The 57671-nt window shown below is 39.8% G+C and carries 48 protein-coding genes, 2 tRNA genes and 2 pseudogenes (1 of these 52 running past the window's edge); 25 read left to right on the top strand and 27 right to left on the bottom strand.

Translation table 11 applies throughout. The annotated features are described in order from the left end of the window. The 13 genes and pseudogenes from ACYPZI_RS04125 to mutY form a co-directional block, all read right to left on the bottom strand. Window positions 1-9, bottom strand: partial view of a MotA/TolQ/ExbB proton channel family protein gene (locus ACYPZI_RS04125; RefSeq protein ID WP_459598890.1) — the 5' end (the start) only. The gene continues 708 nt to the left of window position 1, outside the view; 9 of the gene's 717 nt are visible here — the first part of the coding sequence; its start codon is at window positions 7-9; its stop codon lies beyond the left edge, outside the window. Between the two features lie 89 nt (window positions 10-98). Further along, complete coding sequence (locus ACYPZI_RS04120; RefSeq protein ID WP_459598888.1) at window positions 99-1526, bottom strand: NADH-quinone oxidoreductase subunit N; 1428 nt, start codon at window positions 1524-1526, stop codon at window positions 99-101. A gap of 115 nt (window positions 1527-1641) precedes the next feature. Then, window positions 1642-3123, bottom strand: coding sequence for a complex I subunit 4 family protein (locus tag ACYPZI_RS04115; RefSeq protein ID WP_459598886.1), 1482 nt, complete (start codon window positions 3121-3123; stop codon window positions 1642-1644). A 23-nt stretch (window positions 3124-3146) separates the two neighbouring features. Then, on the bottom strand, window positions 3147-5093 hold the full coding sequence (gene nuoL / locus ACYPZI_RS04110; RefSeq protein ID WP_459598884.1) for an NADH-quinone oxidoreductase subunit L: 1947 nt from the start codon (window positions 5091-5093) through the stop codon (window positions 3147-3149). A gap of 21 nt (window positions 5094-5114) precedes the next feature. Beyond that, entirely contained in the window at window positions 5115-5459 is a 345-nt protein-coding gene (gene nuoK / locus ACYPZI_RS04105; protein ID WP_459598882.1) for an NADH-quinone oxidoreductase subunit NuoK, read from the bottom strand. Between the two features lie 123 nt (window positions 5460-5582). Further along, entirely contained in the window at window positions 5583-6086 is a 504-nt protein-coding gene (locus ACYPZI_RS04100) for an NADH-quinone oxidoreductase subunit J family protein (protein ID WP_459598880.1), read from the bottom strand. A gap of 152 nt (window positions 6087-6238) precedes the next feature. Beyond that, window positions 6239-6712: pseudogene (locus tag ACYPZI_RS04095) on the bottom strand (4Fe-4S binding protein); the annotation flags it as partial. 22 nt (window positions 6713-6734) lie between these two features. Then, complete coding sequence (nuoH, locus tag ACYPZI_RS04090) at window positions 6735-7835, bottom strand: NADH-quinone oxidoreductase subunit NuoH (protein WP_459598878.1); 1101 nt, start codon at window positions 7833-7835, stop codon at window positions 6735-6737. A 33-nt stretch (window positions 7836-7868) separates the two neighbouring features. Continuing rightward, on the bottom strand, window positions 7869-9500 hold the full coding sequence (locus tag ACYPZI_RS04085) for an NADH-quinone oxidoreductase subunit D (RefSeq protein ID WP_459598876.1): 1632 nt from the start codon (window positions 9498-9500) through the stop codon (window positions 7869-7871). A gap of 12 nt (window positions 9501-9512) precedes the next feature. Next, complete coding sequence (locus ACYPZI_RS04080) at window positions 9513-10097, bottom strand: NADH-quinone oxidoreductase subunit B (protein WP_459598874.1); 585 nt, start codon at window positions 10095-10097, stop codon at window positions 9513-9515. Next, window positions 10088-10441 carry an NADH-quinone oxidoreductase subunit A gene (locus ACYPZI_RS04075; RefSeq protein WP_459598872.1) on the bottom strand — a complete coding sequence of 118 codons (354 nt, stop codon included), beginning with the start codon at window positions 10439-10441 and terminating at the stop codon, window positions 10088-10090. The genes ACYPZI_RS04080 and ACYPZI_RS04075 overlap by 10 nt, the downstream gene beginning before the upstream one ends. Before the next feature lie 199 nt (window positions 10442-10640). Continuing rightward, a complete protein-coding gene (locus ACYPZI_RS04070) occupies window positions 10641-11567 on the bottom strand; it encodes a glycosyltransferase family 2 protein (RefSeq protein WP_459598870.1) in 927 nt (308 codons plus the stop codon). A 282-nt stretch (window positions 11568-11849) separates the two neighbouring features. Further along, complete coding sequence (mutY, locus tag ACYPZI_RS04065) at window positions 11850-12908, bottom strand: A/G-specific adenine glycosylase (RefSeq protein WP_459598868.1); 1059 nt, start codon at window positions 12906-12908, stop codon at window positions 11850-11852. Between the two features lie 128 nt (window positions 12909-13036). On the opposite strand from mutY, the gene ACYPZI_RS04060 reads away from it, so the two are divergent. After that, entirely contained in the window at window positions 13037-13339 is a 303-nt protein-coding gene (locus tag ACYPZI_RS04060) for an HU family DNA-binding protein (RefSeq protein ID WP_459599073.1), read from the top strand. A 290-nt stretch (window positions 13340-13629) separates the two neighbouring features. Further along, window positions 13630-15204: an Rne/Rng family ribonuclease gene (locus ACYPZI_RS04055; protein ID WP_459598866.1), complete on the top strand. Its 1575-nt coding sequence runs from the start codon at window positions 13630-13632 to the stop codon at window positions 15202-15204. 699 nt (window positions 15205-15903) lie between these two features. Here the strand turns inward: ACYPZI_RS04055 and ACYPZI_RS04050 are convergent. Further along, the gene (locus ACYPZI_RS04050; protein ID WP_459598864.1) at window positions 15904-16431 is read right to left on the bottom strand and encodes a phBC6A51 family helix-turn-helix protein; all 528 of its coding nucleotides are present in this window, start codon (window positions 16429-16431) and stop codon (window positions 15904-15906) included. 541 nt (window positions 16432-16972) lie between these two features. On the opposite strand from ACYPZI_RS04050, the gene ACYPZI_RS04045 reads away from it, so the two are divergent. The 3 genes from ACYPZI_RS04045 (at window position 16973) to ACYPZI_RS04035 (ending at window position 20689) form a co-directional block, all read left to right on the top strand. After that, a complete protein-coding gene (locus ACYPZI_RS04045; protein ID WP_459598862.1) occupies window positions 16973-17776 on the top strand; it encodes a patatin-like phospholipase family protein in 804 nt (267 codons plus the stop codon). A 24-nt stretch (window positions 17777-17800) separates the two neighbouring features. Then, complete coding sequence (locus tag ACYPZI_RS04040; protein WP_459598860.1) at window positions 17801-19483, top strand: alpha-amylase family protein; 1683 nt, start codon at window positions 17801-17803, stop codon at window positions 19481-19483. Between the two features lie 273 nt (window positions 19484-19756). After that, window positions 19757-20689: a ribose-phosphate pyrophosphokinase gene (locus ACYPZI_RS04035; protein WP_459598858.1), complete on the top strand. Its 933-nt coding sequence runs from the start codon at window positions 19757-19759 to the stop codon at window positions 20687-20689. 104 nt (window positions 20690-20793) lie between these two features. On the opposite strand, the gene ACYPZI_RS04030 is transcribed toward ACYPZI_RS04035, so the two are convergent. The 4 genes from ACYPZI_RS04030 to ACYPZI_RS04015 all read right to left on the bottom strand — a co-directional run bounded on the left by ACYPZI_RS04030 (window position 20794) and on the right by ACYPZI_RS04015 (window position 25888). Further along, window positions 20794-21426 carry a fibrobacter succinogenes major paralogous domain-containing protein gene (locus tag ACYPZI_RS04030; protein ID WP_459598856.1) on the bottom strand — a complete coding sequence of 211 codons (633 nt, stop codon included), beginning with the start codon at window positions 21424-21426 and terminating at the stop codon, window positions 20794-20796. Then, window positions 21423-21737 (bottom strand): hypothetical protein, encoded by a 315-nt coding sequence (locus ACYPZI_RS04025; protein ID WP_459598854.1) that lies wholly within the window; start codon window positions 21735-21737, stop codon window positions 21423-21425. The genes ACYPZI_RS04030 and ACYPZI_RS04025 overlap by 4 nt, the downstream gene beginning before the upstream one ends. Window positions 21738-22326: 589 nt before the next feature. Beyond that, window positions 22327-24246, bottom strand: coding sequence for a membrane protein insertase YidC (yidC, locus tag ACYPZI_RS04020; protein ID WP_459598852.1), 1920 nt, complete (start codon window positions 24244-24246; stop codon window positions 22327-22329). Between the two features lie 31 nt (window positions 24247-24277). Then, window positions 24278-25888 (bottom strand): CTP synthase, encoded by a 1611-nt coding sequence (locus tag ACYPZI_RS04015; RefSeq protein WP_459598850.1) that lies wholly within the window; start codon window positions 25886-25888, stop codon window positions 24278-24280. 257 nt (window positions 25889-26145) lie between these two features. On the opposite strand from ACYPZI_RS04015, the gene ACYPZI_RS04010 reads away from it, so the two are divergent. After that, entirely contained in the window at window positions 26146-28995 is a 2850-nt protein-coding gene (locus ACYPZI_RS04010) for a glycoside hydrolase family 2 protein (RefSeq protein ID WP_459598848.1), read from the top strand. 596 nt (window positions 28996-29591) lie between these two features. Here the strand turns inward: ACYPZI_RS04010 and ACYPZI_RS04005 are convergent. Continuing rightward, window positions 29592-30161 carry a hypothetical protein gene (locus ACYPZI_RS04005; RefSeq protein WP_459598846.1) on the bottom strand — a complete coding sequence of 190 codons (570 nt, stop codon included), beginning with the start codon at window positions 30159-30161 and terminating at the stop codon, window positions 29592-29594. 553 nt (window positions 30162-30714) lie between these two features. Here ACYPZI_RS04005 and ACYPZI_RS04000 point away from each other — a divergent pair. Continuing rightward, window positions 30715-32622: an amidophosphoribosyltransferase gene (locus ACYPZI_RS04000; protein WP_459598844.1), complete on the top strand. Its 1908-nt coding sequence runs from the start codon at window positions 30715-30717 to the stop codon at window positions 32620-32622. 94 nt (window positions 32623-32716) lie between these two features. Here the strand turns inward: ACYPZI_RS04000 and ACYPZI_RS03995 are convergent, their stop codons facing one another. Next, entirely contained in the window at window positions 32717-33448 is a 732-nt protein-coding gene (locus ACYPZI_RS03995) for a CDP-alcohol phosphatidyltransferase family protein (RefSeq protein WP_459598842.1), read from the bottom strand. Further along, window positions 33448-34110: a phosphatidylserine decarboxylase family protein gene (locus tag ACYPZI_RS03990; protein ID WP_459598840.1), complete on the bottom strand. Its 663-nt coding sequence runs from the start codon at window positions 34108-34110 to the stop codon at window positions 33448-33450. Before ACYPZI_RS03990 ends, ACYPZI_RS03995 begins: the two co-directional genes overlap by 1 nt. A 193-nt stretch (window positions 34111-34303) precedes the next feature. Here ACYPZI_RS03990 and ACYPZI_RS03985 point away from each other — a divergent pair, with 193 nt between their 5' ends. From ACYPZI_RS03985 to mutL, 5 genes are all read left to right on the top strand, one after another. Further along, window positions 34304-36346: a peptidylprolyl isomerase gene (locus tag ACYPZI_RS03985; protein WP_459598838.1), complete on the top strand. Its 2043-nt coding sequence runs from the start codon at window positions 34304-34306 to the stop codon at window positions 36344-36346. Beyond that, window positions 36330-37196: a peptidyl-prolyl cis-trans isomerase gene (locus tag ACYPZI_RS03980; protein ID WP_459598836.1), complete on the top strand. Its 867-nt coding sequence runs from the start codon at window positions 36330-36332 to the stop codon at window positions 37194-37196. The genes ACYPZI_RS03985 and ACYPZI_RS03980 overlap by 17 nt, the downstream gene beginning before the upstream one ends. A gap of 65 nt (window positions 37197-37261) precedes the next feature. Next, window positions 37262-38629, top strand: coding sequence for a peptidylprolyl isomerase (locus tag ACYPZI_RS03975; RefSeq protein WP_459598834.1), 1368 nt, complete (start codon window positions 37262-37264; stop codon window positions 38627-38629). Between the two features lie 14 nt (window positions 38630-38643). Continuing rightward, window positions 38644-40530 (top strand): OstA-like protein, encoded by a 1887-nt coding sequence (locus ACYPZI_RS03970; protein ID WP_459598832.1) that lies wholly within the window; start codon window positions 38644-38646, stop codon window positions 40528-40530. A gap of 4 nt (window positions 40531-40534) precedes the next feature. Beyond that, the gene (gene mutL / locus ACYPZI_RS03965) at window positions 40535-42361 is read left to right on the top strand and encodes a DNA mismatch repair endonuclease MutL (protein WP_459598830.1); all 1827 of its coding nucleotides are present in this window, start codon (window positions 40535-40537) and stop codon (window positions 42359-42361) included. Here mutL and ACYPZI_RS03960 read toward each other — a convergent pair. Beyond that, entirely contained in the window at window positions 42354-43061 is a 708-nt protein-coding gene (locus tag ACYPZI_RS03960) for a DUF554 domain-containing protein (protein WP_459598828.1), read from the bottom strand. The genes mutL and ACYPZI_RS03960 overlap by 8 nt on opposite strands. Before the next feature lie 218 nt (window positions 43062-43279). On the opposite strand from ACYPZI_RS03960, the gene ACYPZI_RS03955 reads away from it, so the two are divergent. Further along, window positions 43280-43717 (top strand): SRPBCC family protein, encoded by a 438-nt coding sequence (locus tag ACYPZI_RS03955; RefSeq protein WP_459598826.1) that lies wholly within the window; start codon window positions 43280-43282, stop codon window positions 43715-43717. A gap of 210 nt (window positions 43718-43927) precedes the next feature. Here the strand turns inward: ACYPZI_RS03955 and ACYPZI_RS03950 are convergent, their stop codons facing one another. Then, window positions 43928-44059, bottom strand: coding sequence for a hypothetical protein (locus ACYPZI_RS03950; protein ID WP_459598824.1), 132 nt, complete (start codon window positions 44057-44059; stop codon window positions 43928-43930). Between the two features lie 184 nt (window positions 44060-44243). On the opposite strand from ACYPZI_RS03950, the gene ACYPZI_RS03945 reads away from it, so the two are divergent. Continuing rightward, a complete protein-coding gene (locus ACYPZI_RS03945; RefSeq protein WP_459598822.1) occupies window positions 44244-44546 on the top strand; it encodes a 4Fe-4S dicluster domain-containing protein in 303 nt (100 codons plus the stop codon). A 55-nt stretch (window positions 44547-44601) separates the two neighbouring features. Here ACYPZI_RS03945 and ACYPZI_RS03940 read toward each other — a convergent pair whose 3' ends face one another. The 4 genes from ACYPZI_RS03940 to ribH form a co-directional block, all read right to left on the bottom strand. Beyond that, a complete protein-coding gene (locus ACYPZI_RS03940) occupies window positions 44602-45018 on the bottom strand; it encodes an Arm DNA-binding domain-containing protein (protein WP_459598820.1) in 417 nt (138 codons plus the stop codon). 110 nt (window positions 45019-45128) lie between these two features. Beyond that, a tRNA-Gly gene (locus ACYPZI_RS03935) sits at window positions 45129-45201 on the bottom strand. Window positions 45202-45211: 10 nt separating this feature from the next. Beyond that, a tRNA-Tyr gene (locus ACYPZI_RS03930) sits at window positions 45212-45294 on the bottom strand. Between the two features lie 36 nt (window positions 45295-45330). After that, on the bottom strand, window positions 45331-45828 hold the full coding sequence (gene ribH, locus ACYPZI_RS03925; RefSeq protein ID WP_459598818.1) for a 6,7-dimethyl-8-ribityllumazine synthase: 498 nt from the start codon (window positions 45826-45828) through the stop codon (window positions 45331-45333). A gap of 153 nt (window positions 45829-45981) precedes the next feature. On the opposite strand from ribH, the gene dut reads away from it, so the two are divergent. The 11 genes and pseudogenes from dut to ACYPZI_RS03870 form a co-directional block, all read left to right on the top strand. Beyond that, a complete protein-coding gene (dut, locus tag ACYPZI_RS03920; RefSeq protein ID WP_459598816.1) occupies window positions 45982-46416 on the top strand; it encodes a dUTP diphosphatase in 435 nt (144 codons plus the stop codon). 13 nt (window positions 46417-46429) lie between these two features. Beyond that, a complete protein-coding gene (locus ACYPZI_RS03915; protein WP_459598814.1) occupies window positions 46430-48205 on the top strand; it encodes a tetratricopeptide repeat protein in 1776 nt (591 codons plus the stop codon). Further along, window positions 48205-49047: a lipoprotein insertase outer membrane protein LolB1 gene (locus ACYPZI_RS03910; RefSeq protein WP_459598812.1), complete on the top strand. Its 843-nt coding sequence runs from the start codon at window positions 48205-48207 to the stop codon at window positions 49045-49047. Before ACYPZI_RS03915 ends, ACYPZI_RS03910 begins: the two co-directional genes overlap by 1 nt. Continuing rightward, window positions 49044-50330, top strand: coding sequence for a murein hydrolase activator EnvC family protein (locus ACYPZI_RS03905; RefSeq protein ID WP_459598810.1), 1287 nt, complete (start codon window positions 49044-49046; stop codon window positions 50328-50330). Before ACYPZI_RS03910 ends, ACYPZI_RS03905 begins: the two co-directional genes overlap by 4 nt. A 6-nt stretch (window positions 50331-50336) precedes the next feature. Next, window positions 50337-51221 (top strand): sugar 3,4-ketoisomerase, encoded by an 885-nt coding sequence (locus ACYPZI_RS03900; RefSeq protein WP_459598808.1) that lies wholly within the window; start codon window positions 50337-50339, stop codon window positions 51219-51221. Further along, window positions 51202-52134: a GNAT family N-acetyltransferase gene (locus tag ACYPZI_RS03895; protein WP_459598806.1), complete on the top strand. Its 933-nt coding sequence runs from the start codon at window positions 51202-51204 to the stop codon at window positions 52132-52134. Before ACYPZI_RS03900 ends, ACYPZI_RS03895 begins: the two co-directional genes overlap by 20 nt. Before the next feature lie 205 nt (window positions 52135-52339). Continuing rightward, window positions 52340-53593 (top strand): DUF4861 family protein, encoded by a 1254-nt coding sequence (locus ACYPZI_RS03890; protein ID WP_459598804.1) that lies wholly within the window; start codon window positions 52340-52342, stop codon window positions 53591-53593. A 27-nt stretch (window positions 53594-53620) separates the two neighbouring features. Further along, window positions 53621-55060, top strand: coding sequence for a tagaturonate reductase (locus ACYPZI_RS03885; protein WP_459598802.1), 1440 nt, complete (start codon window positions 53621-53623; stop codon window positions 55058-55060). A 95-nt stretch (window positions 55061-55155) separates the two neighbouring features. Further along, window positions 55156-55575, top strand: coding sequence for an HIT family protein (locus ACYPZI_RS03880; RefSeq protein ID WP_459598800.1), 420 nt, complete (start codon window positions 55156-55158; stop codon window positions 55573-55575). 12 nt (window positions 55576-55587) lie between these two features. Continuing rightward, window positions 55588-57075 carry a UxaA family hydrolase gene (locus tag ACYPZI_RS03875; RefSeq protein ID WP_459598798.1) on the top strand — a complete coding sequence of 496 codons (1488 nt, stop codon included), beginning with the start codon at window positions 55588-55590 and terminating at the stop codon, window positions 57073-57075. Window positions 57076-57505: 430 nt separating this feature from the next. Continuing rightward, a pseudogene (locus ACYPZI_RS03870) lies at window positions 57506-57671 on the top strand (tyrosine--tRNA ligase); the annotation flags it as partial.

Below are 57671 nucleotides of genomic sequence, written 5' to 3'. Positions count from 1 at the left end.
TAAACTCATATGTTTTAATCGTATTTATTACATAAAATTCGACAGAAGTCTCAAATATAAGGTCTTCTGCCGAACTTTTGTTTATCTTTTAATATTCTTTAATATATACCAAAACTTATTTCATTAATGTATTGATAGAAACAGCTTATCATACCTATCAGGAATATACCTATCAAGGAAATAACTAAAGACGTTTTCATATAACCATCTGTAGTCAGATATTCAATAGGAGAATCTGTCTTCTTTATAAACATAGCCTTTACGACCAGCAGGTAATAATATAGTGATATAACGGTATTCAGGAATGCAAGGAAGACAAGCAAAACATGCCCTTGTTGCATAGCTGCCATGAATACAAATAATTTGCTGAAGAATCCTGCCGCAAACGGAATACCTCCTAACGAGAACATTGCTATCATCATAGTCAATGCCAGTTTTGGATTAGAGTAGTACAACCCGTTATAATCGTCCATATTCACCTTGCCGGTTTTATCCTCAATCGCCGAAATCACACCAAATGCAGCAAGATTGGAGAACACATATACAAATACGTAGAATATGGTCGCAGCCATCCCTTCTGCTGTTCCGGTGAAGACACTCAGCATAATATATCCCGCCTGGGAAATTGAAGAGAAGGCAAGAAATCGTTTCATGTTCTTCTGACGAAGAGCGAATAAGTTACCTACTGTAATAGTCAACAAGATAATTATCCATATTATATTCTTCCAAGTATCTGCCAAAACAGGGAAGACCTTATATAAAATAGCCATCAGGGCAAAGACTGCCGCCCCTTTCGATATAGTAGACAAATATAACGTCACATTAGTAGGCGCACCCTGATAAGTATCAGGCGCCCAAAGATGGAACGGAACAAGTGATATTTTGAAGAATAATCCTGCCATGATAAAGATCATAGCCATTATAACCAATGGTGATGAATAGATACTTCTGGCTATATCTGTATAGTAAAGTGTCCCGCAAGCTCCATAAAGGAATGAGATACCGAACACCATGATAGCGGAAGAAAAAACAGCGTTAAAGATGTATTTTGCTCCGGCTTCCGCCGATTCGCGTTTATATTTATTGAATGCTACAAGCGCTGCGATAGGCAACGACGCGGTTTCCAGACCAATAAAGAATAAGAGGAAGTTTCCGGATGAAACCATCAGGTACATTCCTATTAGGGTAAGGGTGGTCAACATAAAGAATTCGCCACGTTTTAGTATAGCATCAGGTTTCTTTAACCACGCATTTGCTTGTAAGAATATAAGGAATACTCCTATATTGAGAACATTCTTTATTGTAAGATAAGCCGGCCCCGTAACGTACATCCCTGCGAAAGAGCTGTCGTAATCCGATTTGAAGAAGAAGCAAACAATAGTGTGCACAAGGAATAACCCGCAGGCAAACGGGAAATAATATTTTTTCGCGCTGTCTGAAGCAAACAAATCGTAGAAAATAAGTAAGAGGAATACCACTATAAGTGATAACTCGTGCTTCATCAACAAATAATTACTCAAATCCATTTTTATATAATTTTGCCCCTCCAAGCTCCCCAAGGGGAGGCTCTCTGATGAGGGTTTGTTTTTCTAATTTTTATTTTCCTTCTTTTTCTCTTTTCTAAAGTCCCTCAGGGGGCTCTTATTTAATCAAATAGCCCAAACTGGAACTGATAAGGTTAGAAATCCATCCCGGAAACATTCCCATTCCGGCAACACATATAATCAGCCCTACAGTCGCTATCTTTTCGTGCCATACGGCATCTGTCAATTCCAAATGGTGTGGATCTTGCACAGGGCCGTAAAGTATTTTACCGACTACTTTCAGAATATAGACAGCTGTTGCCACAATAGAAGAGATCGCTATAATAGTAAATACCCTGTGGAACATATCCGCATGTTCAAACGAACCTACAAATATAGTCATTTCTGCAACGAAACCGCTCAATCCCGGCAGACCTAAAGATGCCATACCCGCTACTACATAACACACACTGAGGAACGGCATAATCTTCATCAAGCCTCCCATTTCCCGAATATCACGTGTATGAGTACGTCCATATATCATACCTATCAGGGCAAAGAACAAGGCTGTCATCAAACCGTGCGAAAGCATTTGCATCACAGCTCCGGTCATAGCTGTCCGGTTCATCATCAAGATGGCGAACAACACCAATCCACAGTGACTCACCGAAGAATAAGCATTGATATATTTCAAGTCTGTTTGAGATATTGCACCTAATGCGCCATATATAACACTGATACCTGTCAGTATAATAAATATCCATGAAAGTTCATTGGCAGCTTCCGGCATCAATCGCATGGCTATGCGGAAACAACCATATCCACCTAACTTCATCAATACTCCAGCATGAAGCATAGACACCGCAGTCGGTGCAGATGCGTGACCGTCAGGAGACCATGTGTGGAATGGGAACAAAGCGCCTAATACCCCAAATCCCAGAAATGTGAGAGGGAAAATCCAATATTGTGTCGCTACCGGAATAGCGTTATTCGCCGCTACTTCCAGAATATTAAATGTATAATCGCCCGTTGCCGAAGAATTGAAATAGATTCCGAATATCCCTACAGCAAGGAATGCCGAACCTCCCATCAACATAAGGGTAAGTTTCATTGCCGAGTATTCTTTTTTCCCTGTTCCCCAAAGACCAATAAGCAAGTACATCGGAATCAATGCTATCTCGTAGAAGAAGAACATGGTAAACATATCCAGCGAGATAAAGAATCCATATACACCTATAGATAGAAGAGTCAGCCACATAAAAAAGTCTTTAGGCAGCGGATTCATATTCCATGAGGCAAATGTACCTGTCACCAGGATTACAGATGTAAGCAGGATCATCAGTACTGAAATACCGTCTACACCTATCGCGTAATGTATATTCAATGCTTCGAACCAAACTTTATCATAGGTGAAAAGCATTTCAGCGGCATTGCCTGCTCCTCGTTCCTGGTAGAACATGAATAAGAGTACTAGAGCAAGAATCAATTCCGCAACAGCACCTATTACACCGATGGTGCGTACTTGCTTGATGTTGCGGCATGGAATAAACGCAATCAGCATCAAAGCAGGGATAAGAACAAATAATGAAAGAATATTCATCTTTTTATATTTTAGCTATATCTTTATTTACAAACAAAACATACTATCCATCCGGCAAAACCTACGACTAAGATCAATGCTCCTAACAAATAAACGAATGCATATTGTTGGATATATCCGGATTGCAGACCCTTTATAGATCTCGAAGCAGCCTGAGTTACATAAGCCAACGAATTCATGAAGCCATCGACAAACGTGCGGTCGAACCAAGCGATAGGTTTGGATATACGTTTGAATATTATACTGCGGGTTACGAATAACCACAGTTCGTCCCAATAGAATTTATTAAGCGCTCCTTTGTAGAAGGCGCCAAAACCTGACGCGATTCTGTCCGGTATTTCGTTTTTCTTATAATATAATCTAAATGCAATACCCATACCGATTAGAGAAATAACCACACTTGTTATAGCCACTTGCCAGTTGATATGAATATGATAAGGCACGTGGTCGGATGTCACAAAATTTCCAAACGGAATATATCCCGATCCGAAAGCAAGCACAGCAAGGATTATCAATGGAATAGCCATCGAAGGCCCGGCCTCATGAGGTGCATGGTGGTAATGCTTGTTCTTATCGTAGAAAAATATACGCAGAAACAAACGAGTCATGTAGAAGGCTGTCAATCCCGCGGCAAAACTCAATATAAAATATATTACTTTGTTATGCTCATACGCAGCAGCAAGGATTTCATCTTTACTATAAAATCCTGAAAAGAAAGGAACACCGGCAATTGCAAACAATGCGATCGCAAATGTAATACCTGTAATTGGAAGCTTCTTCCAAAGACCTCCCATATCTCCCATTTCATTACTATGCACAGCGTGAATTATAGCTCCTGCACATAAGAACAACAAGGCTTTAAAGAACGCATGTGTAAACAAATGGAACAATCCCGCCATATAACCGAGCCCCTCGTGTCCTCCAAAATCGGAAACACCAAGCGAGGTAAGCATGAATGCGATCTGAGAGATTGTAGAGAACGCCAGTACGCGTTTTATATCGGTTTGAGTACAGGCTACAACCGCAGCAAACAATGCTGTTATTGCACCGACCCAAGAGATTACAGTCAGAATATCAGGCGCACCGAAGTGATATATCGGGAATAAGCGTGCGACAAGGAATACACCGGCAACCACCATCGTCGCAGCATGGATAAGGGCAGACGCAGGGGTAGGACCTTCCATCGCATCAGGCAACCAAATGTGGAAAGGCATCATAGCCGATTTTCCGGCGCCTCCCATAAAGATTAACAGCATAGCCCACGAAAGGACTGACATACCCATAAAGGATAGTCCTGCCGTAGATGCTACCGGAAGAGCTGCATCTGATGCTGTAAGAGCAGCAAAATCGAATGTTCCGGTAAAATATGATAGCAATAGAATACCTACGAGGAAGAAGAAGTCGGCAAACCGGGTAACGATAAATGCTTTCTTGGAAGCCGCTACTGCCGAAGGTTTCACATAGTAGAAACTGATGAGCAAGAAGGATGAAACACCCACAAGTTCCCAGAAAATATACATCTGGAAAATATTTGTTGCCACTACCAACCCTAACATCGCAAAGCTAAACAATGAAAGGAAAGCGTAATAACGTTGAAAACCTTTTTCTCCCTTCATATAGCCAAGGCTATATACATGTACCATCAGCGATACGGTAGTAATAACGACCAGCATCATCACCGATATAGGATCGAGGTACATTCCCAAATCGATGTGAAGTTTATCTGTAAAGCGTAGCCACTCAACGTTGAATACGTTTATAGCATGGTATGCGCCGTCAGCGCCCTTGCCTATGCCAAAGAAGTACTGATATGCCGTTGTATAAGCCAACACCGTCATTACACCGAGCGATATTGTACCTAGTGTTCCTGCAACAATGGGCTTCATATACTTTCCGCCCAGTCCTAAGATCAAGAACATTATAACCGGAAGAACGAGTATCAGTATAGAATAATTAAATGCGTGTTCCATATCTTGTAACTATTTCCTTGCTTAGTTTTTCATTTCAGTTATGTTTTCATCTATATATATGCTCTTCACATTGCGGTATATATTGATGATAATAGCGATGGCTATCGCGGTTTCGGCAGCTGCAATCCCTATGGCAAACAGCGTGAAGAAGAAACCTTCCATCTGTCCCGGATACAGGTAACGGTTGAATACGACAAAATTAAGGTCCGCCGCATTCAGCATCAGTTCTACCGATACCAAGACCATCAGCATATTTTTACGCGACAGGAAACCGTAAACTCCGGCAAAGAACATAATTGTACTTACGGCCAGATATGCCTCGATCGGCACCGGTCCTGAAAAAAAACTTGTTATAAATTCGCCCATAGTAATAAAGTATTACTCGCCCCTCTAATCTCCCCAAAGGGAGGCTATCGATGAGGATATTTATTTTTTTATTTTTAATTCTTAATTTATCTCCCCTCCCTTTGGAGGGGTAAGGGGAGGTGCTTATCTTTTTCTGGCAATCATTATACCTCCGATAATACAAGCCAACAGCAATATACTTATTGCCTCGAAAGGCAGCAAATACTGATATTTGTCTGTCCCCATCATTGCCATACCTATATCTTGCATTTGCAATTCGCTTTGTGTAACATAAGTATAGAATTTATTCACATTGTAGAAAATAATGTGACCGCAAATACCCAAACCGGCAAATGCCGCAAGAGCCGCCGCAAACATCCTGCCGGGCTTTTCGAACTTAACATCCCTGCCGGGTTCGTTCGTAAGCAGAATGGCAAAAATGAACAATACCATCACACCTCCGGCGTAAACAGCTATCTGTACAGCCATAAGAAAATGGTAATCCAACAAAAGGTACAAGCCTGCTGTTCCTAAAAGTACAAATAACAGGAATGTCGCCGACCGAATAATCTTTTGCGTTGTCACCGCCATGATAGCGGAAAAAACGATTATAGTCGCTAAAATGTAAAATATAATTTGTTCTGCCATAATCCGGGTTATTCTTTATCTTCTTTTTTATCAGTGTCAGCATCTGCTTTAGGTGCAGTCGCCGCATTTGTTACATCATCTTTCGGAGCTTGTGGAGCACTTTCTACTTCTACAGGCTTTTCTACTTTAGGTGCAGGCTTAGCCACAGGAGCCTCCTTTTTCTTTTCACGAAGTTTAGATCCTTCACGGTTCAACTGTTCTATCAGTTTGCTGCGGGTAAACAGAGAATTTTCGAATGTATTGGCAAACTTGATCGCGTCCGAAGGGCAAGTAATCACACAGAGGTTACAAAAAGTACACATTCCCAAGTCATAGATATAACGATCCAGGATTTTCTTTTTTTTACCATCCTCTGTTTCTATGCTCTTTGATATTACTTGTATTGTTCCGTTCGGACAATTCATCTGGCAAATACCACAGGCAGTACATGCATGCTCGTTATTTTCGTCATGAGGCATTGTCAACTCTCCGCGAAAACGTTCCGGAATAACAAGGGTCGCTCTATTTTCGGGATATTGCTCTGTGATTTTCTTCGTCCACAGTTCACCCCATGTCACCCTCATCCCTGTAAGAAGAGACTTGATTCCTCCAAATAAACCTGAAAAATATTCTGATACTGAACTCATTGTCGTATTTTCTATAAATTAATTATTTCAGGGTCCAACCCAGTAAAACAAGTGCTACCATCAACAATATATTTACCATATTGATCGGCAGTAAGTATTTCCATTCAAGATTCAGCAACTGGTCGATACGTAAACGAGGGAATGTCCAACGCACCCACAAGCTAAGGAAAACAAGGAACATTGCCTTTCCGAAGAACCAGAATACAGAAGGAATATAATTCATTACTTCGTTGAAGCCATCCCAGTTTTTTATCATTATCGGATTGTAGCCACCCAAAAATACAGTTGTAGCTATAGAGGCGACAATAAACATGTTCAGGTATTCTGCCAGGTAGAAAAATCCGAACTGCAACCCTGAATACTCTGTATGGTATCCTGCTGTCAATTCTGATTCGGCTTCCGGTAAGTCGAAAGGCCCACGGTTTGTTTCAGCATGGCCTGAAATTAAATATATAATAAAGGCTATGACTGCCGGTACATGGCCAGCGATAATATTCCATTGATGAATATATGTCTGCCCTTCTATAATATTAGAAAAGCTCATTGTTCCCGACAGGACAACCACAGTCATTAAAGCAAACCCTGCCGAAAGTTCGTAACTGATAAACTGTGCACCGCTTCGCATAGCACCAATCATGGAATATTTGTTGTTACTTGACCAACCTGCCAAAAGAACACCAATGATACCAAGAGAGGAAACCGCTATAACATAGAATACTCCAATGTTGAAGTCTATCGCATGCAATTTATATCCGAATGGAATTGCCCCGAATGTTAGCATAGAAGCCACAATCATAAAGAATGGCGCAGCAAAGAACAGGAATCTGTCAGACTTCTTGACATGAATTATTTCTTTGATCAATATTTTGATCATATCTGCGACACTCTGGATTATACCCCACTTACCCACGCGGTTAGGGCCATAACGCGCTTGAAAGAAGGCTGTGATTTTACGCTCTACATAAATTAGCATCAAAGCCAATACAGCATAAGCAGTCAACAGCGCTATCCCAACCAGTACAAACTCTATAGCAAGAGCAGCCCAAGCAGGCAGATTGCTGTGCAACCATGTGTCAAGCCATGTGGTTAATTGAGCAGGTTCCAATGAAAACTTTAACAACATATTCGTGTTCTATTGATAGAATAAATAATCTTATTAACGGTCAATATCAGGAATCACATAGTCCATAGAACCACCGATACCGATAAAGTCAGAAATTTTCTCATCCTTACAAATCAACGGCATAGCCGAAACAGCAGCCATTGACGGTGAACGGAATTTCAAGCGGTAAGGAGTTTTATCTCCGGCGCTATTGATGTACACACCAAACTCTCCACGTCCGGCTTCGACTCTCTGATAATACTCCCCTTCAGGCAACTTGATTATAGCTTTTGTTTTAGCCAAGAAATCTCCCTCAGGAATATTATCGATAAGTTGTTCTATAATTCGTAAAGATTCTTCTATTTCATCCAGACGATTAAGATACCTGTCGAATGCATCTCCGTTATACCTGACGATTTCTTTAAATTCCACTTTATCGTAAAGTGCATATGGCACATATTTACGTATATCGCAAGAGAATCCCGAACCACGTCCGGCCGGTCCTGTAACAGCCAGGGAAATAGCATCTTCCGTAGTAAGAACACCAAGACCTTTCATACGGCCAACAGCAATTACATTTCCGGTAAATAGTCTGTTATATTCGTCCAGCGCTTTACGCATAATAGGAATAAACTCTTTTACATCGGATTGGAAATCCGGCTGTATATCGAACATGACGCCACCCACTACATTGTAGTTGATGATCAGACGCCCCCCTGTGGTTTTCTCAAATATTTTAAGAATTGTTTCACGCTCGCGCATACCATAAATGAATGCGGTTGTAGCGCCCAAGTCCATACACATGGTACCCCAAGCTACAAGGTGCGAGTCGATACGATTCAACTCGTCCATGATAGTACGTATATATTGCGCTCGCTCAGGCACTTCTATTTCCGCCGCTTTTTCAACACACATACACAGCCCGTGACGGTTGATATTTGCCGAAAGGTAATCGAGGCGGTCGGTAAAGTGTAATATTTGAGGATAAGTGAGTTTTTCACTTAGTTTTTCAATCCCTCTGTGAATATAACCGCTATGAACATCTATCTTTTTAACAATCTCCCCGTCCAAAGCTACGCGAAAGTGCATAACACCATGTGTAGATGGATGTTGCGGTCCTATATTGATAATATAGTCGTCTTTTTCAAAGATATTTACTTTTTCCTCTCTAAGTTTTCCGTTTTCATCCTCTATAATACGAGGAGCAATATCCACAATATCCTTACTTTCTATAGATACCGGATTTTTTATCGGATTAGGATCATAATCTTTTCTCAAAGGAAAGCCAACCCAATCGGAATTAAGGAAAAACCGGCGCATGTCCGGATTGTTTATAAAACGGATACCAAGCATGGCAAACACTTCACGCTCATTGTAGTGGGCTGCCTCCCAAAGATCGGTTACTGTATACAGCAAAGGATTTTTCCGGTCGTCAGTTCCAGTCTTAACGGCAACCTCTACCGATAGATCTTTTGATGAAGACAACAGATAGATAACGCCTAGTTTTTCGCCCCAGTCCATACCCGTCATCATGGCAAGGTAGTCGAAAGGAAATTCGGCATTGTAGCGAAGCGCTTTAGCCAACTGACGCAGTTTATCAGGTTCTACGGTTATCGTCAACGGGGTTTTATCTTCAAGAACCGCATCAGGTACAGCATCTAGTATTACCTTCTTGATATTTTCCATTATTTCAATTTCTTACTTATCTCGCTTTATATTTTTGTGTCCGGTGCGGAATACAAATCTCTCCAGTTTAATTTTACGCTGCAATTGCATCAGTCCGTAAAATAATGCTTCGGGACGAGGCGGACAACCCGGCACATAGACGTCCACAGGAATAATTTCATCAATTCCCTTCACTACATGATAAGAATCGACAAACGGGCCTCCCGATATCGCGCAGCTACCCATAGCCACAACGTATTTCGGTTCGGCCATCTGGTCGTATACACGTTTTAAAAGGGGTGCCATTTTATGAACTATTGTCCCTGCCACAACCATTGTATCGGCCTGGCGCGGACTGTTACGTGTAACCTCCATACCAAAACGGGCCAAGTCGTAACGGGCGGCAGCAGAAGCCATGAACTCGATACCACAACAACTTGTAGCAAAAGCCAACGGCCAAACAGAATTAGAACGTCCCCAATTGATCAGGTCGTCAAGCTTGCCGACAACCACAGGAACTCCTCCTTCATTTAATTCCTTAAGATAATCTTCAAGATATTCGTTATCTCTGAATTCATCATTCGGAATACCTTTTATATAAATGTTCTTTATTTCCATTTCAATGCTCCTTTTCTCCAGGCATAAGCTAAACCTAAACCCAGTATTAAGATGAAAAATAATATACAGTAAAAGCCCTGAAGCCCTAAATTCCTCACCACGGTTGCCCAAGGGAATAAGAATATAGTCTCGACATCGAACATTAAGTATAAGATTGCGTACAGGTAATAACCCACTTTGAACTGCATCCAGGAAGTACCATGGGTAGGGATACCGCATTCGTAAGGTTCTCCTTTTTGTGGATTAAAAGATTTCGGGGACAATAGTAGCGCCATCCCAAGACCGGCACACACCAATGTAATTCCCGTTAAAAAAACTACTAAAAAAAGAGCGGAAGAACTCATATTTTCATGTTAAAATTAAGACTTTTCTATCAATTGTCGTTTTTTCAATAATATCGCCAACACTTTGTCACAGACTCAAAACACTGCTTCAACTAAGGTTATTTTGACAATTGGCGCAAAAATAGTCTTTTATTTTTTAAACACAAAAAATAAAATGCCAAAATATTGAAATTTGGTATGTATAGATTACAAAATACCACTATGCTTTTTCACGTACTACATAGATCGGGCGTTTCTTTGTTTCCAGATATGTTTTAGACAAATACTGCCCGAGTATACCAAGACAAAATAATTGAATACCCCCTATAAAGAATATGGCACACATTGTAGATGCGTACCCCTGCACGTCATCACCAAACATCAGTTTCTTGAAGATAATCACACATATCAGAACAAAAGCTACAATACAAAACAGAATGCCAAAGACTGATGCTATCACCAACGGACGAGTAGAGAACGCTATAATCCCTTCCAAGGAATAAAAGAACAGGCCGATAAAAGACCATTTAGTTTGTCCTGCAACACGTTCTACATTTTCGAAAGCTATCCACTTAGTCTTGAAACCGACCCAACCGAAAATACCTTTCGAGAAACGGTTATATTCTCCCATTTCTAAAATAGCGTCTACCATCTGACGAGTCATTAAGCGAAAATCCCGGGCTCCGTCTACTACTTCTGTATCCGATATTTTATTTATCAATTTATAGAATTGTTTCGCAAAAAATGAACGGATAACCGGCTCCCCTTTGCGATCGACACGGCGGGTTGCCACACAGTCATAATCTTCCGTCTTCAACGATCCGTACATCTCTTTTATCAGAGACGGCGGATCTTGCAGGTCTGCATCTATCAGCGATATATAATCACCTGTTGCCGTTTTCAGGCCGGCATAAATACCTGCTTCTTTCCCAAAATTACGGGAAAACGAAACATAGTGTACCCTATCGTCAGACTCTCTCAACTCCTTGATTAACTCTAATGTCCGATCTTTAGAACCATCATTTATAAAAATAAACTCAAATTCTTGCCCTTTCATATCTTCTGCAAGCTTTACAATTTCTTTATACAAGAAAGGAAGCGCTTGTTCTTCATTGTAGCAAGGTATAATCAGTGATATTTTATCCATATCGTGTTTGTTTATGTTAGACGCAAAGGTATGATCTTTCTGTGAATTATCATCGATCAATATTTATGTTATAAAATATGTGAATCAGTAGTTGAAGCGGGGGCGCAAAAGCCTTTTTGGTTCCTTTTGGGGCTTAGGCCAAAAGGAACGCAAGCAATCTGTGATTGCGCGCAGAAGAAAATAATCGAACGTTTTTACATTACAGGACTAACTTTAACTGCTGACTGGCATAAAATACTAATTCCTATTGTAAGTTGTAAAACAATGCAAAAGAGCATACACTCACAAAGTTTCCAAATATCTATGCACCAACCTTGAGACAGGATAAAGATCGACATCTTCAACTTTTATTTTCACATATTCCCCATCGATGGGAATGTCATTTGGCGCTTCAACCATATAAAATGTAGCATATATAGTCTGGTGCGAGAGTACATGTTTCTTTTTAACAAGATATCGGACATGAAGACCATCCACAGGAAGTAAATTTCTGAAACTTTTTTCATTCATCAACTCCCCTATCGACAATTCCGATTCTACCTCCACCAGAGGCAGCTCATAAAGTCCCTGCCATATATCTTTATCTGTTCGCTTATGCAAATACATAAAATCACCGCAGCGAATATCGAAATAATTAAAATAGCGGCTTCTGCTTTTTACTTTACCAGCCTTTACCGGATAATGACTTACCTTGCCTTGCGCGTAAGCTAAGCATAGAGCCGAAGCAGGACAATTTACACAATCAGGAGAGACGGGAGTGCATTGCAAAGACCCAAATTCCATGATAGCCTGATTATGAAGACCGGCATTAAATTTATCCAAAAGGGCCGTAGCCAATTCATTAAAAACCCTTTTACCACTACCCGTATCAATAGGCTCTTCTATGGCAAACACACGTGATAATACGCGATAAACGTTACCGTCGACTACCGCATAGGGCTTATTATAAGCAAAGGATACTATGGCTGCGGCCGTATACTCTCCAACACCTTTAAGACTCAATACATCTTTATATTCGGAAGGAAATACTCCATTATATTCATTTGTAATAATCTTCGCCGTAGAATGCAGATTTCGTGCCCGGCTATAATAACCCAAACCTTGCCAAAGTTTCAACACTTCATCTTCTTCCGCATTCGCCAGCAATCCCACAGTCGGATACTTCTCCACAAATTTATTGAAATAAGAATACCCTTGATCTACCCTGGTTTGCTGCAATATAACTTCTGATAGCCAGATTACATAAGGGTCTGTTGTATTTCTCCAAGGCAAATTTCTCTTATTTATATTATACCAATCAATCAATATAGAACTTAATCTCAAGTCTTCCTCTATCCTCATTTACAGGCTGTTTGTTATATATATTATTTCCCTTCCCAGAACGTTAATTATCCTTCATCAGGAAAAAAATGATTATTATTTGTTTCAAAGGTAAATAAAAAGCTATATATTTGCAGTCCAAAAAATTAATTGTTTCGAACTTAAAAAATAAGAAAATGACAAAAGCTGACATCGTTAACGAAATTGCCAAGAATACGGGAATAGACAAAGCCACTGTATTAAAGACAGTTGAATCATTCATGGATGTAGTTAAAGACTCTTTGAGCAAGAGTGAAAATGTATACCTAAGAGGTTTTGGTAGTTTTATCGTAAAAACAAGAGCACAAAAAACAGCTCGCAACATCTCAAAAAATACAACTATTATCATTCCGGCTCACTCAATTCCAGCATTCAAACCTGCTAAAACGTTTGTGATTCAGGTGAGAAAGTAATTCTGACTATTAACTAATTCTTAAATATTACAAATATGCCAAGCGGAAAAAAAAGAAAAAGACATAAAATGTCTACGCACAAGCGCAAAAAAAGATTAAGAAAAAATAGACATAAGAAGAAAAAATAAGTCTACCCTTTTTTTCTTAACGGAAATATACGAGAACAAACTTGCAGATTGTTGAATTTCTAAGTTTGTTCTTTGTGTATTGTACGAAACTTAATTCTATTACAAGAAGAAACTCCCTCTAGGGTTTAATTTAAACCTATTTACAAATCCTAAAATATAGTTATGAATAGCGAACTTATAGTCGATGTTCAGGCGAACGAAGTCTCAATTGCAGTACTTGAAAATAAAAAGCTTGTAGAGCTGCAAAAAGAAGGAAGAGATGCTTCGTACGCTGTTGGAAACATCTATGCGGGCAAGGTGAAAAAACTGATGCCCGGGCTAAATGCTGCTTTTGTAGATATTGGATACAAAAAGGACGCTTTTCTTCACTATTTAGATCTTGGTGCTCAATTCAAATCTGTCGATAAGTTTTACAAACAGGCACTCGCTGACAAGAAAAAATTCCCTAACATCTCTAAAATGAGACTCGAGGCGGACATCAATAAAGATGGCTCTATCAGCGACATTTTAAAACCAGGGCAGGAAATTCTGGTACAAATAGCCAAAGAACCTATTTCGACAAAAGGCCCCCGCCTTACATCCGAATTGTCTCTGGCAGGACGATTTCTCGTTGTTATTCCATTTAATGATAAAGTTTCTGTATCCCAGAAAATAAAATCAAAAGAGGAACGTGCCCGCTTACGACAACTCATACAAAGTATAAAACCGAAAAATTTCGGTGTCATTGTGCGTACAGTAGCTGAAGGTAAAAAGGTAGCCGATCTGGATACCGAACTCAAAACACTGGTAAAACGCTGGGAAGACAATCTTCCCAAAATCCAGAAAAACAAACTTCCTACTCTTGTTTTTGAAGAGACAGGTCGTATAGTCGCCCTTCTGCGCGATGTCTTCAACCCCAGTTTCCAGGAAATACATGTTAATGATCCGGATATTTGCAACCAGATAAAAGATTACATATCATTTATTGCTCCTGACAAAAAGAACATAGTAAAGTTTTACGACGAAGGATTACCTATTTTCGACAATTTCTCTGTAACAAAACAAATAAAAGCTCTTTTTGGCAAGACCGTTACATTCCGGAACGGAGCTTACTTGATTATTGAACATACAGAGGCCCTTCATGTCGTCGACGTGAACAGTGGCAACAGGTCGAAAAATCCGGAAGCAGGACAAGAGAATAATGCATGGGAAGTGAATTCCGCGGCAGCAGAAGAAATAGCTAGACAATTAAGATTACGTGATATGGGAGGAATCATCGTAATCGATTTTATTGACATGACTGAAGGAGAGCACCGCAGTCAGTTGATGACCAGAATGCAAGAACTAATGGCTCAGGACCGTGCAAAGCACAATATATTGCCATTAAGTAAATTCGGATTGATGCAAATCACCCGCCAACGTGTTCGCCCTGAAATGGAAATTTCCACGACAGAAGTATGCCCAAACTGTTTTGGAAAAGGAGAAATAAGACCATCTATTTTATTCACGGACACCTTGCGGATGAAAATCAGCTATCTGGTAAAAGATCTGAATGTGAAAAAGTTTACCCTGCACGTACATCCATATGTCGCAGCGTTTATCAATGAAGGATTAATCTCTTTGAAATGGAGATGGAGATGGCGTTATGGGTCTGGAGTTAAGATCTTGCCAAATCAAAATCTGGCTCTGCTGGAATACCATTTCTATGACAATAATGGAGAGGAAATCGACATGAAACAGGAATTTGAAGTGAAATAATCGGATAAACCAAATTAATAACGGGGACTGTACGGTTCCCGTTTTTTTATGGCTATCTTGTCCCAATAATCAGTCAACAGTTAGCAGTCATCAGTCAACAAGGCTATACCTTCTAATAGCCCGTAGGGCTTGCATATCAATAGGAAACAGCCTAATCCCCTCATAAGTTGCCCGTAGGGCATCCACCTGTCCATTCGTGAATCCCCTCCGGGGATTTGTTGTTGTATTGCACGTTTTTTCTATTGATATGGATGCCCTACGGGCAAATTGGTTATCAATATTTAATATATTGTTTAATTCATAATTCTTCAGTAGTCAGTAGTCAGTAGTGAGCGCTCTGAACTTAAAACTTAAAACTCGTAACTTTTTAACTAAAAAGTAACAAACTCCACAGTAAATAGTAGTTAGTAGTCAGTCAACAAGGCCTTTTCGTCATTGCGAATTGAAAATCGGCGGAGCCAACAGGAGTGAAGCAATCCAGAGTATTGATTATTAATGGATTGCTTCGGGTAAACCCTCGCAATGACGTGCGACAGTAAACAGTCAACAACTTGTACCTTGTACCTCGTATCTCGTCTACTCATAACTTTTAACTAAAATGTAACAAACTTCTACAGTCAATTAGCCATTAGCTGTTAGCTGTTAGCTTATAGCCTTTGTCGCTTCGCGCCATTTTCAAATTTTCTCATTTTCAAATTTTCAAATTGAAAATTCCTCCCGGCCACTATGAACGATCGAAATATCCTCTTGCTCCATACCCATTTTTTGCAAATTAGCCTTGAGCATCCCGACAGAGCCCGCATCCGGTACCCGTATCTCTAATTTTGTCGATGGAAACCGCTGTTCTTCAGCATTCTTACGGTCGTTGCGTTCCAATACCCACTGGATAGCACGCAGGTCGGGAGGATATTGCTTATGCTTTACCACACGGGACTTTTCCACTTCCTCAGACGGATTATGACGCGATGGCTCGTAAGTAATCTTTTCTTCAGTAACCATATAACCTTCAAGCCGCTGCTTCAACGAAATCCGGGCCGTTTTCACCAGCATTTCGTCGCAACGGTCTGCCGCGTCCTCCACTGCCTTGCGGAAATCCGGCTTCCCGTTTTTCCACTCATAGAATGTCTTCCTGTCGATTCCTACAGCATCACAAATTTCCGATACGGTATACATATCAGTTTCCATAAGCTTCACGATACGCTTTACTAACTTGTCCGAATATTTCATATAAATAAGATTTAAAAATTTAATGATTTAAAGATTCAATTATTTCCAGTACACTACTTACTACTTACTACTCACTACTTACTACTCCCCCCCTGTATAGATAAATCCGGGATTATAACACTGAGTTACACAGAGAAGACACTGAGAAACACGGAGTTTTTTTAGTCTCAGTGAACCTCAGTGTCTTCTCAGTGGTACTCAGTGTTTAAAAATTGAGCGCGGGGAGGCTATGTCAAAAGATGGAGTTGCCGTCATTGCGAATTCGAAGAATCATCTGCTGGCGCGGACTTCTAGTCCGTGTCTTGCTTGATAGAGCAAAATGTTTGCTACGCAACACACAGACGAGACGTCTGCGCGAGCGGGGGATTTAAAGATTTCCAGTATACTACTTACTACTCACTACTCACTACTCACTACTCACTACTTACTACTTACTACTTACTACTTACTACTTACTACTTACTATATAGATAAATCCGAGAATTATTACTGTCACATCTTCAAATTGTTTATTACCTTTGTTGCCTTATTGACAAGATGTATGAACCCTGAAAAAAATACATATCGCCTTGGCATAGCCCTTAGCGGCGGGGGAGCCAAAGGGTTTGCTCACTTGGGTGTACTACAGGCCCTGAACGAAATGGGGCTGTATCCCGGAGTTATTTCGGGAACTAGCGCCGGAGCTTTTGCCGGGGTACTGTATGCAGATGGCCATAGCCCGCGTGAGATTCTGACCTTTTTCGAGAAGAAAGTATTTCGTGAATTTGCCGAATTTACAATCCCTCACGGAGGCTTTTTCAAAAGTGACGGATTTCGTTCATTCCTGAAAAAACACCTGAGAGCCAAAACTTTTGAAGAATTAAAAGTCCCTTTATATGCCTTAACTACAGATATAGAACACGGGGAAAGCAAGGCTTTTTCATCAGGTCCGCTCATTCCGGCAGTTATTGCGTCATGCTCTGTCCCCATCATTTTCAGGCCGGTAGAAATAAACGGCCACTTTTATGTAGACGGCGGACTGTTCAAAAATTTTCCGGTATCGACCATACGCCGCGTGTGTGATAAAATTATAGGTGTAAATGTTAGTCCACTGATGAAGTCCGAATTTAGAAGTTCTATAAAGTACATAGCCGAAAGGTCGTTCCATTATATGTCTGTATCGAATACCCTGCTCGACCGCAATCTGTGCGATTATCTGATAGAATCGGATATACTTTTCAAATATTCGATGTTTGACCTCGACCATGTAGAAGAAATTTATCAGGCAGGATATGAACTTACGATAAAGTTCTTTAAGGAAAATAAAGATCTGTTGATAAAAGATTTTCCGGACATTACTATTTAATTACTAAGCAAAACTTACACAAATATGAAAGAAAAACTGTTTATCTACCAAGTACTCCCCAGACTATTTGGCAATAGCAAAAGCTTAAATAAAAAAAACGGGACGCTGGAAGAGAACGGCGTAGGCAAGTTCTCGGATTTCAACGATAAAGCCCTGAAGGAAATCAAAAAAATGGGATTCACACATATCTGGTACACAGGTGTATTAGAACATGCGTCTAAGACTGATTACTCTGCGTACGGTATATCTAAAGACAATCCTGATGTCGTGAAAGGAAATGCCGGATCGCCCTATGCTATCCGCGATTATTATGACGTAACCCCCGATCTGGCCGACTCGGTTGAAAACAGAATGCAAGAGTTTGAAGCAATGATAGAGCGAACACATAAAAATGGGATGAAAGCAATTATTGACTTTGTTCCCAACCATGTAGCCCGTCAATATCATTCGGATGCAAAACCCAAAAAAGTTCAAGATCTGGGAGCAAAAGATGATACAAGCTTGGCATTCGATCCCGACAATAATTTCTACTACCTTCCTAATCAAAAACTGGAGCTGCCATTTATAGAACAAAGTTCATACGAAGAGTTTCCGGCCAAAGTAACCGGTAATGATTGCTTCAGTAGCCAACCTTCTGTAAACGACTGGTACGAAACGGTAAAACTAAATTATGGAGTAGACTACAGTAAAGGCAAAGTGAATTGCTTCACACCTGTACCCGATACATGGCTAAAGATGAAAGATATTCTAATCTATTGGACATCAAAAGGGATAGACGGATTCCGCTGCGACATGGCCGAAATGGTACCGGTAGAGTTCTGGAATTGGGTTATACCGAAGGTTAAAGCTAAACACAAGTCTCTTCTTTTCATTGCCGAAGTATACAACCCTGCCATGTACAACAACTATGTATATTGGGGTTTGTTCGATTATCTGTACGACAAAGTCGACTTATATGACACCCTCCGGGATGTTATCTGCGGACACAAGCCAACATCGGAAATTACCTTTTGCTGGCAACGCATAAATGGTTTGCAGCCCAAGATGTTGAATTTCCTTGAAAACCATGACGAACAACGTATTGCCTCCGGCTTTTTTGCGGGAGATGCTACAAAAGGCATTCCGGGAATGATTGTTGCAGCCACAATGAATATCAATCCTGTGATGATCTATTCGGGTCAAGAATTAGGTGAACGTGGAATGGATCAGGAAGGATTCAGCGGGCAAGATGGCAGAACATCCATTTTCGACTATTGGTCTGTAGACTCTTTACGTCATTGGCACAACGATGGAGCATTCGGAAATACCGGATTGACCAAAGAACAAATAAGCCTTCGTAAATTCTATATGCAACTTATACAGATAGCAAAAGAAGAGGAAGCTATAAACAGTGGAAAATTCTTTGACCTGATGTATGCCAATTATGATAATATGGGATTTGATTCGACAAAACAATACGCTTTTATGAGATCGGGCAAGAAAGATTTTATACTTGTAATTTCCAATTTTGATTCGAAGCCTGCCGATATTAAAGTTCACATACCTGCTACTGCGTTCGACTTTATGGGAATAAATCCATATAAGATAAAAAAAGCCACAGAGTTATTTTCTAAAAAGAATTTTACACTGGATACTGAATGGAATAAAGTGTTAAATATCTGTTTAGACAAGCATTCCGGTAAAATTATCAAATTTTCTATCGATTAAATTAGCATCACAGTGATTTGTTTCATAATTTTACAGAGTCTAAGAACCTGTTTAAATTTTATTCGTTCTGATTTTCAGAACTATTTTCAGAATGATTTTTTCTTTTCTGAAGAGCGAATAGCGGGCTATTCAAGCTGAAGAAAGGGGAAAATCAGATAAAAAGAGACTGAAAATGAACGAAAAAAGAGCTATAATAAAATGTTTTGGTAAAATTTAAACAGGCTCTAATAAAAACTTTAAAATTTTAACCTTTCCTTAAAGATTGAAAAAGCGATGGACGCACCTTTTAAAATTTTCTCAGGAACAACATCCCGTTACCTAGCCGAAAAAATATGTACCAGTCTTGGATGCCCTCTTGGCAAAATGAAAATAGAACGTTTTGCAGACGGAGAATTCTCAGTTTCGTATGAAGAATCTATAAGAGGTTGCCAAGTCTTTCTGGTACAGTCTACCTATCCATCCTCTGACAATCTGATGGAGCTCCTATTAATGATAGATGCGGCAAAAAGAGCCTCAGCAGCATCGATTGTTGCTGTGATTCCGTATTTCGGATGGGCAAGACAAGACCGCAAGGATAAGCCGCGTGTATCCATCGGGGCAAAGTTAATTGCTGACATGTTGAGCGCAGCCGGTATCAACAGACTGATAACAATGGATCTCCACGCCGATCAGATTCAAGGTTTTTTCGACGTGCCGGTCGATCACCTTTATGCATCAGCCATATTTGTAGACTATATTAAATCTCTCGACCTGGAAAATCTGGTCATCGCTACACCGGACGTAGGAGGTACAAAACGCGCGAGTTCGTATGCAAAATACTTTGGAATACCGATGGTTATATGCTACAAACTTCGTAAAAAAGCAAATGAAATCTCAGAGATGCAGATCATTGGCGATGTCACAGGAATGGATGTACTACTTGTAGACGACATTGTGGACACTGCCGGAACAATAACCAAAGCCGCCGATATAATGATGGCAAGCGGAGCCCGCTCTGTCCGTGCAATAGCCAGCCATGCCGTAATGTCGGATCCGGCATCAGACAGAGTTAATCAATCAGGGCTTACCGATATGGTGTTTACCGACAGTATCCCTTATGCAAAGAAATGCGAAAAGGTAGTTGTGCTTTCTGTAGCAGACGTGTTTGCTAATGCTATACGCCGTGTACTCTACAATGAATCTATCAGTTCGCTGTATATATTGTAAGAAAACGATAAAAGAAAAGAAATTAAAGGCAGCACGAGGAGGCCGGAAGAAAAATCTTCCGGCCTCTCGTATATATAAAGACACGCGCCCTGCGGATGCTATTATTATTCTGCTATACACCGGATAGAATAGCCGTTGGTACGGCTGGGAGAGCCAATACCCACGTCGCCAGAGTTCATAAGCATATAGCCCGCATTGTTTGAACTGTACTCCGTACTACTCCAGTAGTAGCCGGAATTGCCCCGGAAGAACAACCTCCCATCATCCGTTACGCGGACGCCGGCAGCCGGCAAATACAGTGCTGGCCCAAATTTCCATCCACTATCAAAGTTAGTCTCGCCTGCTGTCCAATTACCAAGAGGGGTTTGCGTATTCAGGGTGGCATTGATAACACCTTCCCATTCTGCGCATGTTGGCACACGATAATGTTGAGGACAAGGGTCATTAGCCTCTATCTTTGAAGCTTCTGACCATGAGCCGTCAGGGGCGGGTGTAGTATTCCAACCGGGGATTGCAGCAGCCGGTGTATCGACTGTAGGTCGTCCCCACTGGTAGTAATTACCATTCAGTCCTTTAGCCGGAGTGAAGGGATCGAGGCTTTCGTCTGCCCCCAGGTTATAGCACATGAAGTTCTGCCAGCCGCCGGATGTGGTGAATGCCCTGCGGCAATTGCAATCCTGATGGCTCACTGTCAGCCCACCTGACGCAAAACCCATGTTAGCGGTTCGGGTTGTCAAGGTATAAATTTTTTAAGTTTGAGTTTCACAATTTCAATGTCTTTGTTTGGATTTCGGATTATTCTTTTCTGTCCGTTATAGTTGAAATCAGAGAAAGATATTTCCACCAAATGAATATTGTGTTTTGGCAAAACTTCTCTTCTCCGCTCGTCATAGATTTTTCTTTGCTCTCCACGATGAACTCCGCTAACCGTCATTTTATTCGGCTTGTCAAAAAACTTTACTTTTTCTGAGTGTTGTCGTTCACAATACTCAACAACAAGATTTAAGTCCTGATAAAAAAAACTGTCAACAGGAAGTTTTGCAGCCACGCCATTTACATTTGGGTCGCCACGCAAAAAGTCAAACTTGTCTTGTCTGGAAGAAGTAAGTCCTAAAACTTTATCGCAAAGGTCAAGAACATAATGTTCGTCTTTGCTGTTTGATGCTATAGTCTGAACTTTCGGTGCAACAGTATTTGTTATCGTTTTGCAATTACCTTTTTAGTCGTCTGTGTTGTATTAGAAATTTGTTTGTCAATGATTTCAATGTCGCCTTTGTTCAAAAGTTTTTTGAAGTCAATGTCGCTAAACCGGTTAAAATAGTCAGAAATCATAAAACCTGATCTCCTGATTTCAGCTCGTATCTTTCTTTTTCGCCACTACTTTCATTTGCTCGTCTTTTAAGCAACAAGCTAATTTTGTCAAACTGTGATTGAGTAAATTTATATTTTGCCATTGTCTTGTTATAATGTTGTTGTTAATACTCCGTACAGAACCTTCGGCATCTGCACCTTGTCTGCAGACTCTTTACCCTGGGGACGGTGTGCTGTTATCCCGTTTCTAATTCTTGACTTCATATTACCCTCGCTCGTGCAGAGTAAAAGACCTTTTGACACAGCCTATTTAAATATTTATAGAATTATCTTTTTCGTTTCGTGCTATTCGCTTTATTTTTATCTTTCGCTTGTTGTTGCTGTATGCGTTGGGCTTCTTCGAGACGAGCCATAAATCCTGATTTCTTTTTAGGTTTAGCTTTGTTAGCCTCTAATTTAGCCAATACTTTATCTTCGTCAATCATATATCGGAAGCCAATGGTTAGCAAAATGGTTATCAGCAATGAAAGGAAATAGTAATATGTAAGTCCCGAAGGATAGTCGTTCAACAAGAACAGGAACACTACCGGCATCAGGTACATCATCCATTTCATACCGGGCATTTGTTGTTGGCCGGTATTGGTCATTTCCATATTGAACTTTGTATAAATGACATTCGTCACGGTCATCAGGATACAGAACAAGCTGATATGCGTACCTATCAGTGGGATATGATTAGTCCATGTTATAATAGCATCGTAAGTAGAAAGGTCGTCTGCCCAAAGAAAACCTTGCTGGCGAAGTTCTATAGCATTCGGGAAGAAAGAAAACAAGGCGATCAGAATAGGCATTTGTAATATCATTGGTATGCATCCACTCATCGGATTGGCTCCGGCTTTATTATATAAAGCCATTGTCGCCTGTTGTTTTTCCATCGCCTGCTCCTGTTTAGGATATTTAGCGCTCAGCTCCTCTACTTGCGGGCGCAAGACGCGCATTTTGGCAGATGACATAAAAGACTTATATGTCAATGGCGATATAATCAGTTTTACGATGATAGTAAGTAGCAGAATAACAATGCCCATAGATAATCCTGAATCTTTCAGCATATTAAATACAGGAATCACCAAGCCTTGATTTATCCAACGGAATAATGTCCATCCCAGCGGAACCAGTTTGTCCAGATCGAGTTCATGATTAGCATCCTTTACTTCACTGTCATAGTTTTTCAGAAGTGTATAAGACATTGGCCCAAGGAAGTACGAAAAACCGGCGCTTAGAGCCTGTCCGTTCATTTCCAGCCTGGCAGGGACATACAAAGTCGCGTCACAGGTTTTCAAGTATTTACTTGAATCGTTTATCTCTAATATTTTAGAATCTAAAAGAGCAGTCTCTATTTTATCATCAGCAATCAATATAGGAGAGAAGAACTGATTTTTAAATGCGATCCATTTAGATGGTTCTTTTATTTCTATCTGGTCATTCTTATCACTGCTCATCTCTTTTACGTCTCCTCCTACATATTTATAATAGATGTGGGAATAACGTTGTTCGTTCTTTATGCTTTTTTCCTGACGGCGCATTTTCTGAGACCAACGGATCTGAAACATATCCATAGAATTTCTGTCCAACATTGGTTGCAGGCCTACAAGATTGATGTCATACTTAAGCATATAGTCGTTTTCTGACAGTTTGTAGACGAAGTCTATATATTGACTATCGTTATAAGCAAAACGCATGATAAGGGAATTCTTATCCTGTGTCTCTACCGGAGTAAACGTCAGGTCTTTTGTTTGTAACGATTTTCGTTCTTTATTAGTCAGTTGAAGAGAAAAATCACCATCATTATCAAAAAGATACAGGGGACTTGCTTTGTCATAGTGTAAATACTCTTTAAGCCGGGCGCTTACCATTTTCCCGCCTTTTGTTGAAAAAACGATTTTTACCTTATCGTTTTCCAAAGTAACAAGCTGTTCGGGTTGTTGCGAAACTTGTAAAGTATCTGACGAAGAACTTATAGAGTCTGCCTGTTGAGCAGTGAAAAAATCAGTGACTTTATCTTCTTTTTTTGCGAGGGTATCTATACGCTCTGCCTCTTGCCGGAGGGTTTGTGCATAAGCTATCGAATCTGTTCTGAATTGCTCTTTCTGTTTCGCAATATCTTCTGCCGAAGGCTTATTGAGTAAAGTAAAACCTATGAGTACGGCCGCAATGAGTATAAGCCCGATAATCGTATTCTTATCCATTTAGTCTTTTATAAATTATATTCAATTTCTTTTACTTCTTTTTATTGTCTATAACTGCCTTTACAAAGCTAATGAACAAAGGATTAGGAGATACCACCGTGCTATTATATTCCGGATGGAATTGTACTCCCAAATACCACTTCAATCCCGGAATCTCAATAACTTCTACCAAGCCCATTTCCGGATTTATACCGGTACATTTCATTCCGTTTTTTTCAAAATCCTCTCTGAAGTCGCCGTTAAACTCAAAACGATGACGGTGACGCTCCTGTATCAGTTTCTTCCCATAGGCTTTATATACAACAGACCCTTTTTCCAGTTCACATTTATAGGCTCCCAGCCGCATTGTGCCTCCCATATTGGTGATATTTTTCTGCTCTTCCATCAGGTCTATTACCTTGAATGGTGTATGAGGATTCATTTCTGTCGAATTTGCTTCTTCCAGTCCTAATACGTTGCGGGCAAATTCAATTACCATACATTGCATACCCAGACAGACGCCGAATGTGGGAACATCATGCTCGCGAGCATATTTCAATGCACATATTTTACCTTCGAGCCCTCTTGGCCCAAATCCGGGAGCAATAACTATGCCATCCATAAGAGATAGTGTCTTTTCGACATTCCCATCGGTTAATTTGTCAGAAAGGACAAACTGAAGGTCTAGCTTTCGCTCATTATACGTCGCGGCTTGTAACAGGGATTCATTAATAGATTTATAGGCATCGGGAAGCTCTACATATTTACCCACCAAGGCTATACGAACAGTCTCTTTGGCATGTTTTTTCTTATCGAGAAAATCGCGCCACGGTTGCATAACAGGCTTTTCGTCGATAGGCATACCCAGTTTACGTAATACGATTTCATCCATGTTTTGTTCCTGCATTTTTAGAGGAACTTCATAAATAGTGGATACATCTACAGATTGTACCACAGCATCTACTTCAACATTACAGAATAAGGCTACTTTACGTAAAATTTCTTTATTAAGAAGATGCTCGGTTCTCAAAACCAACAAGTCGGGTTGTATACCTTCCGATTGTAACTGTTTTACAGAATGCTGGGTGGGTTTGGTTTTAACTTCCTTAGCTGCTGCTATATACGGCACATAAGTAAGGTGCACACACAAACAGTTTCTACCCAATTCCCAACGCAACTGACGCACACTTTCAATAAAAGGGAGAGATTCTATATCGCCTACAGTTCCTCCAATTTCAGTAATAACGAAATCATAGTCGTACTTAGATCCTAATTTTTTGATATTGCGCTTTATTTCATCCGTAATATGGGGAACAATCTGTACCGTTTTACCCAGATAATCGCCTTTACGCTCTTTATTTATCACGTTCTGATAAATCCTGCCTGTAGTAATATTATTATCTTTATGCGTCGGCTGGTTAAGGAAACGCTCGTAATGCCCCAGATCCAGATCGGCCTCATGCCCATCTTCTGTAACATAGCATTCGCCATGTTCGTAAGGATTCAGCGTGCCGGGATCGACATTTATATAAGGGTCCAGTTTTTGTATTGTCACTTTATAACCTCTTGCCTGCAACAGCTTTCCCAACGAGGATGCTATAATACCTTTCCCCAGGGAGGAAATAACTCCTCCTGTAACAAAAATATACTTCGTATTAGCCACGACTATTTTATTTTATATTTTTTGACTCTAAAAAGAAAGAACAAAAGTACAAAAAATATTTTGATACACAGTGTGCAAAAAAAGAATAGCTAACTACCTCGAATGAAAATAATTAATTCAAATTGCTATTTATCAGATAATACCGGCCGGTGGCTCGATTACGTTTAAGATATAAGCTTTTTTTTCATCCTTTTCATCTAGGTGTGAACCATGATAAATATTACCTTTGTTTTCAAATAATCTAAATTGTTATATTCATGAGAAATAAAGGATACGTAAGAACCTTAATCAATTTACTCTTTTTAATTTTACTATCAACCGGTACGCAAGCTCAGAAAATGAGCCATTTGTGGACAGGCTTGCGACAACCTCAACCACAGACGGAAATACCGAAAGGCAACGCACCTTTCCAAACCGCACAACGCGTATCAAAAAAGAATATTCCTACAAGCCTGACCCCGACTCAGGCAGGCGAATGGATTGTCTCACAGGGATGGGAAATGACAGATGGAGCAACTGTGATAGAATCGGGAAAATCAATTTTCGACCCGCAACTGAATACCGGTAGCTGGTACAATGCGACGGTACCGGGAACAGTTCTTACAACGCTGGTTAATCAGGGAGTATACCCCGATCCGTACTTCGGGCTGAATAACCTGGCGATTCCGGATTCTCTGAGCCGGACAGACTGGTGGTACAGATGCCAATTCAGCTTACCCGAAAATATTTCAGGAAAGCAATTACAATTGTTATTTAACGGGATCAACTACCGTGCCGACATTTATCTGAACGGGAAAAGGTTGGGAAGTATGAAGGGCGCCTTCATCCGTGGCGAGTTTGACATAACAGATATTGCTAAAAAGAATAGCGGGAATATACTGGCAGTCCATATATTCCCTCCGAATAATCCGGGTATTCCGCACGAACAATCCATAATTGCCGGACAAGGATTTAATGGCGGCGTACTAAGTACAGACGGCCCGACTTTTATTTCATCGATCGGGTGGGACTGGATTCCGGGAATACGTGACCGGAACATGGGTATATGGCAGGATGTGAGACTAAGAGCAAATGGCCCGGTCTTGATAGGAGATCCGTTGGTAACAACTGATGTGATGTTACCGGATACTACTCGTGCGAATATCACCATACAGACTAATGTACGTAATATTTCATCTAAAACAGTGAAGGGGACATTATCCGCAAAAATAGAAGGCATAAATATATCATTGCCATATACGCTCTCTCCCAAAGAAGAAAAGCAATTGACTTTCTCTCCGGAGCAGTTCAAAGAATTGGAAATGAAAAACCCGCGTTTGTGGTGGCCGAATGGTTATGGTAGCCCCGAACTATACGATCTGGAGTTGACTGCTTTTGAAAATGACAAAACATCTGACATCAGAAAATTGAAATTCGGAATAAGAGAGATGTCATACGAACTGATGGTGAACGACGGCAATAAAAATAGAAGGGTAGCTTACACTCCGAACAGTACTGTAAATAAAGGGCGGCCTGTTTTCGACTATGAAAACCGTGTGTTTTTCACTAAGGATAATCAATTGGCGACTATTGCCAAAGGTGCCGACATCTCAGGTCTCCAGGTTTTACCGGACGATGACCCCATAGGCCCGTTCTTTGCCATCCGTGTGAATGGTGTCCGTATCTTCTGCCGGGGTGGTAACTGGGGAATGGATGATGGAATGAAGCGTGTTTCACGTGAAAGGCTGGAGCCTTATATAAGATTGCACAAAGATGCGAACTTTAATATTATCCGCAATTGGACCGGAGAATCGACTGAAGAGGATTTTTATGCCCTGTGCGATGAATACGGCATGCTTGTTTGGAACGATTTCTGGATTACGACCGATGATACTGTCGAGCCAAGTGATTTCGGACTGTTTGTGAAAAACGCCACAGACGTTGTCCGTCGCTTCCGCAATCATCCGTCTATCGCGGTATGGAATCCGCGTAACGAGGGTTTTGCACCGGAAGGATTGAGCGAAAAGCTTACTGCCATGATGGCACAAGAAGACCCGACCCGTCATTATCACGGACAATCGCGCTTTCTGAATATGGGTACAAGCGGCCCTTGGGGTTATTTCAAAGACCCGTCATTATACTATACGCGGAATGCAAAAGGTTTTAATACCGAAATGGGAAGCTTTGCCGTCCCTACGGCCAATACTATCCGTAAATTCATTGCTCCTGAAGATCAATGGCCTATCAACGACGTATGGGCTTATCACGATATGCATCACACGTCCCAGAATTTCAACGACTTTATGGCTGCGGTCGATCGCTATGGCAAGCCGGACAGTATGGAAGACTTTTCCCGTAAATCGCAGTTTATAACTTACGACTCATGGCGCAATATGCTCGAAGCATGGAACAGCAGGATATGGAACAATACCACCGGGCTTATCCTTTGGATGACTCATCCGGCATGGCCCAGTATGATTTGGCAGACATACACTTACGACTACGAGACTCCGGGTTCATACTTCGGGGCGAAGAAGGCATGCGAGCCTGTTCACATTCAGATGAACTTGCCTGATAACGAGATCATGATCATCAACACCACACTCAAAGATTATAAATCGGTAACAGCCGGGATCAGCTATTTTGATTTAAAGGGAAAAGCCCTGTATAAAAAGGATGTGAAACTGGATGCAAAAGCAAATTCAGGGACAAAGTGCTTTACGCCGGAGAAAGCCGATAACTTGCCGAAACTGTATCTCGCGCGCCTGGAACTGAAAGACGCGAAGGGGAAACTCCTTTCTGTCAATGATTACTGGGTGACTGACGGAAACGATGAATCTTACAAGGAAATGAACGCGCTGCCTTCTTCGATCATCAATATCAAGACAAAAAATGAGAAAGGAAGAATATTGGTAGAAGTATCCAATCCTGCACACAACCTGATCGCAGGGATAAAACTCAACCTGGTGGACGACAAAACAGGGGAAGTATTGCTTCCGGCTTATTTCTCAGATGGATATTTTAATCTGTTGGCAGGAGAGAAAAGAATCATAGAACTGGAAATCCCCCAACAGTTGACAAATAATCTCAAAGTCGTGGCTACAGGCTATAATGTAAACAGAAATTGAAGAAATTAAAAGAGGCAGCCTGTCAGGCAGGAGTGGTCGGAAGATTTTATAGTATTAATTATCAGTTAATTACAACTTATTTTATCAGAAAAAAACAGTTACACTGAGTACCACTGAGCAGACACTGAGGTTCACTGAGACTAAAAAAACTCAGTGTTTCTCAGTGTCTGCTCAGTGTATCTCAGTGTCATAAAATATATTTACCGACCTGATTATAAACGATTGAATTGATAAACAATGATATATGATATATTGAAATCTTCCGACCACTCCTGGCCGAGCGCCTTCTTTTTGCTTTAACAAAGAAATCCAACGTTTAAAATAAGTATATCCTTAGGCTGCGAGAAAAAATCGTTTTTATCTTTGTAGTTCTAAAAAACAAAGGAGATTTTTTAGAACTTCCCTTGTTCGATTGATACGATTTCGTAAAGTTTGTCCGGTTTCGTACACTTGGGATAATGTATCTATCTGAAAAATAGTTGTTTGTTGAAGGGATTGTCGTTTTTGCCGTGAATACGGAAGCCTGATAAAAAAACAATGTGTTAAAAACCCACAATGACAGACTTTTAACACACCGTTATTTCTATCGCTGAATTTTATTTTTTCCAGCTACCGCCACCAAGATAGAATCCTACTGTTACTAAAAAGTAACCGTTTGTAGAAGAAATTTTTCCAAGCTGTCCCATATCAATTTTTGAAGAAGGAACCAGATTGTAGCTTGCCGCCAGCCTGAAACGACTGTATTCGAATCCGGCACGAAGCAATCCTCCGAATTTTCCTGATGCATCAGCACCCAGCTCGCTGTTGCCAACCTTGATTGTCGCCAGGCTGTAATATCCTGCACCGGCACCAACAAACGGAGCAAAATTGGATGTTCCTTTGTTGAAATAGTAGTCGAAAGTAGCTAAATAGGCTTCGTTTCCTGAAACGCTTCCTTCCTCGTTGCTTACTTCTTTAGCCATGAATGCATCCTCGATGCGGAGACCTACGTTCATGTTGTCTTTCAAGTTGTATTTAAGCTCCAAAGCCGCGCCTATGCCACCGCCACCTTTCGGTATGGCATAACCTAGGTCTAATCCGCCTCTGAATTTTCCTGCTTCCTGAGCATTGACTGAAAGAAACGACATGAACATTGTGATTACAAGTAATAATAAACCTTTTTTCATTTTAATGCGTTTTACGTCCACTCCTAATTAGGACATTTAGTTTATAAAATATAATATCTATATAAAAACTTACTATTTATATGTAATTCTATAATAAGACTGTATCAACCCTATCTAATAATAAAATATAATTAACTGATTACTGTATACCTAACTAGAAGAGAAAAGCAAAATTTCAACTCAAGATTAATCATAGTATTGTGTTATTTGTTTATTTGACAAATATAATAAACGATTTTGTATTTTTATAATGATTTTTAAAATTTTTATTCAAAAATATTTGATGTTCTGTAAAATATAGATTATTAATTCTTTTTCTTGATATTTACGCGATTTCTCATATTGAAGTCGTCTCGACTTTTTGATTTCACCACAGAGTCGAAAACAAGTATCTTTTGAAAAAAGAATATTCATTTTATGTTAATTATATACTCCGTGAAACTCTGTGTGACTCCGTGGTGAAAAGTCAAGATGAGTTCATCTATATAAAATTAGGCTGCGAGAAAAAATCGTTTTATCTTTGTAGCTCTAAAAAACAAAGGAGATTTTTCTTATGACTGAGCCTTTAAAGCACGAATGCGGTATCGTTATGATACGCCTGCTTAAGCCGCTTGAATATTACCAAAATAAGTATGGTACGTGGCAGTACGGATTGAACAAACTATACCTGCTGATGGAAAAACAACACAACCGCGGACAAGAAGGTGCGGGCTTAGCTGTTGTAAAATTAGAATCTCCTCCCGGAAGTGAATTTATATTCAGAGAAAGAGCTACGGGATCGGGTGCTATCTCCGAAATTTTTTCGAATGTTTATAACAATTACGAAAAAGTTCCGGCAGAAAAGTTGAACGACCCAGCATATGCTAGTCAACATTTACCATTTGCGGGAGAGTTATTTTTGGGACATTTGCGTTATAGTACTACAGGCAAAAGCGGAATATCATATGTACACCCTTTTTTGAGAAGAAATAATTGGAGAACAAGAAATCTGGCTTTAGCCGGAAATTTCAACATGACCAATGTTAATGAGCTTTTCAACGAATTGTTGGATCAAGGACAACACCCGCGCGACCATGCCGACACATTTGTATTATTGGAATCTCTCGGGCATTATCTGGACAGGGAAGTGCAGTATCAGTTCGACAAGTTCGGAAAAGATAAGAAAGTAAAAGGCGAGGAGCTAAATGATCTTATTGAGAAAAATCTGGACATACATTTTATGCTCAACAAAGCCAGCGAAAAATGGGATGGAGGTTTTACCATTGGCGGATTAATCGGTTGCGGCGACGGGTTTGTATACAGAGACCCATGGGGTATACGTCCGGCTTTCTATTATCATGATGATGAGATTGTTGTTGTTGCCTCAGAGCGTCCGGTTATACAAACAGCCCTGAATCTGGATGTTTCAGATATAAAAGAACTTAGTCCCGGACAAGCTATTATTGTAAAAAAGGATGGGGCTGTAGTATTCTCACAAATACAGGAGCCAAAGAATGTATCGCCATGTTCTTTTGAACGTATTTATTTCTCCCGTGGTTCGGATGCCGATATATATAACGAACGAAAAATGTTGGGGAAATTATTACTTCCGCAGATACAAAAGGCAATAAACTCGGATATTCAAAATACAGTATTCTCTTTTATTCCAAATACGGCTGAGGTCGCGTTTTTTGGAATGACAGAATCTTTCAACGAACATATGAATGATATTAAGTTGAAAAAGATATCGGAAAAAGGAAATTCTATCACGAAAGAGGATCTGGAAAGAATCTTATCGATGCGTGTACGTACCGAGAAAGTGGTGATTAAGGATATCAAACTGCGAACCTTTATCGCTCAGGACAATAGCCGCGACGATTTGGCGGCACACGTTTACGACGTTACATACGATTCTATTCGCCCTTATAAAGATAACCTGGTAGTGATTGACGACAGTATTGTCCGGGGAACGACTCTTAAGCAGAGCATTATAAAGATACTAGACCGCATACATCCGAAGAAAATAGTTATAGTTTCATCTTCTCCTCAAATCAGGTATCCCGATTGTTATGGAATAGACATGTCACGAATGAGTGAATTTGCTGCGTTCCGAGCAGCAATCGAACTTCTGGAAGAAAGAGGGATGCAATCTGTTATTGATGAGGTTTACCGTAAATCTTTAGCTCAGAAAGATAAGCCTATAAGGGAGATTGTAAACTATGTAAAGGAAATATACGCCCCGTTCTCAGATGAAGAAATCTCTGCGAAAATGGCGGAAATGTTAACACCGAAAGGAACGCAGGCAGAAATAGAAATCGTATTCCAAAGCATAGAAAACTTACATAAGGCTACTCCTAATCACAAAGGAGACTGGTACTTCTCGGGCGATTATCCGACTCCGGGAGGAAACAGGATGGTGAACAGGGCATTCCTCAATTATATAGAAGGAGTAGATAAACGATCATACATCGTTGAAATATAACGAAATAAAGCGCTTTTTTTATGCTATAAATGTTTGTGTATTACAATGCTATTTTTTATCTTTATGGTATATATGAGAGGTAGGACACAGTTTATTATTCGGCTGTAGTGTCTTGCTGTTTCGTCCCTGATTGTTGTATAATAGACAGGGCAATATATAATAGAATCCCGGCGGATATTCCTATTATACCCACGTAAACAACCATTCCGATTATAAAAGCAATAAGAAAATAACGGTATTCGTTTCCCTTCAATTTGATACTTTTTACTTTCAATGAGAACATCGGTATCTCAGATACCATAAGAAGAGAAAAAACTAAAATCCCAACAAGGAAAGTGTACATCAGGGCAGGGGTTATTACCGGCGCCGTATACGTAAGGCCATAGCAGAAACTCACCCAAAACAGAGCATTGGCCGGAGTATTAAGGCCAATAAAAGATTCGGATTGGCGTTCGTCTACATTGAATTTGGCTAACCGGAGGCCCGAAAATATAGCCAGAAGAAAAGCTACATATGGCAGATACTCTACCACTACCGGATTATAGGATATTTTAAATACATTCTCTGCAAGGAAATAATATACAGCGGCACCAGGCGCGAATCCAAAGCTTATACAATCAGCTAATGAGTCAAGTTCTTTACCCATAGGCGAATATGCTTTCAGGAATCTTGCCGCAAAACCATCTGAAAAGTCAAAGAACGCCGCTATTATTACCCAGATTACAACCAGCTTATATTCTCCCTGAAATGCCATAACAGATGCTACGCACCCGGAAAACAGATTGAGAGAGGTAAATATGTTTGGTATGGATTTTCTAATATTCATTATGCAAATTTAGCAATAATGGTTTGGTTCCCTGTTACTTTTTGTCCCATTTCAACCAATATCTCAGTCCCTAGCGGAAGATATACGTCAACACGTGAGCCTAGTTTTATAAAACCCAGATGCTCATCTATATGAGCTGTTTCACCAACTTCGGCGTATGTAACGATACGGCGGGCCATTGCTCCCGCTATTTGGCGCAGCAGGATCTGATGACGCGCGTCTTCTGTTTCCATCACAACTGTTGAGCGCTCGTTCTCCGTGCTCGATTTCGGTAAATATGCCGCCATAAAACGACCCTCGTGGTGCTTGGTCAACAGTACTTTTCCATTGATAGGATACCAGTTGGCATGCACATTGAATGGAGACATGAATATGGAGACAATAATGCGTTTATCTTTGAAATGCTCCCCTTCATAAACTTCTTCTATGGCCACGACTTTGCCATCGGCAGAAGCCACGACTATTCCATCGGTATTCCCTTTGAATTGCCGGTATGGGCTTCTGTAGAAATTAAGTACGATACCAAATAGTACGAAGGAAGCTCCGCCTGCAATATAAGATAAAAGAGTGTGGCGGGAGAAATGCCATAATATACCGTTTAATAATACAAGTATAATAAAGTATATCGTTAAAACACCGCGACCTTCGTGATGAACTTTCATTATTTATGATTATAAAATAAGCTAATTAGTATCGTGCAAAAGTATCTTTATTTAGTGATATATACAAATTTGGCATCTGAAAATTTATTTAATCAAGTATCTGTAAAGGGAATTATTTATTTTAGAATATTTTAAAACACTACAAGTCTATATTCTTGTATCTTTGTCGTTTGTATAGTTATTATTCCATTTTATGAATAAAATACTTTTGATCTGTTTTATTACAGCCCTTACACCGCTTTGCTCATTTGCACAGCAGCAAGATCCTGTTGCCTTGAATATTAACGGAAAACCGGTTCTGCGTTCAGAGCTGGAATACGCTTACAAGAAAGCGAATGAATTAAAAGATCTTCAGGACAAGGAGTCTCCCGATGATTTCCTCCGGTCGTACATCAATATGAAGCTGAATGTAGAAGAGGCTAAAGCTCAACATCTGGACACGGTGGGCAATTACAAAAGAGACCTTTCGTCAGCAAGGGTACAACTGTCATATAAATATATGGAGGACACGGAGTATGAAAATGAATATATTCGGAAAATATATGATCGTACGCTTGAAAATGTAGAGATAAATCATGTTCTGCTTCCTTTCGATAAAGAAATTATATTTCCTGCCGATACTGTTGACTTATATAAGCAGGCAGTAGGTTTACGCGAAAAATTAATGAAAGACGGATTTGTAGGAGAAGAATATAATAATAAGAATACCCCTGTTACCGGTCTGATTGCTAACTACAGTAAAAGAAACGGTTATGTCGGCTGGGTTGCTCCTTTTATGTTTCCATCCAAAGTAGAGGATGCGATATATGGCTTGTCCACAGGTGAAATTAGCCGGCCAATAAGAAGTTCTCAGGGGTATCATATCATACAGGTATTAAACAGGCGTCCTGCTGTGGGTTCTGTTGAATTAGAACAGGTGGTTTTCGGATTTAGTCATCTTCCCCCTCCTCAGCACCAGATAGATAGTGTAGGGATAGTGGCGTGGCGGGAATATAACAACATACGATCCCAAGCCGATTACAATTCCCTGTGTCAGGAATTTGCCCAAGTGATGCAAACGGGCGACAAGGGATGCTATCTTGGTGTCGTAAGTTTAGAGTCTACGATGCCGCCCTCCTTTTTATCAGCCGCCTTCAATCTTGAAAAAGCGGGGGATATAAGCCAACCTGTGTTGACGGATTATGGATACCATATTATACGGCTGTTGAATAAAATTCCCGTACCTGAATTTGGGAAAATAAGAAGCAGCCTGAGAAATAAAATCCTTCACAGTGACAAAGCCGCTAACATAAGTACGGCCAAACGAAATATGACAGAGGCTAATATTAGAATAGATATTAATGAAAAGGCATACGGGAAATTGAATGAAATTGCAAATACGATATCCCCTCAAGATCCTGTATTTACAGGAAGAATAAAGAATGGAAAGGATGTCCTTTTTTCTATTAACAATGAGATAAATTACACCGTAAATGATTTTGTGGAATATATCCGTTTTAGAAATAGTCAACTGAGTAAAAAAAACGGAGATGAGCCCGACATTATGCAGTTTATCGATGTAGCGAAACATAATCTGTCTACCGATCAACTGAAAGAATACTTCGATAGTTATTCCTCGCGGAAGCTATCAGACTATTATTATTCCACATTGGAAGAGCGTTATCCCGAATTCGACAGACAGATGAGGGGTTTCTCGGATGGGTTACTTTTATTTGCAGTTAAAAACAAAAATATTTGGGAGCGCTCAAAAACAGACGAAAAAGGGTTGACCGATTATTTTAATAAGAACAAATCGAAATATAAGCTTGACGGGAGAAAGTATAAAGGATTGATTGTATTTGCCAAAGACGAAAAATCACGGGTTGATGCTGAAACCCTTGCAGCAAAAGAAAAGGATGTAAATTCTTTTATCCGGCAGGTAAAAACTTCATTCAATAAAAATGGGGTAGTTTTACAAATGGAACCGGGATCATGGACTAAAGGAAATAATAAATTTGTAGACAATAAAATATTTGGCGGGGTTGCACCCGCTCCCCGTAGAGATTTTCCATTCTTTTTCGTTATGGGTAATTATATCGATACCCCTCAGGACTATACAGATGTGCAAAATGCAGTGGAGATAGACTATCAGGACTTTCTGGAGAAAGAATGGGATACATATCTGGAAAGCAAATATAAAGTGGAAATCGAAAAAACTGTTTTGGATACAATACAATACAATGAAAAAGATAATTAATACAGGGCTTATTCTTATTTTCATCTCTTTTGTTTCGTGCAAAAAGGAAAGTCCAGATGTGGATAAATCTAAAATTCCTGTTGTAACGGTGAATAATGAAACCTTATATAGGGCTGAACTCGATGATGCAGTGCCGCAAAACTTATCGACGGAAGACAGCACGGAAGTTGCACAATCGTATATCAAAATATGGATAAACAATAGGCTGATGTATGATAAGGCAAGTCAAAATATAATCAATAAAGAAGAAATAGACCGGTTGGTAGAGGATTACCGGAAGTCTTTGATAACAAATTCATTCCAAGAGCAGTTGATCAGGGAACATTTTTCCAAAGCGGTGAAAGATAAAGAGTTGGAGGCATATTATGAGAAGAATAAAGACAAAATAAAATTAAAGGAGAATATCATTAAAGGTCTTTTCTTGAAAGTACCTGTCGATTCTAAAGAACTGGCTAATTTTCAGAAATGGTACAAGCAGGCGAATGATGCCGCGGTGGAAAATATAGAGAAAAATAGGTTGCAAAATGCTGTCGGCTACGAGTATTTTTATAATGACTGGGTTAGCTTCAATTCTGTGTCGGAAAATATACCTTTGCCGATAGATGATGAAGAACAATTCCTCAAAGCCAATAAAAATATAGAAGTAAGGGATTCCTCTTTTGTTTATTTGTTGAATATCAAAGAATATAAACTTACCGGGAGTGAGGCTCCGTTCGACTATATAAAAAATCATCTGATAGAAATATATATTGAACAGCAGCGATCCAATTATATGAAGCAGGTTCAGGATGATTTATATAAGAAAGCTGTTTCCGACGGAGAAATTAAGTTTTACGATAATAAACTATAACTTATTTTTTTACGTTAAGAAAAAACATTATTACTATATTTACGCACTTTTTAATAAACAAAAGAATGATAAAAAGAGCCAAAAAAAAGATTTTACTAGCAATATTATTGTGCTTAAGTGTTATAAGCTATGCCCAAAACAATGTTATTGATGAAATAATATGGGTGGTGGGTGATGAAGCCATCCTGAAGTCAGATGTAGAAGACATGCGTAGAGATCTGATAAGTCGGGGAGAACAGCTGAAAGGCGATCCTTATTGTTTCATTCCTGAACAGTTAGCAGTCCAGAAGCTTTTCCTCGATCAGGCAAAAGCGGACAGTATAACGATACAATCTTCTACAATTACACGAGAGGCTGATTATCGTGAGAAGTATTATATAAATGCTGTCGGCTCGAAAGAAAAATTGGAGGAATATTGGCGAATGCCTCTATCGCAAATCAGGGAACGTATACGTGAGCAAATCCAGAACCAATATCTGACAGATGAAGTAAAGAAAAAACTGACAGCTAAAATGTCCCTTACTCCGTCGGAGGTACGGAAATATTATGCTCAATTACCAAAAGACAGCCTTCCATTCATCCAAACAACAGTGGAGGTTCAGATAATAACAAATGAACCTGTTGTGCCGGTTACTGAAGTTGATAAAGTAAAAGAACGCCTGAGAGATTTTACAAACAGAATAAATAGCGGAGAACAAAGCTTTTCTACTTTAGCTATTATGTACTCGGAAGATGGAAGTTCGGCGAATGGGGGTGAACTTGGTTTTAATGGCCGCGCCCAATGGGTTCCTGAGTTTGCCGGTATGGCATTCTCGCTAAACGACCCCAAAAAGGTTTCCAATATAGTGGAAACAGAATATGGGTTCCATATACTTCAACTTATCGAGCGTAGAGGAGATCAGGTAAATGTAAGACATATCCTGCTCAAACCGAAAGTTCCGGGTGAAGCATTTGATAGATCAATTACACGGATGGATTCATTGGCTAAGGATATACGGGCACAAAAATTTACATTTGAGGATGCTACAGCTATCTCCCATGATAAAGATACCCGCAGCAACAATGGGTTGATGGTAAATGAAGGAAGAGAGAGTTCAAATCATGGTACCCCGCGTTTCATAATGGAAGAACTTCCGCCGGAAGTGAGTAAAGCTGTTGCAACGATGAAAGTCGGTGATGTTTCAGCGCCATTCAAGATGATACTACAGAAAAATGGGAAAGAAGTTGTCGCGATAGTTAAACTCAGAAGTAGAGTGGAGGGGCATGTTGCTAATGTATCCGACGACTTCCAGATTTTAAAGGAAATTGTCGAGGATAGAAAACAAGAGGAAATATTGAAAAAATGGTTGCAAGCTAAAATAAAAGATACTTATGTAAGAATAGATAAAGATTGGCAAAATTGCGACTTCCAATATTCCGGATGGATTAAATAAGAAACGTAATACACGTGTTCAATAAACTTATTACATACATAAAACAAAGGCATAGATTACCCGCTGTAAGTATTCTGTGCCTGATTGTTATTTATGCGTCGGCACAGACAATGCTGTCGCCAAATCCTGATGCCGGCATCAGGCAAGTCCCTCAAAAGCCTCAGTCTCAGCAAAAACCCCAGCAGCAACCAAAGAAGAATGCAAAAGTTATTGAAATAAAATTTGCAAAACAACTGTTGTTGCGCGATAGTATGCCGAATATACAGATACTCAAAGACAGTGTTATCTTTTTACACGACGGAGCTTACCTGTATTGCGACAGCGCTTATTACAATCAGGTGGCAAATACATTCGATGCCTTTAGCAATGTTCGTATGGAACAGGGAGATACCATCTTTCTGTACGGAAACTTTATGTATTACGACGGGAATACAAAATTAGTCCGGTTCCGGAAGAATGTAAGCCTCGAACACTATCCGAAGAAAAACAAAACAAATGTAACTACCCTTCTTACCGATAGCCTCAACTACGACCGGATAATGAATATCGGTTATTATTTTGACGGAGGGATGCTTATAGACTCATTGAACGAACTTACATCTTATTGGGGACAATATGAGCCCGGTCTGCATATGGCGACGTTTAAGGATAGTGTTATACTCAAGAATCCTAAGTTCATGTTATACTCCGACTTGCTAAAATACGATACAGCCGGCAAACTAGCCCTGATATCTACCCCGACAAAGATAGTATCGGATAGTGGTTTGATATACACCAGTAAGGGATGGTATAATACCAACACTGAGGAATCCTTGTTGCTCGATCAATCGACTGTTCTCAATAAAGAGGGGAACCGTATTTTGCGGGGAGATTCTATTTTTTATCATAAGGCAAAAGGTTACGGAGAAGTATTCGGCAATATGTTTTTACAAGATACACTCAAAAAGGTTATCCTTATGGGTGATTACGGTTACTATAACGAGCTTACCGATTACGCCATGGCTACAGATTCCGCGTTCTGTATTGAATATTCACAGCCGGATAGTCTGTTTATTCATGGCGATACGCTAAAGCTGATTACCATAACAGATACTGTAAAACAGATACAACGAAACATTGTCCATAAACCTGTAGATTCATTATTAACAGATTCTGCACATTATCAGGTAAACGATTCATTACATGTAGATCATGCTTTGGTGAAACCTGTATTGGCGGCAGGAGATTCTGTTTCGGAAAACCGGCAAAAGACCGATTCTATACAGACCTTCCGCATGATAAAGGCATATTATGGAGTACGCTTCTACCGTACAGATATACAGGGAATATGCGACTCGTTACAGTTCAGTGCAAGAGATTCCATCATCCATATGTACAAGGATCCTGTCTTGTGGAACACAGACAGGCAGCTTTCGGGCGACACCATCGATGTGTTTATGAACGATAGCACGATCGATTATATGCATGTCAAACGCTATGCCTTTTCGATAGAACAAAAAGACTCTGTTCACTTCAATCAAATGAAAAGCCGTTCGCTTAAAATATACTTCGAGAATAAAAAAACAAGAGAGGTTCTGGCTGAGGGGAATGTGGAAACGATTTCTTACCCGGAAGAAAGGAACGGTGAACTATCAAGACTGCTCAACAGGCTCGAAGTTAGTTATCTTAAAATAACTTTTGTCGACGGGAAATTTAATCGGATGGTCGGATGGTCGGAAAACGTCAGCAAGATGACACCTTTCGATCTGGTCAAACCTGATCAACTTCGGTTGAAAGATTTTTACTGGTTCGATTACCTGCGTCCGCTAGATAAGAAAGATATATTCAGAAAAGTTAAAAGAAAATCGGAAGATGTCGTAACAAGGCAAAGATCTTCTGTATTTAACAGAATAGAAGAATAATCCGATGAGTGATATAATACATCTTTTACCCGATTCTATTGCTAACCAGATAGCCGCGGGAGAGGTTATACAGCGCCCCTCGTCTGTGGTGAAAGAATTAGTCGAAAATGCTTTGGATGCGGGTGCTACCAGTATCCAACTGATCATAAAGGATGCAGGACGTACTCTCGTGCAAGTTATAGACAACGGCAAAGGGATGTCTGTTACTGATGCCCGTATGGCATTTGAGCGGCATGCTACATCGAAAATAAAATCGGCGGATGACTTGTTTGCCCTCCACACAATGGGTTTTCGTGGTGAGGCGTTACCTTCTATTGCCGCCATAGCTCAGGTAGAACTTAAATCGCGCAGGGAAGATGACGAATTGGGTACACTATTGCAACTTTCCGGATCGAAAGTAGAGAAACAAGAGCCGGTTGCCTGTCCTGCCGGAAGTAATTTCTCCGTTAAAAATATATTTTACAATGTTCCCGCACGCAGAAAATTCTTAAAATCGAACGACACAGAACGCAGGAACATACTTACCGAACTGGAACGGATTGTTCTTGTAAATCCCTCTATTGATTTTTCGTTTATAGACAACGATGTAGAGGTACTGAAATATCCTGCGTCAGGATTACGTCAGCGTATAATAAACGTCGTTGGGAAAAGTTTCAATCAGCAACTTATATCCATTGATATAAATACTTCTCTGGCAAAAATAACCGGATTTGTAGGAAAACCTGAATCGGCTCGCAAAGCGCGGGCACAGCAATATTTTTTTGTAAATGGAAGATATATGCGCCATCCTTATTTCAATAAGGCCGTTCAGTCTGCTTTCGAATCTCTGATTCCTGTTGGGGAGATGCCGAACTATTTTATCTATTTCGAAATAGATCCGTCTGCAATTGATGTCAATATACACCCGACTAAAACAGAGATAAAATTTGAAAATGAACAGCCTATCTGGCAAATCCTTTCTGCCGCGGTAAAAGAAGCCTTGGGTAGGTTCAACGAAGTACCGACCATCGATTTCGATACAGAGGGGGCGATAGATATACCAATCCACGATCCATTACGCAATGTGGCTCCGCCTCAAGTGAATGTAAATCCTGCATATAATCCGTTTAAAACGCAAAGTTCCAATTATCAGCGTCCTAATCTTGATTGGGAAAAGTTTTATCAAGGGTTTGAGAATGACAAAGGTAACCTGCCCGGCGAAGAACCGGAGGTAGATATTTTCAATCATTCTGATGAAGATAATGAAGTTGAAAAAATGCCCATTTCTGAGATGGTGATTCATTATCAATACAAGAACAGATATATTCTGACTTCGGTTAAGTCGGGGCTGATGTTGATAGATCAGCGCAGAGCACATATACGAATATTGTTCGATCAGTTTCTGAGCCAGATACAGAATAATAAAGGTATCTCCCAACGCACCTTATTTCCCGAGATAATAGAACTGTCCCCATCCGAGGCCGCAATGATACCATACATAATCGATGATCTCGAAGCTGTCGGATTTGATCTGAGTCATTTGGGAAATAATTCTTACGCGATAAATGGTGTTCCTTCCGAAATGACAAATACAGACTTCGTTGTGTTGATTCATCATATGATAGGACGGAGTATAGACAGCGGAAGCGATGTAAAAGAAGAAATACGCGAATCTCTTGCCCTCTCTATGGCTAATGCTGCCGCAATATCGTATGGGCATAAACTTTCGGATGAAGAAATGACAAAAATGATAGATCAGCTATTCGCTTCTCCTTCACATAAATATACTCCTGACGGGAAGACAATAATATCGCTGCTGGAAGATGATATTATTAATAAAATGTTTAAGTAAACAACCAGGATAAAATTACCGCGACAGGGAGAGCCGGTAACATGTTGGTTACATTTATATCCTTTATCTTAAGGATGTTTATTGCCAATCCGATCAACAAAATTCCCCCAACGGATGTCATATCCGCAATCATGGGTTCACTCATATAACGCATAACGAAAGTTGCGAAAAGAGTTAATCCTCCCTGGTAAATTAATACCGGTATAGATGAGAACATAATACAAAAGCCGAAGGATGAAGCTAATGCAACCGAAGAAATTCCATCTATGATCGATTTTGTAAGTAAGAGGTTAGGGGTTTGCCCCATCCCGTCTTCTATGGCTCCGAGAATAGACATAGAACCCACGCAAAAGAGCACGGAAGATGTAATAAACCCTTCATTGAATCGTGATTCCGCACCACTCTCAGCCGTATTTTGAGGGCTTTTTCTCCTTCCTTTTTTCTGTAAATAACCGGCAGACCGTCTCAGATATTTATCTATATCTATCCCTTGCCCAATAAGGGAACCGGTTACAATACTCACGATTATAAGAATCATATTGCCCGATTTCAAAGACATTGATATTCCTATTACACAGATGAATAAGCCAATACCCTGGAAAATGAGATCAATCATTTTTTGAGGCAGGCGCGTGTGGATCAATAACCCTACGGCGCTCCCCGCGATAATGGCTCCTGTATTAACTAATGTACCGATCATATAGTAGTTTTATGTGTAAAAATAAATAAAACAATCGTTATGTTGGCGTATGGGTAAAAAAAGTTGCGGTTTGCTTTTCAATTTTGTATCTTAGTTCCCTCGCTGGCGCGGACATCTGTCCGTGTTTTGCTCAAAGAGTAATCTTTTTTGCTGCGCAACACACAGACGAGACGTCTGCGCGAGCGGAAAATCATAAACTTATAAATAATAATGGTATAATGAATATAGATATAAATAAAAACGCTCCTGTAATTGGAAATAATGAAATTATAATAAATGCCCCAATGGAAAAAGTAATAAAAACATTAAGTGACATTAACAATTGGGTAAATTGGCGTAAGACTGTTACAAAGAGTGAATTGTTAGATCCATTGGCTGAAAATGCAAATTTTAAATGGACTGCCGATGGATTAAATTATAAATCAAAAATACATACATACAAAAATAATGCCTTTGGTTGGACTGGAAAGACAATAGGAGCTTATGCGGTTCATAATTGGCATTTTACTGAAAATAATGGAATAACTACTGTAAAAATAGAAGAAAGCCTGGAAGGATTTTTTATAAAATTAATAAAAAAATCAATGCAAAATAAATTAAATAATATAATAATAAATGATCTAAAGGACTTAAAAGAAGAATGTGAAAAAGAATAATTTGCGGAATAATAATCCGCGTAAATCCGCATTATCTGTGCAAAAAAAAATAGTTGTAATTTGTGAAAATATGCAACTTTGCATTCTAATTAATAACATTAATAAACAAAAAACAGAATGAAAATTAAAAGCATAGTAATAATGGCTGTATTATTATCCTGCTCGCATGGACTTCCAGTCCGTGCGTTGTGCGTTGCATAGCAAGGAAAATCATTCTATAACGATTACATCCGACAAACCTCTTTCCCCCGCATAGCCCATAGCACTGCTATATACATATTGCTCAGCCTGAAAGATCAGGCCTTCTTCCACAGGATTATGAAACTTATATCTTCTACTCATTGTATCATAATTTAATTCTTGTTGCACAACACAAGCATTGGAAGTCTGCGCAAGCGGGGGGGATAATTTATATCACTTGTTGGCAAATAAAAAGTAACAACTTCAAAATATTTTTGCTTCTCATTCGTCTTAACAGGTAGAGAGCAATCTTAGTTACGAATGATATAAATATAAATGATAGAATATGAGTATAGGATTAATTATCGGCGGCGCAATAGTAACGCTTTGGTTGGTTGGCGGAATTTATAAACAGGCAAAAGGGAAAGGCAAGGTAATCCGTTCCGTTGAGGGCAATTGCACAGGATGTAAGCGTTGTGTGACGAACATGAGGAAGTGCAAATACAATGTATTGGAATTGGTAAGCGACGAAAACGGGAAACAACATATTGAGGTGAAATATCCCGACAGATGCACTGCTTGCGGTGATTGCGTGGGGTTATGCAAATTCAAAGCCCTTGAATTAGTTGAACGCAATCTTGCAAAATAACTCCTGCTCGCATGGACTTCCAGTCCGTGCGTTGTGCGTTGCATAGCAAGGAAAATCATTCTATAACGATTACATCCGACAAACCTCTTTCCCCCGCATAGCCCATAGCACTGCTATATACATATTGCTCAGCCTGAAAGATCAGGCCTTCTTCCACAGGATTATGAAACTTATATCTTCTACTCATTGTATCATAATTTAATTCTTGCTGCACAACACACAGACGAGACGTCTGCGCGAGCGGGGGTGTTTGGTATTCGGCTTTCTTATCCTGAATGATTTTAAGGATATGTTCTCTATTGGGACAATTAGGTTTAGGTTCATTCTTCTTAAAGTCCCAATGCTTTGGGTTAACTGAAACACCTAAATACTTATAACTTTTCTTGGAATCTTTGGAGATTCTTACTACTAAAGGATGCTCTCCATTTGCTAAAGTCTTTGATTTATAGCATATAACACTGATTGTAGCCATGTGATTATGGGTTACTCTCAGGCTAACTTTTGGGTTACCTTTCACCCCAAAATCACCCCTTTACCCAACAAAAAAAGACACCCACATTTCTGTAAGTGTCTCTTCATCAGAGCGGAAGACGGGGCTCAAACCCGCGACCCTCAGCTTGGAAGGCTAATGCTCTATCAACTGAGCTACTTCCGCAAAGTATGAGTGGGCAGTGAAGGATTCGAACCTCCGAAGACGTAAGTCAGCTGAGTTACAGTCAGCCCCAGTTGGCCACTTTGGTAACTGCCCCTTTATCTTTAGCGAATGCAAAAGTAACACTTTTTTTTATTCCGCCAAATTTCTACGGTAAAAATCTACCATTTTTAGAGCGGTAATCGCACATTCATCGCCTTTGTTACCATGTATGCCTCCGGCTCGGTCAGCAGCTTGTTGCATGGTGTCGGTAGTTAATAGCCCGAAAATGAACGGGATGTCATATCGTATGTTCATATCTGCAATACCTTGCGTAACACCACCGCATACATAATCGAAATGAGGGGTATCGCCCCTTACAACGCAACCGATAGTAATGATTGCATCAATACTTGAATTTTCTACGAGATGTTTTGCCCCAAAAATCAATTCAAAACTTCCGGGAACAAAATCTATAAGGATATTTTCCTCTTTCACTCCATGCTTGACTAATGTCTTGTATGCGCCATCGAGCATTGCTCCTGTAATTTTTTCGTTCCATTCCGACACTACAATCCCTATTTTCATATTTTCTCCATCAGGAACAGAATCAGGGTTGTATGAAGATAAATTGTGATAAGCTGTTGCCATTTATTTTCTTTTTTTTGAGTCACAAAGATATTGAATTACTTGCATTTTTCAAACACTGCCTAATATTGAGCTTAATTTCTTAATTTTTATCAATTTGCAAAGTAGATTACAAAGATTTAAGTAATTTCGCAAACAATAATTACCAATTGAACAATGAAAGTAAAAATCATAAATAAATCTCATCACCCACTCCCTGAGTATGCAACACCATTTTCGGCCGGGGTAGACCTTCGGGCAAACATCGATAAGCCAATAACGCTTGCGCCTTTGGAACGTGCCTTAGTACCTACAGGATTATATATTGAACTTCCTCAGGGATACGAAGCTCAGATACGTCCGAGAAGCGGCCTTGCCCTGAAGCATGGCTTGACGGTGTTGAACTCGCCCGGAACGATAGATGCCGATTACAGAGGCGAAATACGGGTGATCCTGGTCAACTTATCAAATGAAAACTTTGTTATAAACGATGGTGAACGCATTTGCCAGATGGTTATAGCAGAGCATGCCCAAGTGGAATGGGAAGAAGCGGATTCTATCAATGACACAGAACGTGGAGCCGGAGGGTTTGGGCACACCGGAAAGCAGTAATTAAAACAGGTATATGTACAAAAAGATATATATTCTTTCTTTTATTTCCATAATCCTTATTGCCGGGAGTTCTCATATCTGTGCGCAAAAGGGTAAACAAGTAGAGACTAATAAGGAATTTGATCTTCCTGTAAAAAAACTTACAGTAGAAGAAAGAAGGAAGTTCGACTATTATTTTTATGAAGCGATGAAAGCTAAGTCGGTGAATAAATACGACGCGGCTTTCGATTTGTTGAAATATTGTCAGGCTATCGACTCTACTAACGCGAATGTTTATTTCGAATTAGGTAATTACTATAGCCTGTTGGATAATAAAAATAAAGCATTGGATTTTTTCCGGAAAGCTACGGCATACGATAGTGATAATTTTTATTATAATATGGCCTATGCCAGTCTCTGTCTCGAGTTTAAACAATACAGCGATGCCATAGAACAGTTTGAAAAGCTTACAGAACAAAATCCTGACAATACAGATCTTTATCTTTATCTGGCTGAGGCTTACAGGCAGGATGGTGATCTTGCCAGCGCCGTTTCTACTCTCGATAGACTGGAACAAATAACAGGGCTTAATGAAAAAGTAAGCCTTCAAAAGTTTCAGCTTTATACCATGATGAAGCAGGAGAAAAAAGGCTACGCTGAGATACAAAAGTTTATAGATAAATATCCGGCAGAAATCAAATACCATGTGTTATTAGGAGATCTATATTTACAGGCAGGAAAAAAAGACGAGGCTTTTGCTGTTTATAGTAAAGCAAAGACTATTGACCCGGAAGATCCGTATCTCATCTCTTCTATGGCAGAGTACTATGAGCAAACAGATAATAAAGAGGCAGCAGAATCAGAGCTAAAAGCCGCGCTCGTGAGTCCTAAAATGGATATAGATACCAAGCTCGCTATTCTGGCTCAATATGTGGGTACATTGCAGACAAACAATCAGGGGACTCAAACAGCCAATGCTTTGTTTGACACCCTCATGTTGCAGCATCCGCAGGAACCCAAGCTTAATCTGATGTATGGTAATTTGCTGATGATGCAAAATAAACTAAGTGATGCCCGTTTCCAGTTTCAGGTATATGCAGATGCAAATCCGACCAATTCATTTGGATGGGAACAAATGTTGAGTACCACATTTCCGGATAGTATAGATCTCTCTATCAAGATATGTAAAGATGCCATTTCTTATATTCCCGACCAGCCTCAATTCTATTTTTATCTGGGTATGTCCGAGTATCTGAATAAAGATTATACAAACGCTTTGGATGCACTGCAAAAGGGAGTCGGATATGTAGACGGGAAAAATGTAGGGCTATTGTCGGATTTCTATGGGCAGATGGGTGATTTATATTATCATATGGGAAAGAAGGATACTGCCTATGTTGCCTATGATAAATCCTTATCTTACAAGCCGAATAACCTGGGCGTGCTGAATAATTACAGTTATTATCTGTCATTGGAAAGAAAAGACCTGGATAAGGCTGAAAAGATGAGTAGTATGACGGTAAAAGCAGAACCTTCCAATCCTACTTACCTGGATACCTATGGCTGGGTTTTATTTGAACAGGGAGCATACACAATGGCTAAGATCTATATCGAAAATGCTGTAAAATACAGTGAAGATAAAAAAGAAGAGTTAAGCGCCGAAGTGCTGGAACATTATGGGGATGTGCTATACAAGACCAATGAGCCGGAGAAAGCTTTGGAGTATTGGATCAAAGCAAAAGAAAAAGGAGATAGCGAATCTAAAACGCTGGATAAAAAAATTGAAACAAAAACCTATATTGCCAGATAATGAAACAATATAAAAATATAGCTACAGTTCTAATCGTCATGTTTTCTCTGCTTTTGGTAAGCGGATGTAAATCGAAAAAGACTTTAACCACAGGAGGAGAACTGACAAATAAAACTCATAAAGAAGTAGTGGCTGATGCTTTGAAGTCGGAAATTAACTTCAGGACAATAACATCAAAGGGGAGTATCGAACTTAAATCGGGAAGTTCCTCCAACAAGGTTCCGGCTGTATTTAAGATAATAAAGGATAGTGTGTTGCAAGTATCACTTCGTATACCGATTATCGGAGGAGAGGCTCTCAGAATGGATATGACTCCCGAAAATATTGTTATTATCGACCGGATAAAGAAGCAGTATTTTTCTGAAAATTTTAAAGACTCGGAGTTTTTGAAACAACTCGATTTCAATTTTTACAATTTACAAGCTCTGTTTACTAATAAACTTTTCGTTCCCGGAAAACAAGAAGTTGAGTATAACGACTATAATAATTTTGTAGTGAATGTTGCAAACGAGCTATATATGTTACAAACAAAAGGAAAAGGCAGCCTGTCGTACAACTTTGCAGTAGATGCGACAGATCATATTGTTTCTACATTGATTTATAATGAGAAACAAAATCTTTCGCTGCAATGGTCGTATACAGATTTTATAAAGGATAATGAACTTACCTATCCAACAAGCATGCAGGCGAAAATAGAAGTGGTCAAAAAGCGTGCCGATATAAATATATCGTATAATAAACTGGAAATAGATAAAGACTTTAGTGTAGATACATCTATTCCTTCGAAATATGCAAAAGTAAGTTTTAAAGATTTATTGGGTTCGTATCTGAATTTGAAATGAGAATACCGGTTTTCCTGTTAGCGCTGATTGTCAGTATCTCATCTTTTGCCCAAACTGCGAAGATAAAGCAGCTTGAAGAGCAAAGGAAACAAGCTTTGCGTGAGATATCGAATACAGACCAGTTGCTGCGGGATACGAAGAGAACTACTTCTAATTTGCTGGATCGTGTTAAGCTAATTTCTAATCAAATTTTTTCGCGGCAAAAAGTGTTGACCCTTTTGGAACAGGAAGTAAATGGTATTAACGCAGAACAAAAGCTGATAGAAAACGATATTGTCAGGCTTGAAAACGATCTGAAAGAGAAACAAAAGAACTATGCAAAGGCGATTGATGCCATGCAGCGTAACAGGATGAGTGAGAACAAATTGCTATTTGTGCTGTCGGGAAGATCACTTACGGAATCGTATCGAAGAATGCGTTATTTGAGCGAATATTCAGGCTGGAGGGCCAAGCAAGCCGATGAAATAAAAGAACAGAGTGAGAAACTCAAAGAACGGAAATCGGCTCTTACTAAGGTAAAAATGGAGAAGACAGCATTATTGGGCTTGCGTACAACCGAACAAACAAATCTGAAAAAAGAGGAGGATAATTATAAATTGGAGGTAAATGAAGCTCAGCAAAAACAGAAGGATCTTCAGAAAATTCTGTCACAAAAACAACAACAAGCTGAAGCTTTAGACAGGCAGATAACCAAGCTTATAGCCGAGGAAGTCGCTCGTCAGGAAAGAGAGGCCAAACGTCGCGAAGAAGAACGCCTTCGGGCTGAAACTGCAAATTCTTCTACAGGGACAAGGACAACTACTGCTACGCCAAGATCTACTACGCCGAAATCGACAGTAGCAAAAGCTCCTGTTACTCCGGAGAATGTAACTCTTTCTAATAACTTTGCTTCGAATAAGGGCCGGCTTCCATATCCTATTTCCGGAAATTATACTATAACTACCCGGTTTGGCTCTCATCAGCATACTAAGTTTGTGACTACATCGAGCAGTGGCATCGATATCCGTTCTCAGGCCGGAGCCGAAGCTAAAGCGGTATTTGCCGGCGAAGTAACCTATGTGGCAGCTATTCCGGGCTATAATACATGTATTATTGTTCGTCATGGCAATTACTATACCTTCTACGGAAATATACAAAGTATCTATGTGAAGCAAGGGGATAAAGTTAAAACCGGACAAACGTTAGGAAAAGTTTATGCAGACCCGGATACGGGTTATTCCGAAATACATTTCCAACTTTGGCATGGTACAACAAAGATGAATCCCGAACCATGGTTAAGATAACGCCTAATGAAAAGGGAACAAATCATAGAATTACCCAGAATAACAGATCGTCGAGGGAATCTTTCGTTTATCGAAGCGGAAAAACATATTCCGTTCCCGGTCGCCCGCGCATACTGGATATATGATATTCCCGGTGGTCAGAAGCGGGGAAGCCATGCTTTCAGATCGCAACACGAGGTAATTATAGCTTTGTCGGGTAGCTTCGATATATTGCTGGATGATGGTAAAGAGAAACGGGTGCATACTCTTAATCGCTCTTATATGGCTTTGTATGTGCCAAATATGCTATGGAGGAGTTTGGATAATTTTTCTACAAACGCGCTTTGCCTGGTGCTGACTTCCGGATCATATGATGAAGACGACTATATAAGAAATTATAAGGACTTCAAGAAAGTACTCGGATCTGAAAATTCTGAAAGTTCAAAAATATCTTCTTTATATGATGCGATCAATCGCCAACCTCAATTTAATACCGTGTCTGACTGTTCTCTAATCGAGCTTCCTGTTATAAAAAACAGGGCAGGGAGTATAACTCCTGTGCATGGAAGGGAGACTATTCCATTCGATATTAAGCGTATTTTTTATATTTACGATATCCCTTCAGGCGCGAAACGAGGTATGCATGCTCATAAACACTGTCATGAGATTTTAATAGCAGCCAGTGGCAGCTTTGAGGTAGAATTGAATGACGGGCTAAATAAAAAAACAATCCTATTGAACCGTCCGACCTACGGGTTGCATATTCCTCCCGGAGTATGGGCTACCGAAAAAGAGTATTCGTCAGGGGTTGTTTGCTTGGCATTAGCATCCGACATATACGATTCGGATGATTATATCAACACTTATGCCGACTTTAAAAAGTATCGACAAAATGGAGATAAAAATATATAAACCGGAATATAAGAAGGACTGGGATGCTTTTGTAGATTGTTCCAGGAACGGGACTTTTCTGCATTACAGGAACTTTATCGAATATCATGGCGACAGGTTTGACGATTATTCCCTGATGTTTTATATAGACGGCGATTTGGTAGCGTTAATACCCGGTCATATTATAGATAAGGTATACCATTCTCATCAGGGACTGACATATGGCGGCTTGATTATGTCCCCGCAAACAACCGCCTCAAACATATTGAGGATTTTTGAATATCTGACAGTTACTCTGCGTCATCAGGGAATAAAGCAGATTGTATACAAGGCGATCCCGCATATTTATCACCTGCTTCCGTCAGAAGAAGACTTATATGCCTTATTTCGCTACAATGCGGTCTTGTCGGCTAGGAATATATCCTCTACAATACTTTTGCCGAACGACCTTAGATATTCCGATTCCCGGAAAAATGGGCTGAAGAAAGCCGAAAAGAACAAGCTAAAGGTTCTGGAATCTGATGACCTTTCCGGCTTCTGGAAAATATTAACAGATAATCTAAATAATAAATACGATAAAACTCCTGTACATTCGTTAGTTGAAATTAGTTATCTCAAAGAAAAGTTTCCGGATAACATTCATCTTTTCACTGTTCTTAATCCTGTTAATGAGATATTAGGGGGATGCCTTGTTTTTGAAATGAAAAATGTAGTACATGCCCAGTATACAGCAGCGACCGATGAGGGTAAGAGTATGGGAACCATAGATCTGCTTATAGATCATATTATTAGAACATATTCTCATAAAACTTATTTTGATTATGGAATATCTACCGAAAACAATGGGCTTTATCTCAATGAAAGTCTCATCTATCAAAAAGAGGGCTTTGGGGCAAGGGGAACCGTATATGATACTTACACAATAAATTTATAAGCCTGTTTCTCTTGTAGTCAGGGAGTCAGAAGTATGGTAGTAAGTAGTGAGTAGTAAGTGCTTAAAACTTAAAACTTAAAACTCAGAACTCATAACTTTTTAACTCCTGCTTGACTAATTAAGTCAAAATCACCATCGATTAAATCAAAATCACCCCCTTTTTATAATTTAAACTCACTATTTTTGTATAAAAATCTTCAAAACCATGAAAATGTCTCTTGCATATAAATATTTAAGAAGTAGGAAGTATTTATTGTTTTTCCTGCTGGTGTGTGCGCAAACAGCATCCTTGAGCATAGCTGCGCAAGTGGCGACAAAAAGTATTACAGTAAAAAATCCTTCACCTCAAGCTATTACAGATTACACACTTGAAATACCGGCGAAAACGTTGAATTTACCTCTCGGGAATTATGTGGCTGTGGTAGAAGAAAAAACTGTTCCGGTAGAGATTATCGAAAATATTCAGGGAGAATTGACAGCTGTTTTGCCGATTGCAAGGATAGAGGCAAATAAAACTTTGGAAGTAACTATCAGGCAAGGTACAGCGGATAGCTATCCGAAGCGGACTTATGCAGAGTTGTCTCACAAGATAGGAGGACACTTCGAAGGTTATAAATATGTAGGAGGGTACTCGTGGGTAAAACCGAATTATATTACTCTTCCCGGAGATTTCCGGGACCATTCTTATTATATAAAATATGAAGGTCCGGGTTGGGAAAGCGATAAGGTTGCCTTTCGTTTCTATCTCGATAACAGGAATGGTATAGATGTGTTTGCGAAGAAGACATCGGAGATCGTTCTTCCCGCAGTTGGGGTTGATGGTTTTGATAATTATCACAATATGGCCGATTGGGGGATGGATAATATGAAAGTCGGCAAAACTTTAGGTTTAGGTTCTATTGCTGCTTGGAGTGGCGAAAAGGCTGTGCGTGTTGAGAAGAAGGATAGTGTGACATGTTACATCCCTGCTGATGGAAAGATCCGTTCGCAGGTGAAAACTATTTATTATGGATGGGAAGCCAATCATATTAAATGTGATCTGACCTCGATTATATCGATAGATGCAGGAAGCAGGGCTTCGCATATGGAACTGATGATGAATCGTGGTTCTTTTACCGATATAGCGACAGGAATTTTCAAAGATGAAAACGCAGAGTTGATAGTGAAAAACGATAAAAACAGTACTTGGTCATATATCGCGACATTCGGTAAGCAGAGTCTTAATAATGATATACAAGGGCTTGTCGTTTTTGCCCGGACAAAACAAATAAAAGAAATTACAGGGGATGACTTGAACCATGTTCTCGTTCTGACACCTGAAAATGGATATATAGAATATTACTTTATGCCTACATGGGAGCTGGACAAAGAGCCTATAGCAACCAAAGAGGCTTTCATCGAGTGTGTTGAAGATGTTTTGAACAAACTGAATCATCCACTTACCTGTTCTGTCAGATAATTGAAAACAACTAAATAATTTATACCAATGAAAGAACTTAATAAAACCACAGTAGAAAAGAAAAATTTACCCGTAAAGATACTTCAATTCGGAGAAGGTAATTTTCTGAGAGCCTTTGTAGATTGGATGATTGATAAAGCGAATGACGCGGGAGTGATGAATCACGGAATTGTAGCGGTGCAACCGATAGCAGGTGGCGATACGATGATAAAAATGTTCAAAGATCAGGATTGCCTTTATCATGTCTATCTGGAAGGAATAAAAGACAAGAAGCCGGTAAAAGAGGTTGCCTTGGTAAAAAGCATCATGGATATAATGAATCCTTACAGCCAGTACGCGGAATACGAAAAATTATTTTTGAGCGAAGAACTGGAAATGATTATATCCAATACTACGGAAGCCGGTATCCGTTACGAAGAAGGAGATGAGTTGAATGCGACACCTCCAAAATCGTTTCCGGCTAAGATGACGGCTTTGTTGCATAAACGCTATAAGAAGTTTAATGGTGATCCGGATAAAGGTTTACTGATTATCTGCTGTGAACTTATCGAAGATAACGGGTCTACCCTTCGCGAATATGTATTGAAACATGCTAAATACAATAAGCTTGAAGAAGGCTTTATTAACTGGGTGGATACTGCCTGCCATTTCTATGATACATTGGTAGACCGTATTGTGCCGGGATTTCCACGCGAGAATATCGATGAAATCAAAGCTGAAATTGGCTTTAATGATAATCTTGTAGTAAAAGGTGAGTATTTCCATGTTTGGGCAATTGGTGGTGATAGTATTATCAAAGAAAAATTCCCGTTAGATAAGGCAGGGTTGAATGTCTTGTTTATGGATGACATAAAGAATTTCCGTGCTAAAAAGGTACGTATCCTGAATGGTTCTCATACCGCAATGGTGCCGGTAGCTTTGCAACTTGGTTGCGAAACGGTAATGGACGCTTTCAATACACCGGAAGTGGAAAAATATATCAACCGGATGGTAGCCGAAGAAGTACTCCCTTGTATCGACGAAGATCCGGAAGAATTGAAAGCATTTGCGGCTAAGATACTGGAGCGTTTTTATAATCCATACTTGAAGCATTACCTGAAAGATATATCGCTGAACTCCATCTCAAAATGGGAGACACGCGATTACCCGACAGTATATGATAATTACAAAAAATTAGGAAAGAATGCTAAACTGACAACTTTCTCCTTTGCTGCTTTGTTAGTTCTCTACACAGGACAATCGGCTGCGAAGAACTTTACGCCGAACGATACTGCTGAATTTATTGAATTTATTCAAAAGAATTTCAATCGGAGCGATGTCAAAGGATGGGTGTCTGCTGTGGTAAACAATAAAGATATGTGGAAAGAGAACTTTGCGGAAGTATCTTCTTTCATCGATGACGTGTCTAAAGATGCCGAACTGATACTGAACAAAGGTATGCTGGAAGCGCTAAAAGAAATAATCTAAAAAAATAGTAGGTAGTAGTTGGTAGTTAGTAGATAGTAGGAAAACATACCATACTTCTACCAACTACTGCCTACCGTCTACTAATTGCTATAATTATGAATAACGATTGCCTATACTGTAATAAAAATCAGACTCAAAAAGATCTGATGATTGAAATATGTGACCTGAAAGTTTCCACTGTTTTTTTGTTTAGGGAACAAACATATCACGGACGCTGTATCGTAGCCTACAAAGATCATGCGACAGAATTGTACGAACTGGAAGGTGAAGCTTTGTTGGCCTATATGGAGGATGTAAACAAAGTGGCTAAAGTAATGAAGGAACTTTTTAACCCCGTGAAAGTAAATTACGGGGCGTACTCCGACAAACTTCCACATTTGCATTTTCATTTGGTTCCAAAATACCCCGATGGTCCGGATTTTGGAGGCACATTTACAATGAATCCTCAGAAAGTATATTTATCGGATGAGGAATATAAGGAAATGGTTATTTCCATCAAAAGCAAACTAAAATAGGAGAGTGTTTCAATGAACAAATATTTAAAAATAGCCCCTACCGACAATGTCTGTGTTGCCACAGAAGATCTGGTGACAGGCGATGTGCTGAATATTGACGGGGCTAATATTACGATCAAAGACCCTATTACTACAGGGCATAAATTCGCAATAAAAGAGATCAAAGAGAACGAGGACGTCATTAAATATGGTTATCCTATCGGACATGCTACCATCGATATACATGCCGGTGAACATGTGCATACGCACAATGTGAAAACCAATCTGCATGACGATTTGCAATACACATACGTGCCTGTACATCCAAAACTGGATATCAAGAAGAGTGATCTGAAAATAAATGGTTACCTGCGTTATAATGGTGAAATGGGTATCCGTAACGAATTGTGGATTGTTCCTACAGTTGGCTGTGTGAATGGGCAGGCTCAAGCTATTATTAATCGTGTGAAATCGGAACTCGATGTGTCACACATTGATGATATTCGTGTTTATACGCATAATTATGGCTGTTCGCAATTAGGGGATGACCATGTGAATACTCAGAAAGCGCTGGCTGCGCTTGCCAAGCATCCAAATGCGGGAGGTGTGCTTGTGATGAGCCTTGGTTGTGAAAATAACCAGCAAAAAGATTTTAAAAAGGTAATGGGAGAATGGGACGAAAACCGTGTTCGTTTTCTCATTTCGCAGGAAGTTCAGGACGAAATAGAAACCGGCTTTCAGATGATGAAAGAGCTGGTAGACTATATGCGTAACGATAAGCGTGAGCTTCTGCCTCTGTCGAAACTAAAAGTAGGCCTGAAATGTGGAGGTAGCGACGGTTTTTCCGGTATTACGGCTAATCCTCTGGTAGGACAATTTTCCGACTGGCTGATCTCTCAGGGCGGAACCAGTATTTTGACCGAAGTGCCGGAAATGTTCGGCGCTGAAACTATCCTTATGAACAGGGCTGAAAATGAGAAAGTTTTCAATGATACAGTCTTGCTAATAAACAATTTCAAGCATTATTTCCGAAGATTTGAACAACCGATTTACGAAAATCCTTCACCTGGAAATAAAGCCGGAGGCATCACTACACTGGAAGATAAATCATTAGGATGTACTCAAAAGGGAGGAAACTCGGAAGTTGTAGATGTGCTCGATTACGGACAGCCTGTAACCAAACATGGTCTGAATCTGCTGAATGCTCCCGGTAATGACTTGGTCGCGGCATCGGCGTTGGCTATGTCGGGTTGCCAGATCGTCTTATTTACTACCGGGCGCGGTACTCCGTTCGGGGCGTTTGTTCCTACAATGAAGATTTCTACCAATTCCAGGTTATATAATTTCAAGCAAAACTGGATAGATTTTAATGCGGGAGCTTTATTGGAAGGAAATAGCATGGGGAAAGTTTTGGATGATTTTATAGCCTTTACAGTAGAAGTCTGCGATGGCAAACATCTTAAGCATGAAGAAACAGGCTTTAAGGAAATAGCCATCTTTAAAACAGGAGTCACACTTTAGAAACTGTTTAAATTTTAGCGAAAAAAGTTATTATGTACTCTGACAAACAATTCCTGGCAACTTTTTTATGCTCTTTTTAGCGTATTTTCCCCCTCTTTGCCATAAGATGACTAAAAAGTGAAAAATGAAAAGTGAAAAATGAAAAATGGCGCAAAGCGATGAAAAGTGAAGAACGAAGAATGAAACATTGTCCGTCGTTAGTTTTATCTATAATAGACAATTTGGTAATTTGAAAATTTGAAAATGGCGCGAAGCGGCAAAGGCTATAAGCTAACGGCTAATTGAGTGTGGAGTTTGTTACATTTTAGTTAAAAAGTTACAAGTAGACGGGATACGAGGTACAAGTTGTTGACTGTTGACTGTTGACTGCTAACTGTGGAGGTTTGTTACTTTTTAGTTAAATTCTGGTTTGTCATGCTGACGACAGGAAGCAATATTGGTAAACAACTACGACTGGATGAAGGATTTTTCTTTTCTTAACTTTATCCGTGATATAGGCAAACACATAACAGTGAACTATATGATGGCTAAGGATTCGGTAAAGAAACGCCTTAGTGGCGAGGCTTCGGAAGGGATGTCGTTTACCGAGTTCTCTT

It is taken from the genome of Dysgonomonas reticulitermitis, from assembly GCF_054601275.1.
The sequence above is the reverse complement of the archived record's forward strand: the minus strand, read 5'-3'. Positions and strand labels throughout refer to the sequence as shown.

Excerpts from the sequence above, each read along its gene's own strand:
- ACYPZI_RS04120 (WP_459598888.1), bottom strand. The coding sequence starts at position 1,526 with ATGGATTTGAGTAATTATTTGTTGATGAAGCACGAGTTATCACTTATA.
- ACYPZI_RS04115 (WP_459598886.1), bottom strand. The coding sequence starts at position 3,123 with ATGAATATTCTTTCATTATTTGTTCTTATCCCTGCTTTGATGCTGATT.
- nuoL (WP_459598884.1), bottom strand. The coding sequence starts at position 5,093 with ATGGAACACGCATTTAATTATTCTATACTGATACTCGTTCTTCCGGTT.
- nuoK (WP_459598882.1), bottom strand. The coding sequence starts at position 5,459 with ATGGGCGAATTTATAACAAGTTTTTTTTCAGGACCGGTGCCGATCGAG.
- ACYPZI_RS04100 (WP_459598880.1), bottom strand. The coding sequence starts at position 6,086 with ATGGCAGAACAAATTATATTTTACATTTTAGCGACTATAATCGTTTTT.
- nuoH (WP_459598878.1), bottom strand. The coding sequence starts at position 7,835 with ATGTTGTTAAAGTTTTCATTGGAACCTGCTCAATTAACCACATGGCTT.
- ACYPZI_RS04085 (WP_459598876.1), bottom strand. The coding sequence starts at position 9,500 with ATGGAAAATATCAAGAAGGTAATACTAGATGCTGTACCTGATGCGGTT.
- ACYPZI_RS04080 (WP_459598874.1), bottom strand. The coding sequence starts at position 10,097 with ATGGAAATAAAGAACATTTATATAAAAGGTATTCCGAATGATGAATTC.
- ACYPZI_RS04075 (WP_459598872.1), bottom strand. The coding sequence starts at position 10,441 with ATGAGTTCTTCCGCTCTTTTTTTAGTAGTTTTTTTAACGGGAATTACA.
- ACYPZI_RS04070 (WP_459598870.1), bottom strand. The coding sequence starts at position 11,567 with ATGGATAAAATATCACTGATTATACCTTGCTACAATGAAGAACAAGCG.
- mutY (WP_459598868.1), bottom strand. The coding sequence starts at position 12,908 with ATGAGGATAGAGGAAGACTTGAGATTAAGTTCTATATTGATTGATTGG.
- ACYPZI_RS04055 (WP_459598866.1), top strand. The coding sequence starts at position 13,630 with ATGAATAGCGAACTTATAGTCGATGTTCAGGCGAACGAAGTCTCAATT.
- ACYPZI_RS04050 (WP_459598864.1), bottom strand. The coding sequence starts at position 16,431 with ATGAAATATTCGGACAAGTTAGTAAAGCGTATCGTGAAGCTTATGGAA.
- ACYPZI_RS04045 (WP_459598862.1), top strand. The coding sequence starts at position 16,973 with ATGAACCCTGAAAAAAATACATATCGCCTTGGCATAGCCCTTAGCGGC.
- ACYPZI_RS04040 (WP_459598860.1), top strand. The coding sequence starts at position 17,801 with ATGAAAGAAAAACTGTTTATCTACCAAGTACTCCCCAGACTATTTGGC.
- ACYPZI_RS04035 (WP_459598858.1), top strand. The coding sequence starts at position 19,757 with ATGGACGCACCTTTTAAAATTTTCTCAGGAACAACATCCCGTTACCTA.
- yidC (WP_459598852.1), bottom strand. The coding sequence starts at position 24,246 with ATGGATAAGAATACGATTATCGGGCTTATACTCATTGCGGCCGTACTC.
- ACYPZI_RS04010 (WP_459598848.1), top strand. The coding sequence starts at position 26,146 with ATGAGAAATAAAGGATACGTAAGAACCTTAATCAATTTACTCTTTTTA.
- ACYPZI_RS04005 (WP_459598846.1), bottom strand. The coding sequence starts at position 30,161 with ATGAAAAAAGGTTTATTATTACTTGTAATCACAATGTTCATGTCGTTT.
- ACYPZI_RS04000 (WP_459598844.1), top strand. The coding sequence starts at position 30,715 with ATGACTGAGCCTTTAAAGCACGAATGCGGTATCGTTATGATACGCCTG.
- ACYPZI_RS03995 (WP_459598842.1), bottom strand. The coding sequence starts at position 33,448 with ATGAATATTAGAAAATCCATACCAAACATATTTACCTCTCTCAATCTG.
- ACYPZI_RS03990 (WP_459598840.1), bottom strand. The coding sequence starts at position 34,110 with ATGAAAGTTCATCACGAAGGTCGCGGTGTTTTAACGATATACTTTATT.
- ACYPZI_RS03985 (WP_459598838.1), top strand. The coding sequence starts at position 34,304 with ATGAATAAAATACTTTTGATCTGTTTTATTACAGCCCTTACACCGCTT.
- ACYPZI_RS03980 (WP_459598836.1), top strand. The coding sequence starts at position 36,330 with ATGAAAAAGATAATTAATACAGGGCTTATTCTTATTTTCATCTCTTTT.
- ACYPZI_RS03975 (WP_459598834.1), top strand. The coding sequence starts at position 37,262 with ATGATAAAAAGAGCCAAAAAAAAGATTTTACTAGCAATATTATTGTGC.
- mutL (WP_459598830.1), top strand. The coding sequence starts at position 40,535 with ATGAGTGATATAATACATCTTTTACCCGATTCTATTGCTAACCAGATA.
- ACYPZI_RS03960 (WP_459598828.1), bottom strand. The coding sequence starts at position 43,061 with ATGATCGGTACATTAGTTAATACAGGAGCCATTATCGCGGGGAGCGCC.
- ACYPZI_RS03955 (WP_459598826.1), top strand. The coding sequence starts at position 43,280 with ATGAATATAGATATAAATAAAAACGCTCCTGTAATTGGAAATAATGAA.
- ACYPZI_RS03950 (WP_459598824.1), bottom strand. The coding sequence starts at position 44,059 with ATGAGTAGAAGATATAAGTTTCATAATCCTGTGGAAGAAGGCCTGATC.
- ACYPZI_RS03945 (WP_459598822.1), top strand. The coding sequence starts at position 44,244 with ATGAGTATAGGATTAATTATCGGCGGCGCAATAGTAACGCTTTGGTTG.
- ACYPZI_RS03940 (WP_459598820.1), bottom strand. The coding sequence starts at position 45,018 with ATGGCTACAATCAGTGTTATATGCTATAAATCAAAGACTTTAGCAAAT.
- ribH (WP_459598818.1), bottom strand. The coding sequence starts at position 45,828 with ATGGCAACAGCTTATCACAATTTATCTTCATACAACCCTGATTCTGTT.
- dut (WP_459598816.1), top strand. The coding sequence starts at position 45,982 with ATGAAAGTAAAAATCATAAATAAATCTCATCACCCACTCCCTGAGTAT.
- ACYPZI_RS03915 (WP_459598814.1), top strand. The coding sequence starts at position 46,430 with ATGTACAAAAAGATATATATTCTTTCTTTTATTTCCATAATCCTTATT.
- ACYPZI_RS03910 (WP_459598812.1), top strand. The coding sequence starts at position 48,205 with ATGAAACAATATAAAAATATAGCTACAGTTCTAATCGTCATGTTTTCT.
- ACYPZI_RS03905 (WP_459598810.1), top strand. The coding sequence starts at position 49,044 with ATGAGAATACCGGTTTTCCTGTTAGCGCTGATTGTCAGTATCTCATCT.
- ACYPZI_RS03900 (WP_459598808.1), top strand. The coding sequence starts at position 50,337 with ATGAAAAGGGAACAAATCATAGAATTACCCAGAATAACAGATCGTCGA.
- ACYPZI_RS03895 (WP_459598806.1), top strand. The coding sequence starts at position 51,202 with ATGGAGATAAAAATATATAAACCGGAATATAAGAAGGACTGGGATGCT.
- ACYPZI_RS03890 (WP_459598804.1), top strand. The coding sequence starts at position 52,340 with ATGAAAATGTCTCTTGCATATAAATATTTAAGAAGTAGGAAGTATTTA.
- ACYPZI_RS03885 (WP_459598802.1), top strand. The coding sequence starts at position 53,621 with ATGAAAGAACTTAATAAAACCACAGTAGAAAAGAAAAATTTACCCGTA.
- ACYPZI_RS03880 (WP_459598800.1), top strand. The coding sequence starts at position 55,156 with ATGAATAACGATTGCCTATACTGTAATAAAAATCAGACTCAAAAAGAT.
- ACYPZI_RS03875 (WP_459598798.1), top strand. The coding sequence starts at position 55,588 with ATGAACAAATATTTAAAAATAGCCCCTACCGACAATGTCTGTGTTGCC.